Origin of the sequence: Nocardiopsis sediminis, assembly GCF_042650565.1 — a bacterium.
GTDB lineage: Bacteria > Actinomycetota > Actinomycetes > Streptosporangiales > Streptosporangiaceae > Nocardiopsis_B > Nocardiopsis_B sediminis.
Window position 1 is genome coordinate 349,147 of the sequence record NZ_JBHSBH010000010.1, and the last position, 54,982, is coordinate 404,128.

Sequence of the window (54,982 nt, forward strand, 5' to 3'; positions counted from 1 at the left end):
GGCGGGCGGGCCTGGCCGAGCAGCATGCGGATGTGGGGCAGGGTCATGCCGGCCGGGCCGGCCGCGGCCGGATGGGTGGGGTCCATGGCCGCGCGGACGATGGCGTAGTGGGCGATGAGGAAGGGGATGCGGGCGCGCCCGTAGGCGATCAGGCGCCGGCGGGGGTCGGCGCCGGGGCCCAGGGGCGGCGGGCCGGCCAGGACCTGTTCCTGGAAGCGGACTTCGTCGTGCTCGATGAGGGCCCGGAAGATCCCGGCGCGGGTGCCGAAGCGGCGGAAGACGGTTCCCTTTCCCAGGCAGGCGCGCTCGGCGAGGGCGTCCATGGTGACCTTGTCGGCGCCGTGCTCGGCGATCATCGCGCGGGCGGTCTCCAGCAGGTGCTCGCGGTTGCGTGCGGCGTCGGCGCGCTCGGTGCGCGGCTTTCCGAGGGGGACTATGGGCACGTTCACACCCGGTAATCTACCCGGCGTTCGCTAACCGGGGTAAAGTCCGCTTATGCTCGGTGTGGCCGCCGGGTCCCCACCCGCACGGCCCCGCATCGCCCACCGCACCCTGCGGACCTGCACACCCTGGAGAAAAGACCGCCATGCACCTGTTCCGACTGGACGCCAGCATCCTGCCGACCTCCTCCACCACCGGCGAGATCGCCGACCGCGCCGAGGCCGAGTGGCGCGCCGCCCACCCCGAGGGCACCGTGACCCGCCGCCACCTGGGAACCGACCCACTGCCCGGCGACGCCTGGGCGCTGGCCACCACGGCCGGCTTCACCCCCGAGGCCGACCGCACCCCGGCCCAGACCGAGGCGCTCGCGCTGGTCGCCGAGCTGGCCGCCGAACTCCAGGACGCCGACGCCGTGATCCTGGCCGTGCCGCTGTACAACTACGGGGTCTCCCAGCACTTCAAGACCTGGGCCGACCTGGTGATCGCGGGCGCGGGCGCCGGGGTCCCGGTGCTCAAGGGCACCCCGACGGTGGTGGCCACCGCCCTGGGCGGCGGCTACGGCCCCGGAACCCCGCGCGAGGGCTGGGACCACTCCACCCCCTACCTGGAGCGCATCGTCGGCGACGTCTGGGAGGCCGACCTCACCGTCGTCAAGTGCGAACTCACCCTCGCCGCCACCACGCCGGCCATGGAGGGCCTGCGGGGCCTGGCCGAGCAGGAGCACGCCCAGGCCCTGGCCGCCGCCGGCGAGGCCGGGAAGGTCCTGGCCGGGGTCTAAGCCCGGCGCCGCCCCGTCCCGCTCGCCCACATGGTTTCGGCCGGGCCCCGTTGGGGGCCCGGCCGAAACCACGCCATGCGGTCAGCGCAGGCGGGACTCGACGGCCTCGATGATGCGCGGGCGCAGCTCGGCGGCGCTGATGACGGCGTCGACGGAGCCGACCTCCACCGCGCGGCGGATGTCGTGCACGCGGTCGAACTCCGCGGCCACCTCGCCCAGCTTCTCCGCGCGCACCGAGGAGCGCAGCTCGTCGAGCTGGGCGGTCAGCGCGGCGCGGTCGGCGCCGGAGGCGGCGGCGATGCGGGCCTCCAGGTCGCGCACGCGCGCATCGGCGGCGGTGCGGGCCTTGACGTCGCCGGCGAAGACCACCGCGGCGGCCGGGGCGCCGCCCAGCACCGAGGCGTAGGAGCCCTCCAGCGCCAGGACGGTCATCTGGGGGTTGAGCGCCTTGGAGAACACGACGAAGGCGCCGCCGTGGTAGCGCGAGATCACGCAGAACACGATGGGGCCGCGGAAGTTCACGATCGCGCGGCCGATCTCGGCGCCGTACTCCAGCTGGAGTTTGCGCATGGATTCGGGTGAGCCGTCGAAGCCCGACAGGTTGGCCAGGACCACCAGGGGCCGGTTGCCGCTGGCGGCGTTGATGGCGCGTGCGGCCTTCTTCGAGGAGCGGGGGAACAGGGTGCCGGCGGTGTAGGTGTCGGGGCCGTCGGTGGGCGGGAAGCCGCGCCGGGACACGGTGCGCGATTCGATGCCCAGCAGGCAGACCGGGATGCCGCCGAGGTGGACGTCTTGGACGGCCGCGGTCTCGGCGTCGGCCATGCCGGCCCAGCGCTCCAGGACCGGGTGGTCCTGGTCGGAGAGGGCGCGCATGACGGTGCGGATGTCGAAGGGCTTCTTGCGGTCGGGGTTGGCCTGGGCGGAGAAGATCTCGCCGACGGTGGTGAACTCGCTGCCGGCCACGGTGTGGGGGAAGGCGGAGACGTCGCGGTCGGCGGGGTCGGCGGTGGCGGCGCGGCGCGGCGCGCTCTCGCCGGGGGCGATGTAGGTGTGGGCGTAGTGGGCCATGAGGACGTCACGGGCCGCGGTGAGGCTGGGCGCCCAGTACTGGGCCTGGCCGTTGGGGCCCATCACGCGGTCGTAGCCGCCGATGCCGAAGTTGTCCTCGGCCGAGACGCCGCCGGAGAAGTCGAGGGACTGCTTGCCGGTGAGCACCATGGCGGAGTCGGGCGTCATGACCAGGATGCCCTTGGTGTGCATGAGCATGGTGGCTTCGGCGTTCCAGTAGGGCTGGGCGCCGACGTTGATGCCGGCGACGACGATGTTGATCTCGCCGCCGTCCTGGGTGAATTCGACGATGCGCTTGAGGGCGGCGGCGACCCAGTCCATGTTCTCGGTGCCCGATTGCATGGAGATGCGGGCGCCGGAGGACAGGGCGTACCACTCCAGGGGCACCTGCATGGCCTCGGCCAGGTCGAGTGCGGCGATGACGCGGCGGCACTCGGGCTCGGAGAGGGCGCCGAGGGATTTGGTGGGGTCGCCCAGCAGGACGACGCGGGTGATGCCGTCGGGGTGCAGGGGGGTGGGGGTGGTGACGACCCCGGCGACGATGGCGGCGCTGTTGCGGCCCTTGGGGCGGTCAACGGGGACGAGCCGGTGGTGGTCGTCGAGGTCGTGTTCGGTGAAGCCGCCGAGCAGGCCGGTGAGCTCGTAGGGGTAGACGGTGTTGCGGGCGGCGGCGCGCAGGACCTTCTGCCGGTAGTCGTCGACGGGCTGGACGGGCTCGTCGGAGGGGGCGCCGACGGTGACCTCGGCGCCGCCGGTGGCGTCGAAGCCGATGCGCACGGCGATCTTGGTGAGGTCGCCGGTGGTGCGGTCGCGCTGGCGGGCGATGAAGAGGATCTCCTCCAGGCCGGCGCCCTGGGTGGTGGGCAGGACGCGGCGGGTGATGGTCTCCAGTTCCTCGCGGGTGATGTCGCTGGGCGGCCAGACGTAGATGACGATGCGGTTGGTGGTGGTGGGCTTGGTGGAGGGGCGCAGTGAGCGGGCGCGGCGGATGGCGTCGAGGCAGGCGGCGACGGTGTCCTCGGCGGTGGGCAGGGAGACGAGCCTGCCGTCGTTGTCGCGTAGTTCGGTGAGGTCGCGGACCTGGGCGAAGGCGGCGAGGCGGTCGTCGGCGGGGTTGTCCTTGGCCACGCACTGGAAGAGGTAGACCTCTTCGTCGAAGGACGGCAGCCGGGTGAGGTCGAACTCGCGCAGCCGTTCCAGCTGCATGCGCTGGGCGATGTAGGGGTGCAGGCCGCGGATGAGGCGGTGCTCGGCCATCTGGGTGGGGGAGGGGCGGAAGGTGAAGTGGTGGTGCATGACCGCGCCGCCGCGGCCGGCGACGGTGGTGGTGAGCCGGCGGATACGGGCGGGCAGCGGGTGGGTGGTGACGGCCTCGTGCAGGGCGGCGGCCATGGCGTCGGGGTCGGTGGGCTGGTTCTCCCAGGCCAGGTAGATGTCGGCGTCGATGGGGTCGCTGCCCTCGGCCGATGCGGCCAGGCCGCGCAGGGCGTGGGGCAGGGCGTCGAAGGCGACGGCGGTGGAGACGATGCAGGAGCCGGCGCGCTGGGCGGCGACGAAGGTGGTGCCGTCGATGTGGCGGGTGCGCAGGTCGGTGAGGCCCTTGTTGCCGTAGTAGCGGCGGGTGAGGACTTCGAGCATGACCGCGTTGTCGAGGTGGTGGCGGACCAGGCGCTGGCCCAGCAGCCGCACCAGCGGCTCGGTGCTGCGCACCATCTCGGCGATGCGCTGGGCGCGGTCGGGGGAGTCGGGGTGGGCGTCGAGGTGGCGCAGGTGCTTGCGGACGTCGGCGTAGACGCGGGCGCGGTTGCGGCGCAGCAGGGGGCGGCCGAACCAGGCGAAGACCACGCCGCGGGCGAGGTCGGCGATGGTGGGGAAGCGGACCTGGGTGGCGGCGATCAGCCGTTCCAGGGCCAGGCCGGCGGGTTCGCGCAGGTCGGTGTCGGGCGGCGGTTCCCGCAGCCAGGTGCGCAGCAGGGTGGTGACGATGGTGGCGTCGGTGGAGGCGCGCTGCTGGGCGAGGAAGATCCGGAAGACCGCGGCCTCGAGCCGGGGGGAGCGTTCCAGGTCGGTGACGCCGTAGTGGGCGTGGGCCGTGGCGAGTTTGGCCTGGAAGGCCTCGGGCAGCCCGGCGCGGTCGACGTCGAGGCTTTGCAGGTAGGTGTGGAAGTACTCGCGGGCGCTGTGGACGTGGGCGTCCTCGGGTGCGTCGTCGCCGGTGGGGCGGTTGCGGCTGAGATCGGCGAGGTCGGCGAAGACGCCGATGAGGTGGAGCTCGGCGGCCAGGGGCCGGTGGCCGGCGGCGGTGGCGGCCTGGCGTGCGGTGAGGTAGCCGTCCAGGAGGCGGTGGGGGTCGTAGGGGTCGGGGTCGAAGCCCAGCAGCAGGTTGGCGAGGTCCTCGTGGCCGCGGGCGGTGCGCTGGTGGGGCGCGAGGTCCCGGGGGGCGGGCGGCAGGTCGAGTTCGACCGCGGCGGCGGCGGTGTCGGGGGTGGCGGTGTCGTCGAGGGGTTCCAGGCGCAGCAGGGCCGCGCCGGTCTCGACCTGGCTGCCCACCGCCACCGCGCATTCGCTCAGCCGCGCGGCGAAGGGGGCCCGCAGCACGGTCTCCATCTTCATGCTCTCCAGCACCAGCACGGGGGCGCCGGCCTCGACCTCGGCGCCGACCTTCACCGGCGTGGCCACGACCAGCGCGGGGGTGGGGGAGCGGACGACGCCGCCCTCGTCGCGGCTGATGCGGTGGGTGACGCCGTCGACCTCGACGAGGTGGGTGGGGCCGTGCGCGCTGGTGAGCAGGCGGTAGCGGGTGCCGTTGACGACGATGCGCCCGGTGTGGGTGTCGAAGCGGTCGAGTTCGACGTCGGCGGTGGCGATGTCCTCGCCGGCTTCGACGCCGACGCGGAAGCGGTGGGCGCCGGTGCGGGCGACGCGCACGCGGTAGGCGGCGCCGCGGAGTTTGAGGGCCAGGGGCCGGCCGCTTTCGTGCTGGACCTGGGGGCGTCCGCCGAAGGCCGTGGAGAGCAGGCGCTGGCGTTCGACGCGTTCGTCCTCCTCATAGGCCTCGATGGCGGCGGCGGCCAGGGCGACGGCGGAGTGGCGGTGGGAGACGAGGCCGCCCTGGGCGCGGGTGCGGTCGATCCACCCGGTGTCGGCGCTGGCGTCGATGACCTCGGGGCGGTCGAGGAGGTCGAGGACGAAGCTCTTGTTGGTGGCGCCGCCTTCGATGATCACGGTGGTCTGGGCCATGGCGCGGCGCAGCCGGCCCAGGGCTTCGTCGCGGTCGCGGCCGTGGGCAATGATCTTGGCGATCATGGAGTCGAAGTCGGCGGGGATGGTGTCGCCTTCGCTGACGCCGGTGTCGACGCGGATGCCGGGGCCGGCGGGCAGGTCGAGGCGGGCGATGCGGCCGGGGGAGGGCGCGAAGTCGCGGTCGGGGTCTTCGGCGTTGAGGCGGGCTTCGACGGCGTGGCCGCGCTCGGCGGGCGGGCCGCCGGAGAGGCGGCCGCCGCCGGCCACGTGCAGCTGGGCTTTGACCAGGTCGTAGCCGGTGGTGGCCTCGGTGATGGGGTGCTCGACCTGGAGGCGGGTGTTGACCTCCAGGAACGCGAACAGTTTGTCGCCGGCGTGGTAGAGGAATTCGACGGTGGCGGCGCCGCGGTAGCCCACGGCCACGGCCAGGCGTTCGGCCGAGGCCTTGAGTTCGGCCGCCTGTGCGGGGGTGAGGACGGGGGAGGCCGATTCCTCGATGACCTTCTGGTTGCGGCGCTGCACGGAGCAGTCGCGCACGCCCAGGGCCCATGCGGTGCCCTGGCCGTCGGCGATCACCTGGACCTCGACGTGGCGGGCGCCGGTGACCAGGCGCTCCAGGAACACGGTGGGGCTGCCGAAGGAGCGGGCGGCCTCCTGGCGGGTGCGCTCGTAGGCGTCGGTGAGGTCGGCCTCGGCGGTGATGACGCGGATGCCGCGCCCGCCGCCGCCGGCGGTGGCCTTGAGCATGAGGGGGTAGCCGATGTCGCCGGCGGCGGCCAGGGCGTCGTCGAGGGTGTCGACGGGGCCGCGGCTCCAGGGGGCGACGGGCACGCCGACCTCTTCGGCGATGAGCTTGGCGCCGATCTTGTCGCCGAGTTTGCGCATGGCCTCGGCGCTGGGGCCGACGAAGGTGACGCCGATGCGCTCGCACAGTTCGGCGAAGGCGGGGTCTTCGGCGACGAAGCCCCATCCCACCCAGGCGGCGTCGGCGCCGGTGGCCACCAGGGCGCGCTCCAGTGCCGCCAGGTCGAGGTAGGGGCGGGCGGAGGCGGGGCCGAGGTCGTAGGAGAGGTCGGCTTCGCGCACGAAGGCGGCCGTGCGGTCGACGTCGGTGTGCAGGGCGACGGTCTCGATCCGTGTGCCGGTCTCCGCGGCGATGTCGCGTGCGGCGCGGATGAGCCGCATGGCGGCCTCCCCGCGGTTGACGATGGCGATGCGGCTGAACACCCGAGCGTGCCCTTCTCCTAGACCAACGGTGCGCCGGGACACGGCGGTCCCGGCAGTATTCACCCTTCCGTCTGCGGGGCGGCGGCGCCATGTCGCAGACCTCGCACGATGGGCGCCTGGAGTTGTGGGAATCGTCCAAAAAGGCGCCGGCCGGCCGGCGGGCCGGTCCGGATGCGGCCACCGGCGGGCAGGGGGTGTGGTGGCCGTCACACCCGCTGGAGCGGGGTGCATACTCTGGGAGGACGGGGCCGGGAGCGGGGGCGGGCCGGTCCGGAAAAAAATCTCGGGCCGGGTGTCGATGGGGCCCCACCCTGTTCGTCGTCATGGTGTACGGCGATCCCGCCGTGCCACATCCGACACGAACACGAGGGGAATCGGTCCATGAAGTACATGCTGCTGATCCACGCCGGGGCGATCGATGACAACGGCGGCGCGGCCGAGTGCACCGTCGAGGACTGGATGGCCTACGACAAGACGGTGCGCGATGCGGGGATCCTGGTCGCGGGGGAGTCGCTGACCGACCTGGTGACCGCGACGACCGTCCGGGTCGGCCCCACGGGGGAGCCGACCATCACCGACGGGCCCTTCGCCGAGTCCCGTGAGGTTCTCGGGGGGTTCTACGTCATCGACGTGCCCGACCTCGACACCGCGCTCGACTGGGCCGCCCGCTGCCCCGGAGCCCGCGGCAGCGGCGCGGTCGTGGTGCGTCCCGTCGCCGACTTCGGGGCCTGAGGGCCGTGGACGGGGGAGACCGCCACGACGCGCCGCCCGCGGCAGCGTCGGTGGAGGCGGTGTTCCGTGAGGAGCACGGCCGGCTGCTGGCCTCCCTCGTCCGCCGCTTCGGCGACCTTGACCTGGCCGAGGAGGTCGCCTCGGAGGCGATGGAGGCGGCGCTCGTGCACTGGCCGGTCCAGGGCGTGCCGGCCCGGCCCGCGGCCTGGCTGCTGACGACCGCACGGCGCAAGGCCGTCGACCGGCTGCGGCGCGATCAGGCCTACGCCGCCCGGCTGGCCGTCCTCCAGGTCGAGGCCGACCGCGCCGGCCCGGCCGCGCCCGCCGACCTCGACGGCGACCTCCCCGACGAGCGGCTGCGGCTGTTCTTCACCTGCGCCCACCCGGCCCTTGCGGCCGAGGACCGTGCGGCCCTGACGCTGCGCTGCCTGGCCGGGCTGACGACCCCGGAGGTCGCGCGGGCCTTCCTGGTGCCCGCGGCCACGATGGCCCAGCGGATCGTGCGGGCCAAGCGGAAGATCCGCCAGGCCCGCATCCCCTTCCGCGTGCCCGGCGCCGACGAGCTGCCCCGGCGCCTGCCCGGGGTGCTCCAGGTCGTCTACTCGATCTTCACAGAGGGCTATGCGGCCAGTTCGGGTCCGTTGCTGCAACGGCTCGACCTCGCCGAGGAGGCGATCCGGCTGATGCGGATCCTGCGCCGGCTGCTGCCCGCTGAGCGTGAGGTCACCGGACTGCTCGCGCTGATGCTGCTGGTCCACGCGCGCCGCGCGGCGCGGACCGGCCCCGGCGGAGAGATGGTGCTGCTGGCCGACCAGGCCCGCGACCGCTGGGACCACGCGATGATCGAGGAGGGGCGCGGCCTGGTGCTCGCCGCGCTGAGCGGCGGCCCGGCCGGCCCCTACGCCGTGCAGGCGGCGATCGCGGCGGTGCACGACGAGGCCGCCGATGTGGCCACCACCGACTGGCCGCAGGTGGTGGCCCTCTATGACGTACTGCTCGTCCTCGTGCCCTCGCCGGTCGTCGCGCTCAACCGTGCGGTGGCCGTGGCGATGCGCGACGGCCCGGCCGCGGGGCTGGCGCTGCTGGACGCCCTGGCCGATGACCCCCGGCTGCGCGGCCACCACCCCTACCCGGCCGCGCGCGCGGACCTGCTGCACCGGCTCGGCCGCCTGCCCGAGGCCGCGGCCGCCTACCGGCACGCACTCGCACTGGCCGGCACCGACCCGGAACGCGCCCACCTGCGCCGCAAGCTGACCGAGGTCGAGGCGCCCGGCCACGACGACGCGACCGGCGCCTGAGAGCACGACCCGCAGGCGGGTCCGTGCCGCCAGGCCGCCCAGCGGCGGCGGAGCGGGGGCGGGGGCCGAGTTCTGGCAGACTCGTGGCCGCGATCCGCCCGCCGGATCGGCCCCCTGCCGAGACTGGAGAGACCTGCTGTGAGTCCGCGACCGCCTGATATCGACGGCCTGTTCACCGACGGGCGCGCCTACGACCTGCGTCACATTCGTGAGGGCCTGGCCGCGACGATCCGGGTCGTGACCGGCGCCGATCTGCACCTGCCGAGCGGCCGGGTGGTGGCCTGCGAACCGGCGACGGCGTTTCCCAAGGGCGCGCAGCGCCACGCGTTCATCCAGCGCGCGGAGCCGGGATCCTATCCCGTGGAGTTGGCCGTGGCCGATTACCACCGGTCCGGCCCCCGCGGCAGCAGCCTTCCCTATGTCGCCGCGGCCCGGATCGTCGTCCGGGATGAACCGGTGGCCGCGTGGCGGCTCGCCCTGCTGGAGGGGCAGGACGACACCGCCCTGGCCGAGGACGAGTTCTACGGCTACCCCGTGGACGGCGGAATGGGCGCGCTCGGCTCACCCGAGGCGTTCGACTCCCCCGATGCCGTGGAGGACCTCATGTGGGAGGCGGATTCCCTTGAGGATTTCGATACCGCCGGGGTCTACACCAACGCGGTCACCGGCCACAACGTGGTGTTCTTCCACACCGGCGAAGGCGACGGCCATTACCCGACCTGGGTCGGCTACACGGCCGGCGGCGCGGTGGCCGGCTTCGCCTCCTGCTTCATGACGCTCAGCGCCGACCGATGAGCGCCCGCGCGATCGGCTCCGCGGACACGCGCGGCCGATCCCCCCGGTGCCCGCAGCGCTACGGCCGCCGCTTTGACCTGAACTCTCGTTGAGGTTCTACCGTTCGGGGTGCACGACCACACGAACAACGGGGGAACCACGATGATCCTGGTGACCGGCGCGACCGGCAACATCGGGCGGGCGCTGCTGACACAGTTGCGCGACGACGCAGGGACCACGCCACGCGGGCTGACCCGCGACGCGGCGCGGGCCGAGCTACCCGCGGGCGTCGCCGCGGTCGAGGGCGACCTCGCGCGCCCGCAGACGCTGGGCCCGGCGCTGGAGGGCGTGGACTCGTTGGTCCTGCTCCAGGGGATGGGCGCCGACACCGAAGTCCTGGAGGCCGCGCGCCGGGCAGGGGTGGGCCACGTGGTGCTGGTCTCCTCCATCACGGTGGAGACCCACCCGCACCTGCCCGCCGCCCGCCAGAACCGCGCCGTCGAGGACGCCCTGAAGTCGACGGGCATGGACTGGACCGTCCTGCGGCCCACCCAGTTCGCCTCCAACACCCTGTGGTGGGCCCAGGAGATCCGCGAGCACGCAGGCGTGGAGACGCCCTACCCCGAGGTGGGGCTGCCCGCCGTCCACCCCGCCGACATCGCGGCCGTGGCACACGCGGCGCTGACGCGGCCGGGCCACCGGGGCGCCACCTACGCCCTGACCGGGCCGGCGCGCGTGACGGTGCGCGAACAGGTGGCGGCGATCGCCCAGGCGGTGGGGCGCGGCCTGTCGGTCACCCCGATCACCCGGGAGGAGGCCCACCGGCGGATGGCCGCTTTCATGGGCGCACCCACCGCCGACGCGGTGCTGGACCTCATGGGCGGCGACGTCAACGAGGCGCTGCTGCGGGTACGCGACACCGTGGAGCGGGTCACCGGCGCCCCGGCCCGCACCTTCGCCCAGTGGGCCGGCGAGAACGCCGCCGCCTTCGCCTGAGCCGGCCGGCTGCCGGGACCGGGCGGATCCGGCGGGGGAGTGACGGTCCCCCGCCGGAGGCGGTCACGGCAGGCGTTCGATGGGCGTCTTAGGCAGGAATCTGGCCCAGAACGACTCGCCCGCGGTCGTCACGATGGGCCAGCCGTCGTAGCGGCTGAGCGCGACGTTGATGACGTGGGCGTCAGCAGGTGAAATCCCTTCGTCCTGCCACCGTGTGGCGGTGCGGGCGACGTCGATCGCGGAGTCGCGGTCGAGCTCGCTGAAGGTGAAGATCGGCCAGTCCAGCCGACGATGCACCTTCTCGGCCCGCACCGGCGACACCCCATTGAGCCCCGTGGCCAGCGCGAGAGCCGGCACGTGGATGGGGATGACGTGGCGCTTGGCGAAGGTGACGAGGGCGGACATGTAGACCGAGCCCTGCGCCCAGGCCGCGACGGCCGAGGCGGTGAGGATCCTGCCTCCGATCACTCGGCCACCTCGATGTCCAGACCGGTGATGCTGCGCGCCCAGGCCATGGCGAGCTCGTAGGTCTCAGGGTCGTCGCGGCGGGCATCGATGAGGTCCTGCTCGATCAGGGCGCCGGCGCGCTCCTGGCGGGCCTTCTTCTCGGCGATCGCATCATTGACCCACGCCGATACCGAGCGGGCCTCTCCCGATTCCACCGCGGATTCCGCGGCGGCCAGCAGGTCGGGGTCGAGTGTGACGGTCACGCGCTTCTTCACCTCGCTCATACTTTGATCATACTCCGGGGGCGGGCGCCCTCCAGGGCAGGAAAACTAGCGGCGCCGCAAGCGCGATGTGGGGACAATGGCCGCCATGAGCCCAGACGACCCCAAGGAGCTCGTTCGCCGGGGATATAACGCCGTGTCCCACCGGTATCGGGCCGATGACGACCGGCCCGATACCCACGTGGAGTGGGCGGCCACGCTGGCCGACCGTCTGCCCGCGGGGGGACGGGTGGTGGATCTGGGGTGCGGCAACGGGGTCCCGGTGGCACGCGACCTGTGCGCGCAGGGCTTCGCCGTCACCGGGGTCGATGCCAGCGAGGTCCAGGTGGCGCGGGCGCGGCCGCACCGCCGGTCGCGCCCCCACCCGACCCCGAGTCGGCCGGCGCGGTGCCGACACCCCCGGTGCGGCCGGGCGGCCACCGCGCAGGCCCGCGTCCCGCCGGTCACGGCGGCGACGGCGCGCGGGCCTCGATGAGGAAGCGGGTCGTGGTGGCGGTGAACGCGCCGTGGGCGCCGATGTGGTCGTGCAGGGTGCGCAGCTGGGAGCGGTAGCGGTCGACGGTGAAGCCGGGGACCATCCACACGACCTTGCGCAGGAAGAAGACGACGGCGCCGATGTCGCGGAACTCGGTGTGCAGGGATGCGGTTCGCAGGTCGGTGACCTCGAGCCCGGCGGCCTCGGCCGCGCGCCGGGCGTGGTCGGGGTGGCGGGCATCGCGGACGTGGGCGGGCTGGGGGCCCAGGAAGTGCTCGACGAGTTCGAAGACGCTGGCGGGGCCGACCTGCTGGGAGAAATAGGTGCCCGAGGGGCGCAGGACCCGGGCGACCTCGGCCCAGTCAACGGTGACGGGGTGGCGGCTGACCACGAGGTCGAAAGAGTCGTCGGCAAACGGCAGGGGGTCGCCGCCGTGGGCGACCACGGCGATGCCGCGCGGGTGCAGGGTCCGGGTGGCCTTGGCGAGGCTGGGCGGCCAGGATTCGGTGGCCACGGTGAGCGGGGCCGGGGAGTCGATGCCCGCCAGGACCTCGCCGCCGCCGGTCTCGAGATCGAGGGCGCAGGAGGCGCGCGCCATGCGCGCGCCAATGGCGCGCTGGTAGCCCCAGGAGGGGCGCTGCTCGGTGGCCCGGCCCTCCAGCCAGGAGAAGTCCCAGCCGTCGACGGGGACGGAGTCGGCCTCGGACACCAGGGAGTCGAACGTGTGTGCCATGTCCTGATCGTGCCACCGCGGGTCAGGGGCGGGCCAGGAGATTTTCCCGGCTGTGGATATCCGCCGCGCGCCGCCCGGCGCCGCCGGCGACAGCGGCCGCCCCAGGCCATCCCGCCCCTCAGGTCACCACCGCACGGGTCAGGTCCGCATCGCCGGTGATCTCCACCGGGGTGATCCCATGGGTCCAGGTGTAGTCCACGCCCAGCCCCCGGCGCGGGGCACGGCCCGAGGCCGAGGGGCCGATGAAGCCGATCGGGCCGCCCAGGATCTGCTCGCAGGCGGTCTTGGCCGAATCCAGCGCCCCCACGATCCAGGTGTGGTGGACACTCAGGTGCTCACCGGCGAAGTGGATGTTGCGCTCGGGCGCCCGCCCCGCGGCGAACATCTCACGGAACTGCCCCGGCAGGAACTTCGCGTCGCCGGCGGCCCACCGGTTGGCCCAGGCCACATCGTGGGCCTGGAGGAACAGGCTCTCCACATCGGCCTCGGGGTGCAGCGCCTGCAGATCGCGCAGCGCCAGCCGGATCCGCTCCTGCGGCGACTGCGGCAGCCACGTGTAGGCATCGGTCATCCACGCATAGTGCAGCAGCACCCCCGCGCCCGCCGATCCGATCCCGTTGGAGGGGTAGACCACCCACCGCGACGGCAGATCCGTGATGGACTGGCCGCCCTTGACGGGCGCATACCCCTTCTGGGCATCGCCCTTCTCCCAGAACCGCTCCCGGAACCGCAGCCCGATCTTGTACAGCGGCTGGTAGTTCATCGCCCGCACGGCCTGCTCCTTGGCCGGCGACCACCGCGGCGTACGCCACATGCGCAGCACCGCCGGCGGAACCGCCGCGATGACCTTGTCGAACACCATGCTGCGGTCGACGTCGTCGGCGTCGACGTAGTCCACGCACACCGTGCCGTCCTTGAGGTCGAACAGGGCGCGCACCCGCGCCCCCATCACGATGTTGGAGCGGCCCACCAGGTCGGCGCAGGCCTTGGGCAGCCGGTCCATGCCGTCCTTGACCGTCTTCCACTTCGGCTCGCCGAAGTCGATGCTCTCGATGACGATCTCGGGGAAGCTCGCCTGGAACTGGTTGGTCTGGGAGGTCATGACCTCCACGTAGTTCACCATCTGCGGGCTCCACCCGCACACCGTCGTCAGGTAGCCGTAGAACGAGAAGTTGTCGAACTGCACGATGGCCTCGAACCCCTTCTTGAAGTCCTTCTTCAGCAGGTCGGCGAAGGGGCGGATCACCTTCTCCAGCATGGCCGCCGCGGTCGTCGGCTCCCCCGGCAGGCCGAACCCCAGCTCACCGGGGTGGGCGTTGGCATAGGCCAGCGTCATCACCTTGCCGGTGTTGTCGCGGGTGTCGTTGACCAGGACGCGGTTGCCCGAGGGGTCGGAGATCACGTAGTCGATCAGCTCGATCTTGTCGGCGGCGGCGCTGTGCTTGTTGAGGTGCTTGATCAGGTCGAACACCGGCTTGTGCTCGGCCAGCTCGGGCAGGCGCATCGCGCCGGCCTCGTAGTACTGGTCGGCATCGTCGGTGAAGCGGTGGGTGAGGATCCGCCCGCCGACACGGGTGAACTCCGACTCCAGCACGGTGACCTGCGCCCCGCGCTTCTGGAGCAGCAGCGCCGCATACAGGCCCGCCATGCCCGCGCCGACGATGCCCACCCGCAGCCCCTCGGGCTCCCGCGGCGGGCGCATCTGCTGGGGGATCGGCGGGACCTGGGCGTGGGAGAGCGCCCACTGCTCGTAGGCGTCCCTGAGCGAGTACTCCTGTGCTGCGTCGCCGCCCTGCTGCGCCACCGCCACCACCCCCGTCGCCGTGCGGCCGCCCCGAGCGGGCCGGCCGCAAGGGGGCCTACCCGCCACCGCAGCCGCGATGGCGCGCCCAGGGGAGTGTTTGCGCAGGATAGACGCCCGACATGCACCCACCCCCGCCAGGTCAACAGGACCCCTACCGCCCGGCAACCGGCCCCGCCCCGCCAGGGCCCCTCACCCGCCGGCGCCGGTCAGGGCGCGCCCGCCGGCCGCTCGCTCCCCTCACCGGCCGACTCCAACGGCGCCCCCGCCTCCGCGTCCGCGTCCGGCAGCGACCGCGCCGCGACCACATCGGCCGCATCGCCCACGATCTTGGAGAAGTTGTCGGGCTGGTCCAGGCTGACCATGTGCCCGGCCCGCGGCACGTTGATCAGCCGCCCGTCGGCACAGGCGTGCAGGAACCGCTTCTCATGGATCCGGAAATGGTCGCGCGCACCGTTGACCAGCCACACCGGCCCCCGATACGCCGCCAGCGCACCCAGCACATCCATGTCGGCGATCTCGTCGATGACCGACCGCGCGGCCTCCATCGCCAACCCGCCGTCCAACGCCGCCCGGGCGCCCTCGCCCGGCAGGGTCAGCCGGTGGAACCGCTCATTGACCGCCTGCCCCTTGTCGGGCAACCGGTCCAGCAGCGCCGCCGGGATCCGGTACACCTGCGCCAGCGACTGCGCCGGCCGCGCCGTGCAACTGGCCGCCACCAGCCCCGCCACCCGATCCGGAGCCGCCGCAGCCGTCGCGATGGACACGAACCCGCCCATGCTCAACCCCACCACCAGCGCACGGCCCCCCACACCCTCCACGGCATCACCGACGGCCTCCACCGCCCCGCCCAGCGTGAACCGCTCACCCCGCCGCGTCCCGTGCCCGGGCAGATCAGGGGCGACCACCCGGCGCCCCTGCGCCCCCAACGCCTCCACCTGCGGACGCCACATGCTCCCCGACAGCCGTAACCCGTGGACCAGCACGATCGCCACATCCATGTGCACCCTCACGTCCTCGCCTCCACACGACCGCCCGGGCGCGGCCCCTGCCTACGACGCGTACACCACCGTCACCGGGGCATGATCGGACCACCGCTCACCATGGGCGGCCGCACGCTCCACCCGCGTACTGCGCGCCCGCGCCGCCAGCCCCGGCGTCGCCACGTGGTAGTCGATCCGCCAACCGGTGTCGTTGTCGAAGGCCCGCCCGCGGTAGGACCACCACGAATACGGGCCGTCGCCCTCACCCACCAGATTCCGCACCACATCGACATAGCCCGCCTCGTCGAACACCCGCGACAGCCAGGCCCGCTCCTCCGGCAGAAACCCCGAGTTCTTCTTATTGCCCCGCCAATTGCGCAGATCCACCTCACGGTGGGCGATGTTCCAGTCCCCGCACACCACCAGCTCGCGCCCCTGCGCCTCCACCTCCGCGCGCCGGCGCACCAGGAAGGCGAGGAACTCGGCCATGAACCGCTCCTTCTCCTCCTGGCGGTCGGTGCCGACCTCACCGGAGGGCAGGTACAGGCTGGCCACCGTCACCGCACCCAGATCGGCCTCGGCATAGCGCCCCGACGCGTCGAACTCCGCCGACCCGAACCCCACCCGCACCGCATCGGGCTCGGTGCGCGTGTACAGCGCCACACCCGCCCGCCCCTTGGCCTGCGCCGGCGCGATCAGCACATGCCATCCCGGCGGCGCCCCCACCTCCGCCGGCAGCTGGTCGGGCGCGGCCCGCGTCTCCTGGAGGCACACCACATCGGCATCGGTGGACTCCAGCCACCCCACGAACCCCTTGCGCGCCGCCGCACGCAACCCGTTCACGTTCACCGTGGAAATCGTCGTCAGCACGTGCGCCAGCGTAGCCAACCCCCGGCCTCACACCACTTCGCCCGCCCCCTGCGGGAGTGTCCGCTCATCGGCGATACGGCGCAGCACACCGTAGGTGCGGTTGGAGCGCGCCGCCTCGCGCTGCGCCGAAGCGGTGACGTCGATATAGGACTGCGACGAGGTGATGGAGGTGTGCCCCAGCAGCCGCATGATCTCGGTCACCGACGCCCCGTCCTCGGCCAGCCGGGTGGCGAAGGTGTGGCGCAGGGCGTGCACGAGCGTGCCGCGCGCCACCCGGTCGTGGACGCCGGCGTGCTTGTAGCACTGCCGCACCAGGTATTGCAGCCCGCCGCGGCGCAGCCCCCGGCCCCGGTTGTCCACCAGCAGCGCATCGGCGGCCTTGGCCGGACGGCCCAGCCGCACCGCCCGGGTGTGCAGGTAGGCCTCGATCAGCGCCTCCAGCGGCGGCTCGATGGGCAGCGACCGCGTCTTGCCGCCCTTGCCCACGACCCGCACCCGCCGCTCACCGGGGCGCCCGCCGATGGACTCCACCCGCAGCGCCAGCATCTCCGCCGAGCGCAGCCCGGTCAGCAGCGCCAGCGCCAGCACCGCGATGTCGCGCTCGGGCCAGGGGTCGCGCGCCCGCCGGCACCCCTGGGCCAGGGCCTCCAGCAGCCGCTCGGGGGTGTCCTCGCCCAGCAGCGGCTTGGGCTGGGCCGGCGCCAGGCGCGGACGGCGCACCGCCGGCATCGGGTTGCCCTCCACCACCCCCTCGGCGACCCAGAACCCGAAGAACCCGTTCCACGTCGACCAGGCCCGCACCACGCTGGACGCCGCCCGCTCGGCGGCGAAGTCGGCGAACGCGCGCCGCAGCACCTGCCCCGACAGGTCCTCCAGCAGCAGGCCGGCCCGGTCGGTGCCCTCGGCGGCGGCCACACAGTCCAGCACCCCCACCAGGTCGCGGCGGTAGGCGGCCAGAGTGTGCGGCGAGGGTTTGGCCGCCCCCCGGGCCACCAGGTACTCCTCGACCGCCGCCACCGCACCCCTCGCCGCGCTCATACCCGCATGCCTTCCCGCTCACGGCCCGCCCGCACACCCGCACCCGCGTCGCGGTCGCGGACCACGGCCACATGTTCGAACACCACCGGGCCCGCTGTTCGACCCGGCGCCACCGACACTAGCGGGCGGCCCACGCGCCCACACCCGCCGCGCGGGAGCGGGCCCGGCCGCCGGGCACCGGGGCAGGCAAGGGGCCCCGGTCAGCGGACAGCGCACCCCCTCACCGCGGCCCCAGCGGGACGACCCGGCGGAACTTGCCCCCGGAGGACTTCTGCGGCGGCTCGGCGGCACGCTCCACCCGCACACCGCCAGCCCCCTGCTCGGCGAGCAGCCCGCCCAGCGCATCGCGCACCTCCTCCCACACCCGCTCCGCGTCGGCGCCCTCGGCGGCCGCCAAGCGCACGCGCACCACGGCGGGCTCGGCCTGGACGACCTGGAACTGCTCGACGCCGGGGACGCGGTCCAGCCGGGCGCCCACCACCATGGGGGACAGGCCGACGTCGCCGCCGCTGCCGGTGGGGAAGGTGAGCACATCGGCGGCGCGGCCCTGCACCCGCAGCGCGGGCAGCCGGTTGCCGCACGGGCAGGGATCGGGGCGCACCAGGACGCTGTCGCCGAGGTCGTAGCGCAGGATCGGCTGGATGCGGTTGGCGAGGTTGCTGATCAGGACGGTGTGCGACGGCTCGCCCGGCGCGACCGGGCGGTATTCGGCGTCGACCGGCTCCACCGCGGCCCAGTCGCTGTTGACGTGGTACCAGCCGTGCTCGCACCCGGTGCTGAGGAACCCGCACTCGGTGCAGGCGTAGGCGGCGCGCACCGGGGCGCCGAACGCGGCGGCGAGCTTGTCCCGGGCCTCGTCCGTCATCGTCTCGCCGCCGGCGATGATGACCGCGGGGCGGATGCGCAGCCGCCCCGCCTGCTGTTCGCCGGCCAGCAGGGTGAGCATGCTCAAGAACCCCGAGAGCGTGGCGGGCCGGTACCGGTTGAGCTCGTCGACCAGGTCCGCCAGCGGCTGCTCGATCGAGAAGACCCGCATGATCCGCCCCGTCCACGGGTGATCGAGGCGGAAGCGGGCCGTGGAGGCCACCGTGAAGAAGTGGCCCCCGGGCGCGGTGACGACGGCGGTGCGCCCGGCGCGGGCGAGCACGCGCAGGCCGTCGGCGAGCCCGAGCCCTCCACTGGTGCGCGCCCCCAGGGCGGTGTGCACGGCCAGGTTGCGTTCGTCGGTGAGGAACAGGCCGCGCACGCCGCTGGTGCCGGAGGTGGTGGACACCAGGTAGCGGCCCTGGAACCGGTGCCCGACGAGGGCGGGGTCGGCCACGAACTCCTGGACCTTGGCGAGGGTGACCTCGCGGTCGGTGACCCAGTCGTCGAAGTGGGCCATCAGCGTCTTCTTGTCGGTGACGGGCAGCTGCGCCGGGTCCTCGACGCGCTCGGGCAGGCCCCGGTACAGGTCGCGGTAGAACGGCGAGTGGGCGCGGGCGTAGGCCACCAGGTCGGCCAGGCGCTCGCGCCGGCGCCGGGCGAGCGCCGTGGGGCCCTGCCGCAGGGCGCGCCGTGCGTCGCTGGCGAGCCGCAACGGGGTCTCCGTCGTCTCCGTCATGGTGGGTCGGTCCTCTCTCGGTGGTCGGGGCGCCGCCCTCCTGGGGCGGCGGGCACACCACCGGTGCCGGGCGGCCCGTGGTGGGGTGCGGGGCCGGCGCGGGGCGGCCTGGTCCGCGGGCGGAGGAGGCGGGCGCCGGTGGTGCGGGGTGGGGGTACGGGCGGGTGCGTCGGTGGCGGTCAGGGGCTGCGGTCGTCGTCGGGCGCCTGTACCGACAGCAGGCCGTGCAGGGCGACGTCGAGGCCCTGCCGGCTGGCCTGCCACAGCTCCTCCTGCGACCGGCCCAGCCGGGCGCTGGCCAGGCCCGCCTGCTGGAGGGCGCCCATGAGGGCCCCGGTCATGGCCGCGGCGGTGACCGGGTCCAGCCCGGGGAACTGCTTCAGCAGCTCGTCGGCCATGCGCTGCTGGAGGGTCACCAGTACGTACAGCGCCTTGGCCTGGAGGGCGGGCGTGGCCAGGACCAGCCGCAGGGGCGCCGACACCTCCTGAGGGGTCCTGGCGGGAACCCGGGGCCGGCGGTAGGCGGCGTAGTCGCGGACCATCCGGCCCAGCACCTCACCCGGGCCCTCGCCGGGCTCGCGTCGCGCGATCGCCGCGAGCAGCACGTCGAAGTTGCGCTCCACGTCGACGAACAGCACCTCGTCCTTGCCGCGGAAGTAGCCGGCGAACGTCTTGGGGTCGACATCGGCCGCGGCGGCGATCTGCGCCATCGTGGTCTGCTCGTAGCCCTGCTCCTCGAACAGCCGGATCGCCGCCGCGACGATCCGCTCCCGGGTCAGCCGCTTCTTCCGCTCACGCCGTGACTCCTGCATGACACGAACATACATCGAATGTAATTTTCCGGGAAGACGGAATTTTCCATTCAATGGGGCCGACATGCCCCGGGCCGATGGCACAATGCGGCCACCGCCCCTTGGCGAAGAGCAGGAACCGCCCACCGGCGCCGCCGCATCGTACCCACGACACGATCGAGGGGGAGACGATGAACATCTACGACCAACTGGCTGAGCAGGCACTGAGAAACCTCGTGACCGGAGGCGTATTCGTGATCCTCGGGCTGTTCGTCGTCCGCATGGCGGCATCGGCGACATCCGCAGAGCTGCGCCTGGCCCGACACGGCATCACAATCACGGGCAGGATCGTCGACATCCGCCGCACGTGGAAACGGCGCCGGCCACCGGGCGCCTCACAAAGCTCAAAACCGCGCTAGGTGGAGATGAAGGAACCCATCGTGGAGTTCCAGCCCCGCGAAGGCCGCACGATCCGGGAGGGCACCCCCTGAGCCCCGCCCGGCGGCTCACGGAATACGGCGCGCGACCGCCAGGGACACCGCGTGCACCAGCGCCTCCAGCGGCCCCCGGCGGCCCGTCAGCCTCCACAACGTGGCGCCCGCCAGCGCACCCCCCACCACGCTCAGCGCCAGATCGGTGGCCACGAACGACAGCACACCGCCCTCCAGCAGCCCGCTGTCGGCCGCCCAGATCACCAGCACATGGCCCACATACGTCGTCAGCGACAGCGCCCCCACCGCCACCACCGGATACAGCACCCACCGCAGCGCACGACCGGCCAGCAGACACACCCCCAGCACCGCGATCGCGATCCCCCCGGCCCCCAGCACCTCCAGCGGGGTCCCGCTGTGCGGCGCCGTGACCAGCAACCACACCGGATCGTTCACCGGAACCGTCCCCGGCAGCCCCCCGGCCAGCGCCGCGTCCAGGTCCGGCGCGCCCCCGTAGTCCTCCATCGGGGCACCGGCGAAGGCGCCGGCCAGCCGCTCCCGACCCCCCAGCGGCCCCAGGACGACCCAGGAGACGCCATGGGCCCCCGCCGCCAGGGCGGCACCCACCCCCACCAGGCACCACCGCACCCGCGCGGCGCGCAGATCCAGGCGCCCGATGGCCAATCCCGCCAGAACGAACGGCAGCCACGTGAAGGCCGGGTAGGCGCCGGTCAGCAGGAGATCCAGGAGGCCGTCGGCGCCCAGGGCCACCAGCGGGTCATAGGCGTCGACGGCCGCGGCCGCTGCGCGCAGCGGCCCCCCGGCGATGAGCCCGCGCAGCCAGAACGAGGCCAGGGGACCGGCGACGGCCAGAACCGCCGTCGTCCCCGCGACGATCTTCCAGCGCTCCTGGAGCAGGGGGACGGCCAGGACGAAGAACACCGCGTAGTAGGCCAGGATCACCGCGACCGGCGCGCCCAGCATCGTCAGGGCGGTGCCCAGCGGCAGCATGAGCAGCCCGCGCACGACCACCCGCCACAGGGCCACGCCCATGTCGGCGCCGGTCCTAGGGGTGGAGCCGCCCGAGATCAGGGCGATGGAGACCCCCGCGAGCAGGGCGAACAGGGCGGCGGCGCGCCCGGCGACCAGCGGGGTCAGGACGTTGGCGCCGTCGGCGCCCGACCAGCCCAGGCCGACGTGGATGACGAACATGCCCAGGACGGCCAGGCCGCGCGCGAGGTCGAGGCCGGTGAGGCGGTCGCCGGTGCGTGGCCCCCGTCGGGAGCCTCGGGCCGGAGACGGTGACGTGCGGGGGAGCGGCGGGGTGGGCGCCGCGCGAGGGGCGTCGCCCGCGGTGCCGGGGGAGGGGTCGATGCTGTGGGACACGGTCCGAGCATTCCCCTCCCGGAGCCGGTCCGCCGGGGGTTCGCTCGAGTTCGGGGCGGGGTGGCCGCTTGTGGCCGGTGGCGGGGGAGCGGGCGACGGGCGGCCAACGGAAGGGGGCGTTCGCGCGTCCACCGCGGCCGCCCGCCGGGCCGAGCGGGAGAAGGCGCCGAGCGGCGGGACCGGCCCCTGATGGGCGGCGTCCGTCCATGAACGCCTATATGTCGGGAATATACCCAAAACATGCATAATGCCTTTTATGCATCACTTCTGACTCAGGCGGTCGAGGGCCGATCGGGGGATCTAGGCTTGCCGCCATGCCGGAACCCCACAGCATCGTCCTGTTCGTCCTGGCCGCCCTCGTCCTCATTCTGGCGCCGGGACCCAACTTCATCTACATCCTGACCCGCAGCGTCAGCCAGGGGCCGCGGGCCGGGGTGATCTCCGCGCTGGGCGTGGAGCTGGGCACGCTGGTCCACGTCGGCGCCGCGGCCGTGGGCCTGTCGTCGCTGCTGGCCGCATCGGCGATCGCCTTCGACGTCGTGCGCTACATCGGCGCCGCATACCTCATCTACCTGGGCATACGCGCGATCGTGGGGCGCGGTGACATCGACGTGGAGCCGGGTGGGGCGCCGCCGCGCGCCGGCCTGCGGATCCTGCGCGACGGGGTGCTGGTCAACGTGTTCAACCCGAAGGTCGCGCTGTTCTTCCTGGCGTTCCTGCCGCAGTTCGTGGACCCCGCCCAGGGGTCGGCCGTCGGCCAGATCCTCGTCTATGGTGCGCTGATGGCCGCCATGGGCCTGTGCATGGACCTGGTGTTCGCCTTCGGCGGCGGCGGGGTCAGCCGCTGGCTGCGCCGCCATCCCGTCGTCGCCGCCCGCCAGCGCTACGCCGTGGGCGGCGTGTACCTGTCGATGGGCGCGGCGGCGGCGCTGAGCGGACGCCACTGAGGACGGCGGCTACAGGGAGTATTCGGCCGCCGTTCCGGGCGCATTTCACCCCTTCCGCCCTGCCTGATATAGCTCGCCGATAATGCACCTTATGTAAAGTAACGCTTCTTTTGGCCTTGTTCTGGGCGTGTCGCGGAGACACGGTGACCGATCGTGATCAGCGCCCCAGGGGCGGATGGCGGCCGGGGTGCGGGCTCCGCACCCCAGCCGCCGGGGCCTCTCCGCGCGGCCCTCCCCCTGACCGGCCGGTCAGGGGCCGAGGAAGTCGGTCAGCAGCGCCGCCAACCGGTCGGGCGCATCGTGCTGGACGAGGTGGCCCGCGCCCTCGATCCACTCCAGGCGCGCGTGCGGGATGGCCGCGGCCAGGCGCCGGGCGTGCTCGGCGGGCAGCCACCGGTCCTCGGTCCCCCAGGCCACCACAACGGGGATGTCCAGGTCGCCGTAGCGGTCCTCCACCTGGCGGGTGTGCTCCTGGTCGGCGTGGGCGATCTGGCGGTAGAACGCGCGCTGCCCCTGCTCCCCCAGCCAGGGCCGCACCAGGGCGTCGGTGTAGTCCGGCGCCGGCGCGGTGTGGGTGCCGGAGGCGATGTAGGCGCGGACGAGGGCTTCGTGCAGGTCGGCCGGCAGGGCGGGGAAGACCTCCGGGTTGTCGTGCACCAGCCGGAAGAAGCCGCTCCCCCACGGGCGCAGCGCGACGGCGTCGAGGAGGGCGAGGCGGCGGTAGGCGATTGCGTCGAGCAGGGTTGTGCGCAGGGCGATGGCGCCGCCGATGTCGTGGGCGACGACGCTGGGGCGGTCGAGGCCCCAGTGTCGCAGGAGTGCGGTGAAGGCGGCCTGCTGGGCGGGCAGGGAGACGTCGGGAAGGTCGGTTCCCCGGGAGGCGCCGAATCCGGGCAGGTCCCAGAGGTAGACGGTGTGGTGGGCGCTGAGGGCGGTGGCGGTGGCGTGCCAGACGCGGGAGGAGAAGGGGGTTCCGTGGAGGAGGACGACGGGGTCGCCGTGGCCGTGGGCGGTCCAGTGGACGGTGCCGGCGGGGGTGGGGGTCGTGTGGTCGAGGGTCCAGTCGGGCATGGGGATCTCCTGATGTTGTTACCGGCAACAAGCTGATACCGGTAACCGCGAACGTTACCAGAAGCATCCTCGAGGCGGTAACATTGCGGGCATGGCCTACACACGACCCCCGGCTCCCGGGGCACTGGAGCTCATCGAGGCGTTCGGCAACTCCGCGCGCCGGCTCCACGGCGAGGACGCGCTGTCCGATGTCGGCGGCGCGCGGGCGTGGCTGCGCGAGCGGGGATGGGGGCGCGCCGCGGACGAGCTGGACGAGAGCGGGCGCGCCGAACTGGTGGCGGTGCGCGAGGCGCTGCGGGAGCACATCGCCGGCGGCGCGGCCGCGGACGCGCGCGAGCTGCTGAACACCTGGTCGCGCCGCGTGCTGGCGGCGCCGCACTGGTCCCCCGAGGGCGATCCGGGCGTCGCGGTCGCGGCGTCGGGCGGGGTCGAGGAGGTCGTGGGCACGGTGCTGGCCGCGCTGGCCGGCGAGGAGCTGGCGGGCCGGCGCGGCCGGTTGAAGGTGTGCCACTCCCCCGACTGCCGGTGGCTGTTCTACGACCGCTCCCCCGCCAACAACAGCGTCTGGTGCAGCATGAGCACGTGCGGGGCGCGCCACAAGATGCGCTCCTACCGCACCCGCCGGGGCGGGTGACCGAGCCGGTCGTGGGGCGGTGTGCGCTCAGCCGTCCGCCTGCACGGTGAGGTCGTCGCCCAGGGCGGCGGCGATCTCGGCGGCGCGGGAGTGGTCGTCCAGGCGGCGGGTGAGGTAGGCGCAGGCGTGGCCGTGGGTGAGCGACCACCAGCCGACCGAGCCGCCGATGCCGCCTTTGGCGATCTTGGTGCGGTCGCGCAGGAACCCCAGGGTCCAGGTGAGGGTGGTGCCGAAGACCGTGTCGTGGCCGGTGGCCTGGGCGGAGATGTACTCCTCGTGGAGCCGGGGGCCCAGGAGCCGGGCCACGGGGCCCGCGGTGTCGGTGAGGTGGGAGAAGAACTCCGCGATGGTGGTGGCGGTGGCGTGCAGGTTGACGCCGCCGAAGACCGATTGCCGCCAGGCGCGGGAGTTGATCCGCTCGATGTCCAGGGCGCCGGCGGGGGTGTGCAGCCAGGGGGCCGCGGGCAGGAGGCGGGGCCAGTCGGGGTCGGCGTATTCGAGGTCGGCGACGCGGTGGAGGGCGTGGTCGGGGACGCCGAACCAGGCGTCGATACCCAGTGCGGGGCGGACGACGTCGTTGAAGGCCTCCCCCAGTGTGGTGTGGGCGCCGGCGCGCAGGATGCCGTCGATGAGGTGGCCGTAGGTGAGGGCGTGTTCGCCCAGTGATGCCCCGGGCGGGTGTTCGGGGGCGGCGTGTTCCAGGGCGGTGCGCAGCCCGGCGTCGTCGAGCAGGTCCAGGTGGGCGGCGGAGGCGGGGAAGCGGGGCTGGCCGGCCTGGTGGGTGAGGACGTGGCGGAGGGTGGTGTGGTCCTTGCCGTGGGCGCGGTAGCCGCTCCAGTAGGCGGCGATGGGGCGGTCGAGTTCCAGGGTGCCGTCGCGGACGGCGGTGAGTGCGGTGAGTGCGGCGAAGGCTTTGGACAGCGAGTAGGGCTGGACGAGTGTGGTGGCGGTCCAGGGGTGGTGGCGCCGGGTGTCGGCCCATCCTCCGTTGAGGCGGACGACTTCGGTGCCCGCGCGCCAGATGGAGAGGCCGGCTCCTGTTTCGCGGCCGTCGTCGACCAGGCGCTGGAAGGTCCGGCGGACGGCGGCGTAGCCGTCGGCGGCGAAGCCTTCGACGTTGCCGGTGTGGGTGGTGTCTTGGGGATCGGGGGTCGGGTCGTGCGGGGCGGGGTGTGCGGGCATGGCGAGGCCGCCTTTCATACGCCTGGGGGGTATGTGATCGCGAGAAACATACCCCCGGTGGGTATGGTCGTGCAACGGCGGATCAGCCGGGCGGGGCCGATCGCGGGGCGGCGGGGTCGGCCCGGGTGCGCGTGCGGTACTGCTCGGGGCTGATGCCGCGTTCGCGCTTGAACGCCGCGCTGAGGGCGAACGGGCTGCCGTAGCCGACCCGGCGGGCCACGGTGCTGAGGGTGGCGCCGGGCTCGCGCAGCAGGTCGGCGGCCAGGGTCAGCCGCCAGGCGGTGAGGTAGGCCATGGGTGGCCGGCCCACCGTGGTGGTGAAGCGGCGGGCCAGCGCCGCCCGGGAGACGCCGCAGGCGCCGGCGAGCCCGGCGACGGTCCAGGGGTGTTCGGGGTGGGTGTGCAGCAGGCGCAGGGCGCCGCCGACGACGGGGTCGCCGTGGGCGCGCAGCCAGGCGGGGGCGTGGTCGGCGGCGCGGGCGGACCAGGCGCGCAGGGCGGCGATGAGGACGAGGTCCAGGAGCCGGTCCAGGACGACCTCCTGGCCGGGTTCGTCCTTGACGGTCTCCTCGGCGAGCAGTGCCACCAGCGGGGTGTTCACGGCGTTTGCGGGCAGGTGGGCGAGGTCGGGAAGGGCGCTGAGCAGGTGGCGGGTGACCTCGCCGGGCATCTGGTAGGTGCCGATGAGCATGGTGGTGGAGCCGTGGGGGTGGTTGCCCCAGGTGCGGGTGCCCAGGTCCATCGACGCCGGTGCGCCGTCGGGGGCGGTGCAGTGCTGGCCGGGGTGGATGGTCACCTGGAGCGGGGTCGCCGGGTCGTCGGCGACGGTGTAGGGCGTGGGTCCGCGCATGAGGGCGATGTCGCCGGGGCGGACCTCGCAGGGTGCGCCGCCGCCGGTGGTGGTGATGCGGGCGCGGCCGGTCAGCATCGCCACCAGGGTCAGCGGGGCGCCGTCCTGGACGCGCACGTGGAAGGGGGGTGCGAGGACGGCGCGGAGCAGGAAGGCGCCGCGTGCGCGCGGACCCTCCAGCAGGTTCGCCAGGGCGTCCATGGCAGCTGAGTGTAGACGCCGGCGTATGCGGGTGAGGGCGTGGGCCATGGCGTGCGCTGGGGCGACCGGCGTTGACTGGAGTCTGAAGCGGAGGGCGTGAGCGCGCCGGCCGGCCGGGTTGGTGCCAGGGCCCGATGCGGGCGGCCGCGATGTGGGAGGGGTGAGCGGTGGACGTGGTGCGCGGGGGCGTCCTTGTGGCGGCGGTGCTGGCCGTGGGGGTGTTCGCGGGGCTGTTCTACGGCTTCGCCGTCGCGGTCATGCCGGGGCTGCGCGCGGCCGGTGACCGCACCTTCGTGGAGGCGATGCAGCGGATCAACGTCGCGATCCTCAACGGGTGGTTCTTCGCGGTGTTCTTCGGGGCTCCGGTGCTGATGCTCGTCGCCGCCGCGCTGCACCTGGAGCCGGGGCGGCGGCATGTGCTGGTGTGGATCGTGGCGGCGCTGGCGCTGTATGCGGTGGTGTTCGTGGTGACGGTGGTGGTGAACGTGCCGTTGAACAACGCGCTGGAGCGTGCGGGGCGGGTGGCAGAGATGGCCGACCCGGGCGCGGTGCGGGCCGCGTTCGAGGACCGGTGGGTGCGGTGGAACACGGTGCGGGCGGTGGCGTCGGCCGCGTCGCTGGGGTGCCTGGCCTGGGCGCTGGTCCTCTACGGGGGTGCGCTGAGCGCTGGGTGACCGGGGTGGGCCGGGGTCGGCGAGCGGGCGGGGTCGTCGCGAGCCGCGTTCGCCGAACTATTCGTTCCCGTAGTCGGCCGGGGTCACCCCGGTCAGTCAGCCGGTGGGGTGCACCCCGGAGGAGCCGCGGCGGTGGCAGCCGGTGAGGTGGGTGTCGACCAGGCCGATGGCCTCCATGAGGGCGTAGGCGGTGGTGGGGCCCACGAAGCGGAATCCGCGGGTGCGCAGGTCGGCGGCGAGGGCGCGGGAGGCCGGGGTGGCGGTGGGGACCTCCTCGGCGGTGCGGGGCGCGGGGGTGTCGCGGGGCAGGTGGGACCAGATGAGGGCGTCCAGGCCGCCGTGGTCGCGCAGGGCGATGGTGGCGCGGGCGTTGGTGCGGGCGGCCTCGATCTTGGCGCGGTTGCGCACGATGGCGGTGTCGGCCATGAGGCGTTCGACGTCGTCGTCGGTGAAGGCGGCGACGGCGTCGGGGGCGAAGTCGGCGAAGGCGGTGCGGAAGGCGGGGCGCTTGGCGAGGATGGTCAGCCAGCTCAGCCCGGCCTGGAACGCCTCCAGGCTGATGCGTTCGAACAGGGCCTGCTCGCCGTGGACGGGCTGGCCCCATTCGGTGTCGTGGTAGTGGAGGTTGAGGGGGTGGGTGACGGCCCACGGGCAGCGCCCCAGGCCGTCCTCCCCCACCACGGCGGTGCGGCCAGCCTCGGCGTCGGCGGCGGCAGGGGGGGTGGCGGGTGTCATCTCGGGTCCTCCGGTGGGTTCGGGGCGGTGGAGCGGTCAGGCCGCGCGGGCGATGGTAGTACCTGGTGGCCGGTGCGCAGCCGCAGGGTGGGCGGTGCGGTGGGGCACCGTGTGCATGCTCCCCGGTCCCGACAACTCGGTGGCCTCCATCGCCCCGTCTGATCGGAGTGTCGCGGTCGACCCTGTACGAGCACGTGCCGGAGCTGTCGGGCGGCCGGGCCGCGGTGGCCGGACGACCACCGCGACTTCAGCAATCCTTGTCCAGCGAGGTCCGAAAACTTGTCGTGGCCAGAATAGACATGGTCACATGTTGCTGCTAAATTTTCTGTCGTAGCCAACGAGGTTCACGGCTAGGCCCACCGGATACGCCGGTGGAGAGTAGGACGGCTCGACCGGCGCAGGCTGTACGCGCCGGGGGCCGGTAGGACCGGTTTCCCGCCTGTTCGGGGGATGGCCGGCGCAGGACGGCCCGGCCGGTGTGCAGGCCTTTGAAGGCACCGCCGGGTCGGTAGGACAGCGGTACGGAAGTGAGGCAGTACAGCAGGACCGGCCTCCTGCTCGCACAGGGGAGGCCGCAGCATGAAGAAGGACGCGGTAGGGCTCGACCGGCGCAGGGTTGTACGGCGCCGGGGGCCGGTAGGACCGTAGTCAAAGCAGTGCACGAAGTGAGAACGAGAGGAGTAGGTGCCATCAGGATCGCCCGGGCGAGGGAAGCTCCGCTCGGGTACCGCAGGGCCTGTTTCGGAAGAAGGTGGTCCACGGTCACACAACCGCGATCCCCGCGATCCCGTCTCGGCTCGACTTCGGGAAGCGGAAGACCGGCAGCGGCCGGTAGGTGGTATTGAACTCTCGGGCCCCAGTGCCATATGGCACTGGGGCCCTCGACGTGCGTTCAGGAGAAGGAAGACACGCACTTGCCCCGTCCCGACACCGGTGACCGGTTCGACGATGACGACTACCCCGCCTACACCGTGGGCGCCGCAGCGGAGATGATCGGCGCCACGCCGGCCTTCCTGCGCGCCCTGGGCCAGGCCAAGCTGATCGAGCCTTTGCGTTCGGAGGGCGGACACCGCCGCTACTCGCGCTACCAGCTCAGGATCGCCGCCCGTGCCCGTGAGCTCGTAGACCAGGGCACGCCGGTCGAGTCCGCGTGCCGCATCATCATCTTGGAGGACCAACTGGAGGAGGCGCTGCGCATCAACGAGAAGCTGCGCGGTTCGGGACCGCCCGGCTGAAGGCGTGATGCGCGCCTGCACCGTGGGTGCTCACGGCCTACCCCGCCCGACACGGGCGGGGCCGTCCCGTTACCACGGGAACGGCCGGTAGGCTCCCGGAATGCCCGGGTCAGCGGCGCGGGCGGCGCCGTCCGCGCGGTGCCTGGCCGCGGCGCCGCTCCGGGGGCGCCGCGGACCGCACCGTGACCGGAACGCCCGAGGACTCTCGGGCCCCGGTCACCGCGGACAGCTCGGACGCGTCGGTGCTCCCGCCCAGGATGCGCGGCTCGATCCGTGCCCGGCCCATCAGCCGAGTCAGGTCGCGGCGCTGGTCGGGCAGCGCGAGTGTCACCACGTTGCCGGACTCCCCGGCCCGTGCGGTGCGCCCGCCCCGGTGCAGGTAGTCCTTGTGGTCGGTGGGCGGGTCGATGTTGACCACCAGGTCCAACCCGTCCACGTGGATGCCGCGCGCCGCGACGTTGGTCGCGATCAGCGCGGTGACGTCGCCCCGCTTGAACTGGTCGAGGGTGCGCGTCCGCTGCGGCTGGCTGCGCCCGCCGTGCAGCGGCGCGGCCAGGACCCCGTTGGCCAGCAGGTGCTCGGCCATCCGGTCCACCGCGCGCTTGGTGTCCAGGAACATGATCACCCGACCCTCGCGGGCCGCGATCCTGGTCGCGACGTCCCTCTTCTCCGTGGGCGACACGTGCACGACGTGGTGCTCCATGGTGGAGACGGCTCCCTCGGACAGGTCGACCGAGTGGACCACCGGGTCGTGCAGGAAGCGACGGACCAGGGTGTCGACGTTGCGGTCCAGGGTGGCGGAGAACAGCATGCGCCGCCCGTCGGCCGGGACCTGCTGGAGGATGGCGGTGACCTGCGGCATGAAGCCCATGTCGGTCATCTGGTCGGCCTCGTCCAGGACCGCGGATTCCACCCGGTCCAGCACGCAGTCGCCGCGCTCCATCAGGTCGCGCAGCCGCCCCGGGGTGGCCACGACCAGGTGGACGCCCTGGCGCAGGGCGCGGGCCTGGCGGGCGATCGGCATGCCGCCCACGACGGTCGCCGTGCGCACCCCCACCGAACGCGCGTAGGGGTCCAGGGAGTCGGCGACCTGCTGGGCCAGCTCCCGGGTCGGGGCCAGGACGATCGCCAGGGGGCGCCGGGGCTCGGCGGTACGCCCGTCCAGGCCGGCGAGCAGGGCCAGGCCGAAGGCCAGGGTCTTGCCGGACCCGGTCCGGCTGCGGCCCAGGACGTCGCGTCCGGCCAGGGAGTTGGGCAGGGTCGCCGCCTGGATCTCGGACGGCTCGGTCAGGCCCTGCCGGGCCAGGGTCCGCTTGAGGGCCGCGGGCATGTCCAGGGCCTCGAAGGACTCCGCAGGCGGGAGCGCCGGGGTGACGGTGGCGGGGAGCGCGAACTCCCCGGAGGAGCCGCCGCTGCGGGGGCGGGCGGCCGCGCGGGGGCGCTGCCGGCCGTGTCCCCGGGAGGGGCGGTTGCGGGTGCTCGTACCGGGGCGGTACGGATGACTCATGTGGGGCCTTTCGCCGACGGCGTTCGCCGGGCGGGAGACCTTGCGGCCTCGCAGGGTAAACCGGGTACGCCGGATGAATGAAACCTGTACGCTCGCCTAGAGAATTTCTGGGGTGTGGGGAACAGTTTGGACAATGACGTCCGAAGAACGGTCAGGGAAAAACAAAACGACGGAATCCGGCACCCGTAGGGCGGACCCCGTCGCGGGAGGAGCTCGCACTCCCCTGGATCAGGCTAGAGCACGGTGATGTTCTCCGCCTGGGGGCCCTTGGCCCCGGCGACGGCGTCGAACTGCACGGCCTGGCCCTCGGCCAGCTCACGGTAGCCCGTGGCCTGGATGTTCGAGTAGTGGGCGAAGACGTCGGGGCCGCCACCGTCCTGCTGGATGAAGCCGAAGCCCTTTTCGCCGTTGAACCACTTGACAGTACCGGTGGCCATGGTGGCACCTCTCGCTCAGAATGAAGAAAACCGCGGATGACGATTTCCCCGTCACCGCGGTGATCTCCCGAGGAGATGGAAACTCCACAGGTCCACTACTGCAACTTCCCAGAGCCTAGCACACGGAAATTCCGTTTCCCCGTTGATTTGATGTGTCGAACGGCACCGGAAATCGTGGTATCGAAAATGAGAAATGTCGCACTGGTGGCCGCCTGCGGCAACCTTCTTCTCCGCTTGCTCACGACGTCGACGGCCTGTGGGGGGCCTGGGCGGGTGTGCTCACCGCGCCCCCGCGAGGCGGGCGCGGCCCTGCGCGCGCGAAAACGCGTTGCTCCCCCGGGTGGAAACCGACACGCTGAGGGCCATGATCGATACCGGACTCACAGGCAAGGTCGTCCTCGTCACCGGCGCGGGGGCGGGGATCGGTGCGGCGATCGCGCGCGCCTTCGCCGCCGAAGGTGCGCGCGTGGCCCTGCACCACCTCGCCGACGCCCCCGAACCGCCCGCCGGCACCGCATGGGAGCACCGCACCCCCACGGTGCAGGCCGTGGCCGACCTGGCGGCCGAACTGGGCGGCGGGGCCATCACCGTCGCAGCCGACCTGGCCGGCCCCGGTGCGCCGCAGCGGCTGCTGGCCGAGGTCGAGGAGCGCCTGGGACCGGTCGACGTGCTGGTCAACAACGCCGCCCACTGCGAGCATCCCGACACCATCGACGCCCTCACCGGCGAGGGACTCGACCGCACCTACCGCGTCAACGCCATCGCCCCCGCCCTGCTGACCGCGGAGCTCGCGCGGCGGCGCCCGCCGCGGGCGGCGCCCTGCGTCGTCAACATCTCCACCGACGCCGCCCGCGCGTTCACCGGGCAGATCGGCTACGGCACGTCCAAGGCGGCGCTGGAGGCGTTCACCCGCGCCGCCGCCCTCGATCTGGGGGCGGCCGGGATCCGGGTCAACGCGGTGGCGCCGGGGCCGGTGCAGACGGGGTGGATGGACGCGGCCATGGAGGACTACGCGCGCTCCATCGTGCCCTTGGGGCGGGTGGGCGCCCCCGGCGACATCGCCGACGCGGTGGTGTTCCTGGCCTCGCACCAGGCGCGCTGGATCACCGGTCAGGTCCTCCAGGTCGCCGGGGGCCATGCCCTGTGACCCGGCCCGGCGGTCTCCCGGGGCCCGTGTCCGCCGATTTTGTCATTTCTGCAAACGGATTTGCCGGGACGGGTGGTGAGGGCGGACCATCGGGCGCAGGAGGTAGGACACCATGAGTGAACACGGACACGACGCCGCCCGCCCCGCCCCGCAGAGGTACGGCGAGCGGTTCTGGGACGGCTTCTACGAGGCCGACGACCGCGTCTGGAGCGGGAACGCCAACGCCGCCCTGGTCCGCGAGACCGCCGGCCTGGAGCCCGGACGGGCCCTGGACCTGGGGTGCGGTGAGGGCGGCGACGCGATCTGGCTCGCCCGCAGCGGCTGGCGGGTCACCGCCGCCGACATCTCCGGCGTCGCGCTGGAGCGCGGGGCCCGCCACGCCGCCGAGGCGGGGGTGGGCGATCGCATCGACTGGCAGCGGCACGATCTCGCCGAGTCCGTCCCGGAGGGGAGCTTCGACCTGGTCTCGGCGCACTTCCTGCACGCCCACGGTGACGGCGGCTTCCCGCGCGAGCGGGTCCTGCGCGCCGGTGCGCAGGCCGTGGCCCCGGGCGGGGTGCTGCTGGTCGTGGGGCACGCGGCGCCGCCCTCGTGGGCGCCCGGCCACCGCCCCGACGTGCCCTTCCCCCCAGCCGAGGAGGTGCTGGCCGGCCTGGAACTGGCCGAGGGGCGATGGGAGGTGCTGGTCTGCGGCGCCTACGAGCGCAGCCAGAACGGCCCCGACGGGCGCCCGGGCACCCACACCGATTCCGTCGTCAAGGTCCGCCGCCGCCCCGACGAGGCCTGACGGGATCGGCCCTGGCCCCCGGCGGGGGGNCTCAGCGGGCCGCGGCCGCGGTTTCGGCCTCCAGGTCGGCGGGGAGCAGCTGCTCGGTGAGCAGGCGGCGCACCCGCCGGTGGCGGTCGGGGGCCTGTAGCCACGACCGCAGGATCCGCCAGCCGTGGAAGTAGCCGAAGATGTAGAGGCTCATCCCGGGGGCGGCGACGCCGGCCAGCGCCGGCGCGGTCTCGTCCTCCCCGAGCAGCGCCCACCGCGACAGGTAGGCGCTGACCTCGGCGTCGGGGCGGCCTTCGGCCGCCAGGAGCGCCGCGTTCGCCCATGCCCCCCACAGCGCGTTGCGGGCACGGTGGATCTCGGCGAGGTCGCTGCCGTCGGGCTCGATCCCGTACTCGGCGAAGACGTTGTCGGCCAGCCACTCCTGCGCCTGGTCGCCGGGGAACACGATGTCCTGGGCGTGCAGGCCGAGCCCTTCGCTGAGCACGAACGACGGCGCGAGCATGAACCGGACCTGCTGGTCGGTGCGGCCCTGGCCCTCGACGAGGTGGCGCTCCTTGAGCAGGGACTCGGCGATGTGGCCCGGGTGGCCCTCGTGGGCCACCACGTTGAGCAGGTCGGCCAGGTTGAACGGCAGGCCGGCGTTGATGAAGATGGTCGACCGCAGCCCGCCGTGGTGGTGTCCGGCCGCCAGGTAGTGGGCGTCGGCCACCAGTTCGCAGCCGACCTGTTCGCCGGCGGGCAGGGGGACGATGGCGGCGTCGGTGCGGGCGCGCGTCTCGGCGGCCGCCCGCTCCACCAGGCCGGGCAGCCGGTCCGTCCGCCCCGGCGGCAGGGTGTGGTGCGCCTGCCAGGCGTGCAGCCGGCGGGCCAGCGGCCCGGCGGTCGCGGGCAGCGCCGCCGCCAGCCGGTCGTGGGCCTCCTCGAACACCGATTCGGGCAGCCAGCCGGTGTCGATGCCCAGGCACTGGCGGGCGTACTCGGGCAGGGGTGTGTCGTGGCCGTCGAGGCGGCGGGCGACGGCGCGCAGCGCGCGGACCTGCGCGGCCAGGTAGGCGGCGCGCGGCGGGCCGAACGGCAGGCGGTCCAGCAGCCGGTCGGCGTCGTCGGCCAGCCGGCCCGCGGGCGGCGGCTCCTCCTCATCGACCCGTCGGCGCCAGGCGCCGGGGCCCCGGTAGATCAGAACGGTCCCCCCGGTCGAGCGGGTGAGTCGGCGGTCGATGCGCAGGGCCAGCAGCGCGTAGTCGCGTACCCATTCCTGTTCCCGGCCGGGTGCTGTGGCGGTCATCGGCGGTGTCCTCCGTGCGGTCGTGGGCGGGATGTGCGGCCACACACTAGGTGTACGGTTTTCCGTACATTGCACGGAAGGAGGCGGTATGGCCCGGCGCCCGCATGACCCCGTCTGGCTCAGCGAGGAGGAGCAGCGGCCGCGCAGGCCGCGGCTGTCGCGGGAGCGGATCGTGGCGGCGGCGGTGGGGCTGCTGGACGCCGAGGGGGTGGAGGGTGTGTCCATGCGGCGCCTGGCCGCGCGGCTCGACGCCGGCACCATGTCGCTGTACGAGTACGTCGCGAGCAAGGAGGATCTGCTCGATCTCGCCCTGGACGCCGCACTGGCCGAACTCGACCCGGTGGAGGCCGGGGAGCCGTGGCGTGCGGCGCTGACCCGCCACCTGTCCCAGAGCCGGCACGTGATGCGGCGCCACCCCTGGATCACCGCCCTGGTGGGGACCCGGCCGCTGCTGGGGCCCAACGCGCTGGCCCGCTCCGAGAGCGTCCACGCCGCTGTGGCCGGCGCGGGGTTCACCGGTGCCGGGCTCGCCGCCGCGGTCGGCGCCCTCTCCAGCTACGTGCACGGCTTCGTGACCACCGAGAACATGTGGCGGGCGCGGATGCGCGACGCGGCAGGCGAAGGCGACCTGCGCCGCCGCACCCGCGCCCATCTCGCCGACCGGGCCGAGCTGTATCCGGTCCTGGCGCGGCACGCCCGGCCCGAGGACGCCGACTTCGATGCGGGGTTCACCGCGGGCCTGGAGATCGTCCTGGACGGGATCGAGGCCCGGCTGGGGCGGCCATAGCGGGCGATCGTCCCCGCTCTGCGGGGCGGGGACGATCGCGCCATGGGGTCACGCGGCGGGCTTGCGGGCCAACAGGTAGGCCTGGGGGATCTTGGCGCCGAGTTCGTCGTCGCCGGGCTCGCGCACCAGGCGGGCGGTCAGGGTGATCCCGGCCGCCTCCAGCAGGCCGGCGATGTGGTCGGGCCGCTGCCGGTGGAAGTCGAGGGCGACCGGGTGGCCCATCGGGTTCTCCAGGTGCAGGGGCTCGTCGCCGACCTGGAAGGCGAGCAGCAGGCGGCCGCCGGGGGCCAGCACGCGGTGGAATTCGGCGAACACCGCCGGCAGCCGGTCCTGGGGGACGTGGATGATCGAGTACCAGGCGACGATGCCGCCCAGGGAGGCGTCGGCCAGGTCCAGGCCGGTCATCGAGCCCTCCTCGAAGCGCAGCCCCGGGTAGGCCTGCCGCGCCAGGGCGACCATCTGCGGCGACAGGTCCAGGCCGAAGGCGTCCACGCCCAGGGAGTCCAGGTGCGCGGTCACGCGGCCGGGGCCGCACCCCACATCGGCGATGGGGCCGGTGGCGCCGGCGAGCTCGGCGAAGGCGGCGAGCATCGCGCGGTCCAGGGGTTTGGCGTCGAGCTCGCCGCGGATCCATTCGGCGTAGTCGGCGGCGATGGTGTCGTAGAAGGTGCGGGCGGCGCCCAGGAAGTCGTGGTCGGTCATGTCTGCCGACGGTAGTGCCCGCCCGGCGCGGGCTCTGGGCGGGGTGGGCCTGTGGCGGCCGGGCCGCCGTCGCTGGAGACGGCCGGCGACATGCACGCAAATACAGCTCCTGACCTGCGGAAACTGCTAGATTCGCGAGTGTCGTGCAGGCCCCCCATTGGTGTCCGATGGATGGGGACGTCGTGGTGAGCCCGGTCGAAGTACTCAGCGACCTGACCGCTCAGCAGTACGAGGACGCGTTTCGCGAGCTGTCGGGCGTCCGGGGTCTGCGGCTGGTCGATGTCTGCGGCTACGAGGCCGGCGGCCAAGCGCGCTACGCCGGCATCTGGGATTTCGTTCACGGGCCCCACCCTGAGTCCTACCAGTGGACCGCCTATGCGATCCCGGTCGCCGACTACCAGAGCGTGTTCCAGGCCCGCATGGCCGAGGGGTACCGGCCGATGCGCATCACGCCCTACAGCGTCGCGGGGCAGACGCTGATCGCGGCGATCTGGGAGACGACACCCGGCCCGCCGTGGGCGAGCCGGCACGACTTCAACGTGCTCAACCTCCCCACTCACCTGCGCGAGGTCCGCCGGCAGGGGTACCGCGTCGCCGACATCTGTTTCTATTCGAGCCTGGAACCCAACCCCGACTACCCCGGGCCGCCCCCCGCACCCCTGGTCCGGATCGCCCGCTTCTCCTCCATCTGGGTGCAGTCCGACGGCCGCGACTGGGACGTCTTCGGCCCCCTCACCGCTGATGAGTACCAGGCCGAGTTCGACCGCCAGAACGGGCTGGGGCGCTTGCCGGTCCGTGCCACCGGCTTCAACGTCGGCGACAGCGGCGACCAGCAGCACTTCGTCGGGCTGTGGGAACCGGCACGCGGCCTGCCCTACGAGGCGCACCACGGAATCGACGACGCCGGCTACCAGGCGGACTCGGTCCGGCTGGGCGGCGACGGGTGGCGGCAGCTGTGCGTCGGCGCCTACTCGGCGGGCTACGGCGACGCCGCCACGCCGCGATTCAACCCGATCTGGGAGCTGCGCTTGCCCGATCCGGTCATCGCCGGGCTCGCCGCCAAGTTCATGAACGACTACGAGGTCCCCGGGCTGTCGATGGCGGTGGCCAAGGACGGGCAGCTGGTCCACGCCGCCGGCTACGGACTGGCCGACAAGGACGCCGGAACCCCGGTGACGACATCGAGCCTGTTCCGCATCGCCAGCCTGACCAAGCCGATCACCTCATCGGCCCTGATGAACCTGGCCAACCAGGGGCGCGTGGCCCTCCAGGACCTGGTCTTCGGCCCCAACGGCCACCTCAGCGACCTGGGCACCCCCGCTGATGCCCGGGCCGCGAACATCATCGTCCGCCACCTGCTGGAGCACGCCTGCGGCGGCTGGGCCAACGACTCCCACGACCCGATGTACACCAACCCCACGCTCGACCAGCGGCAGCTGATCTCCTGGGTGCTGGCCAACCGGCCGCTGGACAACGTGCCCGGCACCGCCTACGCCTACTCCAACTTCGGCTACTGCGTGCTCGGCCGGATCATCGAGCACGTCACCGGCCGCACCTACGCCGACCACGTCTCCCAGGACCTCCTGGCCCCCTGCGGGGTCACCGACATGTCCATCGCCGGCAACACCCTGGCCGACCGGCGCCCCGATGAGGTCGTGTACTACGGCCTGGACGGCGACGACCCCTACAGCATGCAGGTGCACCGCATGGACTCCCACGGCGGCTGGGTGGCCACCGCCACCGATGTGCTGCGGTTCCTCGTCCGGGTGGACGGCTTCCCCTCCCCGCCCGACGTCGTGCCCGAGGACTGGATCACCGCCATGACCACGCCCTCGGGGCTGCCCGGGTCGGAGGGCTATGCGATGGGATGGTGGGTGGACGCCCGCGGAACCCGGTGGCACACCGGCTACCTGCCGGGGACGACGTCGGTGCTCGTGCGCACCCACGACGGGTACTGCTGGGTCGCGGTGGTCAACACCGGCCGCGAAGACAAGGCCAACCCCGACCGCGACACCGAGCACGGCCTCAGCGAGCTGATGTGGGACGTCCACGACCAGGTCGACGTGTGGCCGGCGGGCCAGCCGCTGTAAGGGTGCACCGCCGCGCCCTACCTGCCGCGCAGGTGGTCGCGCAGCGTGCGCGCCACCCGGCCCATCAGCGCCTCGGCCTCGGGCTGGGCGCGGGCGGCCACGCGCGACTCGGTCAGCGCGGCCACGGCGAAGGCCTGGCCGTCGTCGTGCTCGACGACCCCCACCTCGTGGCGGAGGTTGAGCAGGGTCCCGGTCTTGGCGGACCACAGGGTGGCGTCGGAGCTGAAGTCGGGCGTGAGCCGCTGCCGCATGAGGTTGTCGGCCATGAGCGCGCGCACGCGTGCGGCGACCCCGGGGTCGATGGGTGAGGGCGTCCATAGCGCCTGGAGGAGGTCGACGAACGCGCGCGCCGAGCCTGAGCTGGCGCGGGTGACGTCGAGCTGGGGGATTCCGTGGCCGCGTCCGGCGGTGCCCGCCCCGATGGCCAGGGCGTGGGCGAGGTGGACGTCGGTGGCGCGCAGGCGGTCGGCGGGGGTGTCGCTGAGTTCGCGGATCGCGTGGCGGATGGTGAGGCCGCCGATGCCCAGCGCGCGCACGGTCTCGGCGACCCGGGCGGGCGGGGTGAGGGCGAACAGGGCGTCGGAGGCGACGTTGTCGCTGAGGCAGAGGCTGAGGTAGACGAGGTCCTCGACGGCGACGCGGGCGGGGTGGCGGAACTTGGTGATGCCGGTGACCCCGGGGGTGGTGTCGCGTCCGGGCTCGATGAGGAGCCCTTGGGCGCCGTCGAGGTCGCCGGTGCGGATGCGGTCGAAGGTGGCGATGGCCAGCGGGATCTTGACCAGTGAGGCGGTGGGGTAGGCGAGGTCGGGTTCGATGCCCACCTCGGTGCCGGTGTGCAGGTCGCGCACGAGGAAGGAGCCGCGCAGCCCGGCGTCGTCGAGGTCGCGGCGCAGGTCGCGCAGGAGGGCCTCTTCGCCCATCATCCGGCGGCCCCCAGGCAGTGGGCGATGGCGTCGTGCAGGGCGGCGCGGATGCGGTGGGCCTGGTCGCCGTCGGTGGCGGTGATGTCGAAGGTGCGCACCAGGCGCAGTTCGCCGATGGGGCGCCAGTGCAGGTCGAGTTCGCGGGCCTGGGCGGGTGAGGCCAGCAGCAGGTCGGTGGAGCCGTAGACCTCGGCGGCGGCGGAGGTGAGTGCGGGGGCGACGGCGACCTGGGCGGGTTGCAGGCCCACGGCGTCGCGGGTGCGCATGATGCGGTCGCGGATGTGGGGGACGTCGTCCTCGGGCTGGATCCAGATGCGGCGCCGGCGTGCGGTGCGGCCACCGCGGCCGGCGCGCAGGGTCTCGATGTAGAGGGTGTCGGCGCGGGGTTGGGCGGTGCAGGCCAGCCCCAGGGGCACCGACCAGTGCCCTTCGTCGGGGGGTACTTCGGTGATGGCGGCGCCGACCTGCTGGGAGCGCAGGAGTTCGGCGCGCTCGGCCGGGGGTGCGGTGTGCAGGTCGAGGTAGATGGCGTGGGTGCGGGCGTCGGCGTCGAGGAGGGCGAGGTCGCGCGTGGTGCAGGTGTCGGGGACGGCCAGGCGCAGGGGGGTGCGCTTGGCGCGTTCGGCGTCGTGCTCCATGGCTTCGGCCAGGCGGACCAGGCGCTTGGCGGAGGGCAGCATGTCGCGGCCGAAGGGGGTGAGGGTGGCGCGGCGCGTGGAGCGGTCGAACAGGCGCGCGCCCAGGTGCTGTTCGAGGGCGGCGATGCGGCGGCTGGCGACGGGCTGGGGGATGCGGGCGGCCGCGGCGCCGAGGGTGAAGCTGCCGCGTTCGCTCACGCTCACGAACGCCCGGCAGGCGCCGACGATGTCCATGCCCGAAGAGTATGCCGTTTTCGCATCGGACCGGTCATTTTTGTCTTCGACGGCATCGGAGCCGGGGGTCAGACTGCTGCGCAGGGCACCACCCGGGCGGCGCCCTGCGGCCGCGTCGTGCGCCGCGGGGGTCGTCCGGGCAGGTGGGCGCGGGGTGTCCGGCCGTTGGCGGGGTGGCCCCGCGCCTACCGCACACCACACCCACACGACAGGGGAGATCGACCATGCACGTCCCGTTCACGCGGCGCGCCGGGATCGCGGCCGTGGCCGCGCTCACGCTCGCGCCGCTGGCCGCCTGTTCGGCGGCCCAGACCGCGACGCCGGCGTCGCAGGAGACAACGGCGTCGCCGGACGCGGAGTTCGAGCGCCTGGAGGAGGAGTTCGACGCCCGCCTGGGCGTCTACGCCGTGGACACCGGCAGTGAGGAGGACGTCGCCTACAACGCCGATGAGCGCTTCGCCTACGCCTCCACGTTCAAGGCGCTGGCCGCCGGTGCCGTGCTGGAGCAGAACTCGCTGGAGGAGATGGAGGAGGTCGTCACCTACACCGAGGAGGACCTGGTCGACTACTCCCCCATCACCGAGGAGCACGTCGACACCGGGATGACGCTGATGGAGCTGTGCGACGCCGCCGTGCGCTACAGCGACAACACCGCGGCCAACCTGCTGTTCGAGGAGCTGGGCGGGCCGGCGGGGCTGGGTGCGGCGCTGGCGGGGATCGGCGATGAGGTGACCCACGTCGACCGGATCGAGCCGGAGCTCAACGAGGCCACCCCCGGCGACATCCGCGACACCAGCTCGCCGCGGGCCATGGCCACGAGCCTGGGCGCCTACACCCTGGGCGATGTGCTGCCCGAGGACAAGAGCGCGATCCTCGTCGACCTGCTCAAGCGCAACACCACCGGCGACGCCCTGATCCGCGCGGGGGTGCCCGAGGGCTGGGTGGTCGGCGACAAGACCGGGGCCGGGCACTACGGGGGGCGCAACGACATCGCGGTCATCTGGCCCCCTGAGGGCGATCCGATCCTGATGGCCGTCATGACCAGCCGCAACGAGCAGGACGCCGAGTACCAGGACGCGCTGGTCGCCGAAGCGGCGGCGGTCGCGGTCGCGGAACTGGGCTAGGAGCCGGCCCCGGAGGCCGTGGCCGCGGGGATGGCACCGGCGGGCGCGTCACGCGTGCGCGCACGAGGCCGGGGGGCCGCTTGCTGGGGCGCCCCGGCCGCGTCAGGTGTCGGGGGGACGCTCGTCTCCCGGGCACAGGGCATCGATGATCCGGTCGGCGTATGCGGTGTCGATTGGTTCGGCGGTGACGAGCAGCCGCAGGAACAGCGGCGAGATGAGCCGCTCGATGAAGAAGGCGGTATCGGTGCCGGCGGGGAGCTCGCCGCGCTCGACGCCGCGCTCGACGATGGCCCCCGCGCGGGTGAAGCGCTCGGCCCAGTACGCCCGCGCGGCCACGCCGATCTCGGGGACCCGGCCGGCGTCGGAGATGAACGCGCGCAGCAGGGCCTGGCCCTGGGGTGAGGACATGTGCGCGATGACCGCGTGTGTGAGCAGGCGCAGGTCCTCGCGCAGGGATCCGGTGTCGGGTACCGGTATCGCCCTGCCGGACTGCGCGAGCAGCGCCTCGGCGACGAGTTCCTCTTTGCCGGCCCAGCGACGGTACAGCGTGGCCTTGTGCGCCTGGGCGCGGGCGGCGACCCGTTCGAAGCTCAGCTTCGCATAGCCCGACTCCAGGAGCTCGTCGACCACTGCGGTGAGGATCGCCTCGTTGATCCGTGCGCTGCGGCCGCCGGGGCGCAGGCGACGCTGCGGGTCGCCCCGTCGTAGGGGTGCTGCCATGACCACCTCCTTGTGGCGACACTACGTTGCCATAACAGCTCCGTCCATGGGAAGCTTCTTGTGGCGACATCAAGTCGCCACAAGAATGGAGGTCTCATGCCGGTGATCACCGATCCACCGTCGTCCGCTCCAGCGGTGCACCCGCACCGCGACCTCGCCGGCCGGGTCCTGGTGGGCATCGCGGCGTTGGGCGCAGCGGCCGCGGCCGCCGACTCGCTGTGGTCGCTGAGCGGCGTCGAAGACGCGATCAAGATCGTCAGCGCATGGCGGGCCTACGGGCTGGCCGTCTTCGGCGTGCTGTTCGCGCTGCTGGCGATGGCGCCGCGCGCCTACCGCGGTGTGTGGGAGGTGGTGATCTTCCACAAGCTCGCGATGGCCCTGACGGCCGTGGTGTACCAGGAGCAGGGCGGCGTGGCCGAGGCGGGCACCGTCGTCATCGTCGACGGGATTCTCACGGTCGTCCTGGTGGCCGGCTACCTCCTGTGCCGCGGCTGGAGCCGGCGGCCGCAGTCGCAGCCGTCGCCGGCCGGCTGAGCATCGCGCCGCCGCGCGACGGCCCCATGGGCGGCGTCCCCGGCCCTGCACCAGGACGGATAGGGTCGGGTGCATGGAGCTGGTGAAGGTGCACCCCGAGCTGCGCCGCCTGGTTCGGCACGTCCCCCTCATGCCGCTGCGCCGGCCGTGGTTTCGCCGGTTGGCGCGGGCCGCGCAGCGCCGCCTCAGCCCGGCGACGGTGGCCGAGGGCGCCCGGTTCCACGACGCCGTGGCCGACGGCGTGGCCGTGCGCGTCTACCGGCCCGAGGCCGGGGGGTCGGGGGCCGGGATGCTGTGGATCCACGGCGGCGGGCTGGTCATCGGCCACCCCTCCCAGGACGACCGGTTCTGCTCCAGCACGGCGCGCGATCTGGGCATGGTCGTGGTCTCGGTCGACTACCGGCTGGCCCCCGAAGAACCGTTCCCGGCGGCGCTGGAGGACTGCGCCACCGTGTGGGAGTGGTTCCAGCGCTGCGCGGCCGATTTCGGCGTGGACCCCGCGCGCATCGTCGTGGGCGGCCAGAGCGCTGGCGGGGGCCTGGCCGCCTGCCTCACCCACCGCCTCCACGACGGCGGCGGCGTCCAGCCCCGCGCGCAGCTGCTGATGTGCCCGATGCTCGACGACCGCACGGCGGCCAAGACCGAGCTCGACGAGGTCGGGCACTGGGTCTGGAACAACGGCCTCAACCGCATCGGGTGGCGGTCCTACCTGGGGGGCGAACCGGGGGTCACCGCCCCGCCGTATGCGGTGGCCGCGCGGCGCGAGGACCTGCGCGGCCTGCCCCCCGCCTGGATCGGGGTGGGCGACATCGACCTGTTCTCCGCGGAGGACGCCGACTACGCCCGCCGCCTGCGCGCGGCCGGCGTGCCCTGCGAGCTCGACGTCGTCCCCGGGGCGCCCCACGGGTTCACCAGCTGGGGGTACCGCACCTCGGTGGCCGAGCACTTCGTCCAGCGCAGCCACGCATGGCTCGCGCGCGCCGCCGCGGTCGAGAACGCCTAGGACACCCCGCCACCGCCACCCGCAGCGCGGCCGCGGTCGGGTGTGCCCGCGCGGCGCCACCTGCCGGCCCGGCCGGCCGTGGAGCCGTTGTCGCGGCCCCGCGGCGTTCGCCCGCCCCGGTGCGGGTCGCAAACACCGTGGGGCGTGCCTGATCCGGCCAGGGCACCACGGGTCCTCCAGGGAACCGCGCCACCCCGCTCGGCGTCCCACATGCGTGAACGGCCGTCCCCTCTGGGCCGTTCGACCGCTCCCGCGCCCCCGCGACCCCGTTGGAGGATCCACCCGGATCACAGAGCCGAAGGCGTCACATGATCCACCCCCTCGTCCCCCCGTCCCCCCGGCCCGACCGCGGCGCGGGCTACACCCAATACGCCGCCGTCCTCCTGCTCGTCGCCGCGATCGCGAGCGCCCTGGTGACCAGCGGTATCCCGCAGAGCGTCGGCGACCACATCGACACGGCGCTGTGCTCGGTCTCCGCCGCCGGCAGCGGTGAGGACTGCGCGACGTCCTCCGGCGAGGGGCCATCACCCCTGGCCGAGGGCGCGAGCGGGTCGTCCGGGGCCCAGGGCCTGCGGCCCGATCCCGGGCCGCCGGAAGCGCCCTGCGACCCGCTGTGCGAGCCCTACAGCCGCCCGGGCCTGGACTACGGCATCGAGCCGTTCCCCGCACCTCCGGCCGCCCACCCCGACGACGCGGCCGCCGCCGATTCACGCGCGCAGTACGACACCGTCGACCCCCACGACTACGACTCGTGCTGGCTGATCCTGTTCGTCGGCTGCACCAACGAGATCGTCGACGCTTACGGCATGCTGCCCGCGGCCGTCCTCTACTTCCGTGACTACATGGACGCCCCCGACGCCGCCAACCTGCTGGAGCACTTCTACGAAGGCTCCGGCGAGGACTATGCGATCCGCGCCGAGAAGCTCATCGGCGACATCCCCGAATTCCGCGATCGGGTGGAGTCCGACCGGGAGGACCTGGGTCGCGCCGCCGTGCTGGAGGCCCAGCAGCGGGGCATCACCGAGCCGATGGTGTTCCCGCTGAGCACCGAGTGGAACGCCTTCGGCCGCGATCCCAGCAACCCCGACCAGGGCACCTACCGCAACAACAACTGGTGGTACGCGCTGGCGAGCTTCCGCTACTCGATGACCGGCGAGGTGACCGTGACCCCGCCTGATGAGCCGGGCGGCACCTGGACCTACCGGGTGGACACCCAGGTCAACATCAAGAAGTACTACGACTGGGACCCCAACGACCACACGGCGTTCAAGCCGCCGTTCTACAACGCCTCGCAGTGGACGCACCGCGAAATGCACCGCACCGGCCTGGCCCGGGAGTTCTGGGTGGTCGGGCAGAGCGATCCGGAGATCCGCTATGGAACGGTGTGAGGCGCAGGGTCGCCGCCGGCGGGCCACGGGGCTCCGGCGGCCCCGCAGAATGGGAGGGGACATGACCACACGCACCGCGGTGCTCGCCGCGACGCTGGCGCTGGGGGCGGTGCTGGCGGGCGGCTGCGCCGCCCAGGACGGCATCGAGGAGCCCGCCCCCTCCCCGCCGCCCAGTCCCACGGCGACCTCCGACACCGGCCGCATCACCGAGTTCACCGGCCTGGAGGTCCCGGAGGGGGCGAGTGGGCTGGAGGTGGACGTGCAGACCAGCGACGGCGGCCTGACCACGCTGACCGCGCAGTTCGGCACCGACCGCGCCGGAGCCGAGGCGTTCTGCACCGCCGAGAACCTGGGCGTCTACCCCGACCCCGAGGGCCCCGATGACGCCGATGCCGAGGCGTTCGGGCTCGACCCCGCCGGCATCGACACCGTCGACGGCAGCACCGCCTGCCGCGGGGCCGAGCCCACGGCCGGGCGCGTGCAGCGCGAGGTCCTCGTCCTCTACCCCGCCGAGGACGAGGCCCGCGTGCACCTGCTGGCCTACGACTCCCCCTGAGCACCCGCGGGCAGGCGCCGGTGCCGTCGTGAACGGGCGGCGCCGGCGCCTCAGCCGCGCAGGAACGCCAGAAGCGCGTCGGCCTGGCCGAGGACTGCGTGCCCGACCCCGGGCAGCAGGTCCACCCGCGCGTGCGGGATGCACCGGTGTGCGCGCCGGGCGGTGTCGCGGGAGTCGAACATGGCGTCGCGCTCACCGGCGATGACCAGCACGGGCATGCCCAGGCGCGCCAGCGCGTCGTCGCCGAACACGGGCAGCCGTTCCGTGCGCGGCTTGAACTGGGAGAAGGTCAGCACCACGGTGTCCAGGGCGGGCCCGGCCCCGGGCGTGTCCAGGCCGGTGACGAACCGTGCGGAGCGGCGCAGCCCCCAGCGGCCGAAGGGGCGCAGCAGCAGGGCCGGCAGGATCCAGCCCGTCTTCTGCCGGCCGATGCCGCCGGGGCACAGCAGGGCCAGGCGGGTCACCCGCTGGGGCCGGCGCACGGCGTAGTCCAGTGCCAGCCAGCCGCCGAGGGAGGCGCCGACGATCGCGGTCTGCGCGAGCCCCAGCCCCTCCAGGACGTCGTCCAGCCACAGTGCGTGGGCGCCGGAGTCCAGGGCCGGGCGGGAGGGTGCGCTGTCGCCCGGTTCGCCGATGACGTCGACGGCGTAGGTGCGGAAGTGGTGCGCCCAGGTGGCGACGTCGTCGCGCCACATCGCCGTGTTGGCCCCCGAGCCGTGCAGGAGCAGCAGCGGCGGCGCCTCGGGCGGGCCGGAGACGACGACGAACGTCTCCCCTTCGCGGGTGGGCACGCGCACGTGCTCGGCGGGCATCGGCCAGGTCGCCAGCGCGCGATGGTAGCGCCGCCGGATCTGCTCGGCACCGGCCTCGGACTTGTAGATGGCGGTCATGTCACGGACATCCTCCTTCGGTGATCGAATGCGAAGATACCCTAACAGTCCCCATCTTTGGGAAGGAAAGGGAATTTTGAGGAACATCCGAAGGTGGGGGTGGCGGCGTGGGGCGGGCGCCGGACCCGCCGCCGCGGGCCGGTGCGGGCGGCCATAGGGTGGCCCGCGTGACCCGACACATCGCGTTCGAGCACCTGCACAACTTCCGGGACCTGGGCGGCTACCGGACCCTCGACGGCCGCACGGTGCGCTGGGGCCGGCTGTTCCGCTCCGACTCCCTGGCCAAGCTCCAGGGCGCCGACTGGGACCGCTTCCTCGCCCTGGGCATCGGCACCGTGATCGACCTGCGCCACCCCTGGGAGGTCGAGCGCAGCGGGCGCGTCCCCCACCACCCGGGGCTGGAGTACCACAACCTGAGCATCGAGTACCGGCCCTACGACCAGGCCGGGCTGGACCCCGACGTCGACCCCGCCCGGTTCCTGGCCGAGCGCTACGCCGAGGCCGCCCACGAGCGCGGCGCCGAGATCGGCCGCGTCCTGGAGGTCATCGCCGATGCCGCCGGCCCCGTGGCGTTCCACTGCCACTCCGGCAAGGACCGCACCGGGGTCATCGCCATGCTGGTGCTGACCCTGGCGGGGGTGGGGGCCGACGACGTCGCCGCCGACTACGCGCTGACCGGGCGGGCCACCGAGCGCCTGGTCGCCGAATGGCGCGCGAGCTACCCCCACCTGACCCTCACGTGGCCCGCCTACGGCACCGCCCCGGCCGAGACCATGCAGCGGTTCACCGCCGAGCTGACCGCACGCTACGGGTCGGTGCACGCCTACGCCGCCGGCCACCTCGGCGCCGGCGGCGACCTGGCCGACCGGCTGCGGGAACGGCTCCTGCACCCCTGAGCCGATCACCGGCCTCCGCCGGGTTCACCCTTCTCGATCATCGTCGTCACGGAGAGTTCCGGCGCTGAAGCAGGGTCCCGGCGATCGCGGTGGCGGCGTCGTTGATCAACCGGGCTGAGTCGCTGCGCGGTGGAGGTGGGCGGCGTCGAACAGCGCCCAGCCGTCGAGTTCTTCGATGGCGGTGCTTGCGGGGTTGCATCCGCGTCGGACGGCTTCGTCGAGCAAGGCCCTGACGGTGCCGGGCTCGTGGAGGTTCAGGCTTCTCCCGTCTCCGGTTCCGACCGACCCGGACGCCCCTGGATAGCCATAGGGGACGAACCGGTCGGAGCCGTGCCGGAACCGGAGACGCAGGCCGCCGCGGCCTGCGTGGATCCCGCTATCGGGGTCTGGCCACGACCGGTCTCCAGCATCGGCTCACCGGTGCCGCGAACAACCTCGCCCGCATCGATGCCGGTTCAGCCGATGACGGCGGTGGCCTCGACCTCCACCAGCAGGCCGGGCTCGGCCAGGGCGGCGACGCCGATGCCGGTGAGCGGCGCCGCGGGGGCGGTGATGCCCAGCTTCGCGGCGGCCCGGCCGACGCCGTCGACGAACAGCGGCATCTTGTCGGGGGTCCAGTCGACGAGGTACACGGTCAGCTTCACCACGTCGTCGAAGGTGGCGCCGGCTTCGGCCAGGGCGGCGGCGACGTTGAGGTAGCACTGCTCGACCTGGGCGGTGAAGTCGCCCTCGCCGACCTTGCGCCCCTCGGCGTCGAGGGCGACCTGGCCGGCCATGAAGACCAGCTTCGATCCGGTGGCGACCGACACCTGCCGGTAGAGGTCGACCTCCGGCAGGGCTGCGGGGTTCGCCAGGGTGATGGCCATGCTGATTCCTCCGTCATCGATGGACACGGGATCGTGGGAACACTGAAACTATAGCAATGCAATGCTATGTATTCTGGGCCCATGGCGAGGACGAAGGACCCCGCGGTGCGCACCATGCTCATCGAGCGCGCCGCGCACATGCTCCGCATCCGCGAGCCCATCACCCTGCGCTCGCTGGTGGCCGGGACCGGCATGTCGACGATGGCCGTCTACACCCACTTCGGCGGCATGGACGGCATGTGGAAGGCGCTGCGCCAGGAGGGCTTCACCCGCCTGGCCGGCCGGTTCGCGGCGCTGACGGCGACCACGGACCCGGTGCGCGACCTGGCCGCCCTGGTCGCCGCCTACCTCGGCAACGCCCTGGACCACCCCGACCTCTACCGGGTGATGTTCGACGCGACCTTCGAGCTCGAAGACCTCAAAGCCGCCGACGCCACCCTGGAGCACCTGGTCCAGGCCGCCCGGCGGGCCCGCGACACCGGGCGCTTCCACCCCGGCACCGACCCGCTGGAGCTGGCGATCCAGAGCTGGGCCATCGGCCACGGCCTGGTCTCGCTGGTCGCCACCGGCCCCCTGCCGCCCCAGACGCTCGACCACGGCGCCCCGATGCTGACCGCGCTCTACATCAGCGTGGGCGACGAGGCCGCCCGATGCCGCACCTCGGTCGAACAGGGCTGGAAGCAGCCCCTGCCACCCGCCACCGGGCCCGGCGCCGGACACGGGGCCACGGGCTGAGGACGGCGCGCCGCGGAGCCGATGACACGGCACCGGCCCCCAATTCGCTTGTCGGGCCCGCGGCCCCGCACTAGCGTGCCGATGTGGACCACTTCTCACTCGCCTGGAGCGCGCTGCGCGCCGCGGTCGCCGACCTCGCCGACACCGACTTTCAGCGGCCCTCCGGCTGCACGGGCTGGCTCGTGCGGGACCTGGTGTGCCACCTGGTCATCGACGCCCAGGACGTCCTGATCACCCTCGCCACCCCCGCCCCCGCCGGCGCCGGGCCCACCGTCGACGCGGCCACCTACTGGAAGGCCGGGGACCAGCCCCCCACCGGCGAGGACCCCCTCGACGCGCTGACCGTCCGGCTGGCCGCCGCCTACCAGGACCCGGGCCTGCTCACCTTCCACCTCGACGACGTCGGCTCCGCCGCCGGGCGCGCCGCCGTACTGGCCGACCCCGGCGCCCTGGTCATCACCCAGGACGAGGTTCTCACCGTGGGCGACTACCTCACCGCCTACGTCCTGGAGTGGACGCTGCACCACCTCGACCTGATCGCGTACCTGACCGGCGCGGCCGGCCCGCCCGCCGAGACCCTGGCGCGCTCGCGCGCTCTCCTGGAGACGATCGCCGGCGCCGCGTTCCCGGCCTCCTTCACCGACACCGACGCCCTGCTGGTCGGCACCGGCCGCCGTGCACCGACCACCGCCGAACAGGCCGGTCTGGGTGCGCTGGCCGCGCGGCTGCCGCTGATCCTGGGCTGAGGCGCGGCTGCCGCGCACCGGGGCGTCTCACGGCCCGAGGTTTTCGTTCTAATGCAAAATATCCTATGTTCTAGGTCATAGGATGCCGGTCCCCGTGCGCGTGGGGGTCCGAGGCTCGACCGCGTCCTCCCGCCGACCTTCCGACGCACACCAGGGAGCCGTCCATGTTCACCGGCCTCAACGCCTTCCCCCTGACTCCGCTCGACGAGGACCGCATCGACGAGCACGCGTTCGCCGGGTTGGTGGAGCGGCTCGCCACGGCGGGCGTCGACGCGATCACCGCACTGGGCTCGACCGGGTCCTACGCCTATCTCACCCGGGATGAGCGCGCCCGGGTGGCGCGCCTGGCCGTCGAGGGCGCCGGCGGTGTACCGGTCGTGGTCGGCGTGGGCGCGCTGCGCACCGCACACGTCCTCGAACTCGTCGAGGATGCGCAGAGCGCCGGCGCGTCGGGGGTGCTGCTCGCGCCGGTCTCCTACCAGGCGCTCACACCCGACGACGTGCACGGGCTGTTCGAGGACGTGACGCGGGAGCTGTCGGTGCCGCTTGCGGTCTACGACAACCCCGGCACGACGCACTTCGCCTTCACCGACGACCTCTACCAGGCGATCGCCGCGCTGCCCCACGTCGCCTCGATCAAGATCCCCGGTGTGCCCGGGGAACCCGACGCCGCAGCCCGCCGCGTCGCGCACCTGCGCACCATCCTGCCCGCGCATGTCACGATCGGTGTTTCGGGAGACGCGTTCGCCGCGACCGGATTGAACGCCGGATGCGACGCCTGGTACTCGGTGATCGGCGGCACCCTGCCGGCCCCGGCCCTGGCGCTGACCCGCGCCGCCCGGTCCGGGGACGCGGCCCGTGCCCGGGAGGTCTCCGCGCGCCTGCAACCGCTGTGGGAGCTGTTCGGCGCCCACGGCAGCCTGCGGGTGACCGCGGCGATCGCCGAGCACCTGGGCCTGGTCGCGCCGCACAGCCTGCCGCTGCCGATCCGCGGCCTCGGCGAAGGTGACCGCGCCGATGTCGCGCGCGCCTGCGAGCTGCTGGACCTGGGGGCGGGCAATGGGCAATGGTGAAAGCCCGTGGCCTGGCCGCCGGTGGCGACCAGCTGGGCGAGCTTCCCGCCGCGGGCGCCGCCCCGGAGCAGGCCGCCGGTGCCCGGTCAGCCGGCGAGCACCTGACAAGCCCCGCAACCTTCCGCGCGTCCTCCAGCTCGTGGCCGGCCCGGTGGTGGAGCAGGTACGGAGTGCCGATCCGGGCGAAGCGCTCGGCTGCGGCGGGCTCCTGCGGACGGGCGGCCCGGTGTCCGCCGTCCAAATCTCGTTTACGGGCGGAAGCTGTGGACGTTAAGGTCGCGAACGTGTTGAGCCCACCGGTGAGTAGGGACGTGGTCGTCGTCGGCGCCGGCATTGTCGGCGCATCGGTGGCCTATCACGCCGCCCGGGCGGGTGCCGAAGTGACGTTGGTCGACGCCGGGCGGCCAGGCGCCGGCGTGACGGCGGACTCGTTCGCCTGGGTCGGCGCGTCTGGCGTGCGGATGGGTCCGGCCGCCGGGCTGCGGGCCACCGCGGCGGCGGAGTACCACCGGCTCAGGGCCGAATTGCCGGGGCTCCCGGTGACCTGGTCCGGCTCGCTGAGCTGGAACGGGCAGGACAGTGCGCCGGACGCCGGGCCCGGGCAGACGATTGTGGACGCGGCCACCGTGGCGGCGCTCGAGCCGGCCCTCCGGCGGCCTCCGGAGTGGGCTGTCTGGGCTCCGGGGGACGGCGCTGTCGACTCGGTGGGCGTGACCGAGCGGCTGGTCGCGGGCGCTCGCACCCATGGAGCGCGGGTACATCTGGACACGCCGGTTACCGCGGTCAGCCGGGACGCGGCGGGCCGGATCTCCGGGGTGGAGACGACAGCAGGACCCCTCGCCGGTGCGACGGTGGTGCTGGCGGCCGGAGTTGCCACGGCCGCGCTGGGCGGGCAGCTCGGCGTGCGCGTCCCGGTCGAACCATCGCCGTGCCCGCTGTTCCGGTTCCGTGCCCCGGCCGGTCTGGTCCGCACCGTGGTCAACACCGAGGACTTCGATCTTCGGCAGGTCGCCGCGGACCAGCTGATCGCCGCAGCGGACTCGCCCGAACGGACCCTTGCCGCCGTCCGGTCCACCTTCCATGGCGCCGGGAGCGTCGAGCTGCTCAGTACCCGGCTCGGAGTGCGCCCGATGCCGGCCGACGGTGAGCCGATCGTCGGCCCGGTCGCCGAGGTCCCCGGCCTCTACTTGGCGGTGATGCACTCGGCGGTCACGCTCGCGGCGGCCGTGGGCCGCCTGGTCGCGCGGGAGGTGGTCGACGGAAGCGTTGAGTCGGCTCTGTCGGGTTGCCGCCCGGATCGCTTCTAACCATCCGGATGTGGTGGGCGACTCTCGAGAACAGCGACTTTCTGGCTCAGCCCGGCCTTCACAAGCGCTGACGGCTTCTACGAAGCAGCGCATGCCTTCTCCGGGGCGGTCCGGAAGATGCCGCTCGGGTGAATGCGGAAGGCCCGGCGCGACATCGATGCGCCCGGCCGCTCACTACCTACCCGGAGGCGGAGCGGTCGGGACGGTCATTCACGTGCTGGCCAGGGTCACGTCGGGGGGTAGGTGCGAGGACATCTCGGCCGACCCGCCGGAGCCGCCGGAGAATCCGAACGGCGGCCCCGTCTCAACGCCGGCGCCGGCGTCGTCGGCATCTGCCTCGGGGAGGTCGACCTCGAACGCGAACGCGAGCATGCGCACGCCGTCCGGGACGTTGCCGGGGGCCAGGCCGCGAACCTCCTCCGGGGTCAGCCTGTCCAGGATGAGGATGTCTTCGGGACCGGTCGTGGTGGTGACGCGGAGCGTGCGTAGGCGCGGCATGGGGGGCTCCAGGGGGTAGTGCGCCCGGCAGGTGGGCGTCACCTGGTGGTGGGTGGTGCGAGGCGACCAACGTCATGGTCGCGCAGGTTCCACCGTTTCCGAAACCATATTTTCCAGCGGTCGCACGATGGTGGCGCCCACCGAGAGATCGGCACGCGCCGAACACGCGCGGCGAGCGCCCTGCCACCCGGCCGTCGGCTTCGGGGGTTGAGACCGGCCGGAGTCAGTGCTCGAGGGATCCGCCGTCTCCGCGATTCCCGGATGATCGGCCGCTGTGCGAATTTCAGCCCCCGGACCGCCTGGTCCTCTCATCGTCAGATGAGCGCGGTGCCGCGGAAGTAGGCGTTGGTCGCCCCGCCGACCCAGACGGTGCCCTCGGGGGCGGCGATGATCGTGACCTCGACCGCCCGGCCCAAGCGGGCGGCGCCGACGATGCTCCGCCCGGGCCGTGAGGTACTCACCGCCGAGTACAAGATCAACCTGATCACCCGCGACGGTTCACCCCCGCCGGCCCGGGTAGAAGCCGCCCCGCACGGACAGCCCGCGGCCCCAGCGCCGCCGCAGTGCGGTCGGGCCCGGCCGAGCGGAAGGGGGATCGTCCATGTCCGGTGGTCACATCCCCACCGGTCGCGACGGTGACGGCACCACGGGCGCGACGGCGGCGAAGCGGTCCCCGCGTGCGCCTCAGCGGCAGGCGAGCGCCGGGGACCACACCCGCACGCCGAGGTTCCCCCTCGGCCGGCTGAATCCGGGACGCCCCCGCTCATCATGGGATTGACGACGCACGCCCCCGCCTTCCCCATCCCGCCGTGGGCGAGCGCGCGCGTCCTCGGCGCCGGCCTGAGCGTCGCCGGACTCGGCCTCGGCGCCGTCCTGCGCCTGTCGGTGGGCCCGCCCGCCGGCGACATCGCGTGGCTGTGCACCACCGTGGTGGGTGCGGGGCCTGCGCTGTGGTGGGTCCTCCAGGGGCTGTGGCACAGACAGTACGGTTCCGACGCCATCGCGCTCCTGGCGCTCGTCGGCACCATCGTGGTCCACGAATACCTCGCCGGCGCGATCATCTCGGTGATGCTGCTCGGCGGGCGGCTGCTGGAGGAGCGCGCGTCGCGCCGGGCACGGGCCGACCTCGGTGCGCTGCTCGCCCGCTCCCCCAAGGTCGCCCACCGCCGCTCGGACGGATCGCTGGAGACCGTCGCCGCCGAGGACGTGGCCATCGGCGACCGGCTGGTCGTGCGCACCGGCGAGATCGTCCCGGTCGACGGCCGCGTGGACGAAGGGACCGCCAGCCTGGACGAGTCGGCGGTCACGGGCGAACCGCTGCCGGTCGCCGCGCACGTGGGCGATGACGTGCGCAGCGGCGTGGTCAACCTCGGCGCGCCGTTCTCGCTCAGGGCCACCGCCACAGCAGGCGACAGCACCTACGCGGGCATCATCCGGCTGGTGCGCGAGGCCGAGTCCCAAAGCGCCCCGTTCGTCCGCCTGGCCGACCGCTACGCCACGGTGTTCCTGCCCGTCACCGTGGTGGTCGCCGCAGCCGCCTGGGCGCTCTCGCACGACCTGGTCCGCGCGGTCGCGGTGCTGGTCGTGGCGACCCCCTGCCCCCTGATCCTCGCCGCGCCCATCGCCTTCACCGCCGGGATGTCGCGCTGCGCGCGCCGGGGCGTGATCGTGCGCAACGGCGACGCCCTGGAGCGCCTGGCGCGCGCACGGGTCCTGCTCTTCGACAAGACGGGGACCGTGACGGCGGGCCGTCCGCGGCTCTTTCGCTCCGTCTCCGCCGACGACGCCCTCGCGGAGGCCGAGGTGCTGGGCTACGCCGCCTCACTGGACCAGATGTCGGACCACGTGCTGGCCGCGTCGGTCGTCGCCGCGGCACGCGATCGCGGGCTGGCGCTGGAGATGCCGGCCGATGTCCGCGAGGAAGGCGGCCGGGGGGTCGAGGGCACGGTCGCCGGGCGCCTGGTCCGGATCGGCAAGGCACAGTGGGTGGCCCGTCGTCCCCCTTCCACGTGGGTGGAGGCGGTCCAGTCCGAAGCCCGGCGCTCGCAGGCGCTCACGGTCTTCGTGGGCGTGGATGAACGGCTCGTGGGCGTGCTGCTGCTCCGCGACCCGCTGCGGGACGACGCTCCGCGCACGTTCCGCCTCCTGCGGCGCAGCGGTATGGAGCGCATGGTGATGATCACCGGAGACCGGCGCAGCACCGCACTGGTCATGGCGGCGTATGTGGGCGTGGGGGCGGAGGACGTCATGGCCGACCGCTCGCCCCAGGACAAGCTCGCTGTCGTGGCCGCGGAGAGCGAATCGTCGCCGACGATGATGGTCGGCGACGGCATCAACGACGCCCCCGCGCTGGCGCGCGCGGGTGTGGGCGTCGCCCTGGGCGCCCGGGGGGCATCGGCGGCGTCGGAGTCGGCGGATGTCGTCATCGCCGTCGACCGCCTCGACAGAGTCGCCGAAGCGCGCAGCATCGCCCAGCGCACCCGCAGGCTGGCCGCCCAAAGCGCCCTGGCCGGGATCGGCCTGTCGGTGCTCGCCATGGCGGTGGCCGCCGCGGGCCAACTGGCGCCCACCGCGGGAGCACTCCTCCAGGAGGTCATCGACCTCACCGTCATCGTCAACGCGCTTCGCGCGCTGTTCGCCCCCGGTCACCGGGCCCGGCTCCAGGGGGACACCGCCGAACTGGCACGGGGCCTTGACGAGGACCACCGCCGGCTGTGGCCGCGCATCGACGAACTCCCCCATGCGGCCGATCGCATACGCAACGCCCCCCGGGCCGCTCTCGTCGCCGCGCTCGACGATCTGGAGGCGTTCTGCGATGAGCTCGTCCGCCACGAGACCGCCGATGAGCGCCGGCTCTACCCGGCCGTCGACCGTGCTCTGCGCTGCACGAGCGCCACGGAGATCATGAGCCGGGCCCACGCGGAGATCCTGGCGACGGTGCGCCGCACCCAGGAGGCCGTCGGCGAACTGAGGGCCGACGCCTCTGCCGGCGCCCGCGATTCGGCCTCCTACCTGCTCGTTGAACTCCATGCGCTGCTCAGGCTGCATTTCGTGCAAGAGGAGGAGAGCTTCCACGTTCTCGCCGGCGATGGGCCCGCCTCATCGGGCCGCGCAGGACGGTGAGGCGAGGGCGGGCCCTGTCCGGCCCGGGCGCCGACGCGCGGGGTGAAGGTCGCCCGCGAATCCCGGGCAT

General features: G+C 73.4%; 54 protein-coding genes (2 of these 54 running past the window's edge). 27 read left to right on the top strand and 27 right to left on the bottom strand.

All coding sequences use genetic code 11. From position 1 onward, the window contains the following. Positions 1–449 carry the 5' portion of a TetR/AcrR family transcriptional regulator gene (locus ACFOVU_RS16545; RefSeq protein WP_378534587.1) on the bottom strand. The gene continues 157 nt to the left of window position 1, outside the view, so the window shows 449 of its 606 coding nt (coding positions 1–449); the start codon lies at positions 447–449; its stop codon lies beyond the left edge, outside the window. A 137-nt stretch (positions 450–586) separates the two neighbouring features. On the opposite strand from ACFOVU_RS16545, the gene ACFOVU_RS16550 reads away from it, so the two are divergent. Continuing rightward, positions 587–1,219 carry an FMN-dependent NADH-azoreductase gene (locus ACFOVU_RS16550; protein WP_378534589.1) on the top strand — a complete coding sequence of 211 codons (633 nt, stop codon included), beginning with the start codon at positions 587–589 and terminating at the stop codon, positions 1,217–1,219. A gap of 81 nt (positions 1,220–1,300) precedes the next feature. Here ACFOVU_RS16550 and ACFOVU_RS16555 read toward each other — a convergent pair whose 3' ends face one another. Continuing rightward, positions 1,301–6,757 carry an ATP-binding protein gene (locus tag ACFOVU_RS16555; protein WP_378534591.1) on the bottom strand — a complete coding sequence of 1,819 codons (5,457 nt, stop codon included), beginning with the start codon at positions 6,755–6,757 and terminating at the stop codon, positions 1,301–1,303. 381 nt (positions 6,758–7,138) lie between these two features. Between ACFOVU_RS16555 and ACFOVU_RS16560 the strand changes: the two genes are divergently transcribed. From ACFOVU_RS16560 to ACFOVU_RS16575, 4 genes are all read left to right on the top strand, one after another. After that, on the top strand, positions 7,139–7,489 hold the full coding sequence (locus tag ACFOVU_RS16560) for a YciI family protein (protein WP_378534593.1): 351 nt from the start codon (positions 7,139–7,141) through the stop codon (positions 7,487–7,489). Between the two features lie 5 nt (positions 7,490–7,494). Further along, on the top strand, positions 7,495–8,787 hold the full coding sequence (locus ACFOVU_RS16565; protein WP_378534595.1) for an RNA polymerase sigma factor: 1,293 nt from the start codon (positions 7,495–7,497) through the stop codon (positions 8,785–8,787). Positions 8,788–8,925: 138 nt separating this feature from the next. After that, positions 8,926–9,582: a DUF4241 domain-containing protein gene (locus ACFOVU_RS16570; RefSeq protein ID WP_378534597.1), complete on the top strand. Its 657-nt coding sequence runs from the start codon at positions 8,926–8,928 to the stop codon at positions 9,580–9,582. A 108-nt stretch (positions 9,583–9,690) separates the two neighbouring features. Next, complete coding sequence (locus ACFOVU_RS16575; protein WP_378534598.1) at positions 9,691–10,557, top strand: NAD(P)H-binding protein; 867 nt, start codon at positions 9,691–9,693, stop codon at positions 10,555–10,557. A 63-nt stretch (positions 10,558–10,620) separates the two neighbouring features. Here the strand turns inward: ACFOVU_RS16575 and ACFOVU_RS16580 are convergent, their stop codons facing one another. Together ACFOVU_RS16580 and ACFOVU_RS16585 are read right to left on the bottom strand one after the other, a co-directional pair. Beyond that, positions 10,621–11,025 carry a hypothetical protein gene (locus tag ACFOVU_RS16580; protein ID WP_378534599.1) on the bottom strand — a complete coding sequence of 135 codons (405 nt, stop codon included), beginning with the start codon at positions 11,023–11,025 and terminating at the stop codon, positions 10,621–10,623. Further along, the gene (locus tag ACFOVU_RS16585; RefSeq protein ID WP_378534600.1) at positions 11,022–11,288 is read right to left on the bottom strand and encodes a hypothetical protein; all 267 of its coding nucleotides are present in this window, start codon (positions 11,286–11,288) and stop codon (positions 11,022–11,024) included. The genes ACFOVU_RS16580 and ACFOVU_RS16585 overlap by 4 nt, the downstream gene beginning before the upstream one ends. An 85-nt stretch (positions 11,289–11,373) precedes the next feature. Between ACFOVU_RS16585 and ACFOVU_RS16590 the strand changes: the two genes are divergently transcribed. Further along, positions 11,374–11,760: a class I SAM-dependent methyltransferase gene (locus ACFOVU_RS16590; protein ID WP_378534601.1), complete on the top strand. Its 387-nt coding sequence runs from the start codon at positions 11,374–11,376 to the stop codon at positions 11,758–11,760. On the opposite strand, the gene ACFOVU_RS16595 is transcribed toward ACFOVU_RS16590, so the two are convergent. The 7 genes from ACFOVU_RS16595 to ACFOVU_RS16625 all read right to left on the bottom strand — a co-directional run bounded on the left by ACFOVU_RS16595 (position 11,729) and on the right by ACFOVU_RS16625 (position 19,600). After that, positions 11,729–12,493, bottom strand: coding sequence for a class I SAM-dependent methyltransferase (locus ACFOVU_RS16595; protein ID WP_378534602.1), 765 nt, complete (start codon positions 12,491–12,493; stop codon positions 11,729–11,731). The two genes, ACFOVU_RS16590 and ACFOVU_RS16595, sit on opposite strands and share 32 nt — an antisense overlap. Positions 12,494–12,611: 118 nt before the next feature. After that, entirely contained in the window at positions 12,612–14,297 is a 1,686-nt protein-coding gene (locus tag ACFOVU_RS16600) for a flavin monoamine oxidase family protein (RefSeq protein ID WP_378534603.1), read from the bottom strand. A gap of 206 nt (positions 14,298–14,503) precedes the next feature. Then, complete coding sequence (locus tag ACFOVU_RS16605) at positions 14,504–15,295, bottom strand: alpha/beta fold hydrolase (protein ID WP_378534913.1); 792 nt, start codon at positions 15,293–15,295, stop codon at positions 14,504–14,506. Positions 15,296–15,346: 51 nt separating this feature from the next. Next, positions 15,347–16,147 (bottom strand): exodeoxyribonuclease III, encoded by an 801-nt coding sequence (locus ACFOVU_RS16610; protein WP_378534604.1) that lies wholly within the window; start codon positions 16,145–16,147, stop codon positions 15,347–15,349. Between the two features lie 27 nt (positions 16,148–16,174). After that, a complete protein-coding gene (locus tag ACFOVU_RS16615) occupies positions 16,175–17,185 on the bottom strand; it encodes a tyrosine-type recombinase/integrase (protein ID WP_378534605.1) in 1,011 nt (336 codons plus the stop codon). Positions 17,186–17,405: 220 nt separating this feature from the next. Continuing rightward, positions 17,406–18,788, bottom strand: coding sequence for a hypothetical protein (locus tag ACFOVU_RS16620; RefSeq protein WP_378534606.1), 1,383 nt, complete (start codon positions 18,786–18,788; stop codon positions 17,406–17,408). Positions 18,789–18,967: 179 nt separating this feature from the next. Continuing rightward, complete coding sequence (locus tag ACFOVU_RS16625) at positions 18,968–19,600, bottom strand: TetR/AcrR family transcriptional regulator (RefSeq protein WP_378534607.1); 633 nt, start codon at positions 19,598–19,600, stop codon at positions 18,968–18,970. A 170-nt stretch (positions 19,601–19,770) separates the two neighbouring features. Between ACFOVU_RS16625 and ACFOVU_RS16630 the strand changes: the two genes are divergently transcribed. After that, positions 19,771–19,998 (top strand): hypothetical protein, encoded by a 228-nt coding sequence (locus ACFOVU_RS16630; protein ID WP_378534608.1) that lies wholly within the window; start codon positions 19,771–19,773, stop codon positions 19,996–19,998. An 87-nt stretch (positions 19,999–20,085) separates the two neighbouring features. Here ACFOVU_RS16630 and ACFOVU_RS16635 read toward each other — a convergent pair whose 3' ends face one another. After that, the gene (locus ACFOVU_RS16635) at positions 20,086–21,396 is read right to left on the bottom strand and encodes a DUF418 domain-containing protein (RefSeq protein ID WP_378534609.1); all 1,311 of its coding nucleotides are present in this window, start codon (positions 21,394–21,396) and stop codon (positions 20,086–20,088) included. A 314-nt stretch (positions 21,397–21,710) separates the two neighbouring features. Between ACFOVU_RS16635 and ACFOVU_RS16640 the strand changes: the two genes are divergently transcribed. Continuing rightward, the gene (locus tag ACFOVU_RS16640; protein WP_378534610.1) at positions 21,711–22,343 is read left to right on the top strand and encodes a LysE family translocator; all 633 of its coding nucleotides are present in this window, start codon (positions 21,711–21,713) and stop codon (positions 22,341–22,343) included. Positions 22,344–22,592: 249 nt separating this feature from the next. Here the strand turns inward: ACFOVU_RS16640 and ACFOVU_RS16645 are convergent, their stop codons facing one another. Next, positions 22,593–23,414 carry an alpha/beta fold hydrolase gene (locus tag ACFOVU_RS16645; RefSeq protein ID WP_378534611.1) on the bottom strand — a complete coding sequence of 274 codons (822 nt, stop codon included), beginning with the start codon at positions 23,412–23,414 and terminating at the stop codon, positions 22,593–22,595. Between the two features lie 91 nt (positions 23,415–23,505). Between ACFOVU_RS16645 and ACFOVU_RS16650 the strand changes: the two genes are divergently transcribed. After that, entirely contained in the window at positions 23,506–24,048 is a 543-nt protein-coding gene (locus ACFOVU_RS16650; RefSeq protein ID WP_378534612.1) for a CGNR zinc finger domain-containing protein, read from the top strand. Between the two features lie 27 nt (positions 24,049–24,075). On the opposite strand, the gene ACFOVU_RS16655 is transcribed toward ACFOVU_RS16650, so the two are convergent. Beyond that, complete coding sequence (locus ACFOVU_RS16655; protein ID WP_378534613.1) at positions 24,076–25,230, bottom strand: serine hydrolase domain-containing protein; 1,155 nt, start codon at positions 25,228–25,230, stop codon at positions 24,076–24,078. Positions 25,231–25,312: 82 nt separating this feature from the next. Next, the gene (locus ACFOVU_RS16660) at positions 25,313–26,281 is read right to left on the bottom strand and encodes an AraC family transcriptional regulator (RefSeq protein WP_378534614.1); all 969 of its coding nucleotides are present in this window, start codon (positions 26,279–26,281) and stop codon (positions 25,313–25,315) included. Between the two features lie 167 nt (positions 26,282–26,448). Here ACFOVU_RS16660 and ACFOVU_RS16665 point away from each other — a divergent pair, with 167 nt between their 5' ends. Next, positions 26,449–26,955, top strand: coding sequence for an anthrone oxygenase family protein (locus ACFOVU_RS16665; RefSeq protein ID WP_378534615.1), 507 nt, complete (start codon positions 26,449–26,451; stop codon positions 26,953–26,955). A 96-nt stretch (positions 26,956–27,051) separates the two neighbouring features. On the opposite strand, the gene ACFOVU_RS16670 is transcribed toward ACFOVU_RS16665, so the two are convergent. Next, positions 27,052–27,690, bottom strand: coding sequence for a DNA-3-methyladenine glycosylase I (locus ACFOVU_RS16670; protein ID WP_378534616.1), 639 nt, complete (start codon positions 27,688–27,690; stop codon positions 27,052–27,054). A 914-nt stretch (positions 27,691–28,604) separates the two neighbouring features. Between ACFOVU_RS16670 and ACFOVU_RS16675 the strand changes: the two genes are divergently transcribed. Next, complete coding sequence (locus ACFOVU_RS16675) at positions 28,605–28,925, top strand: MerR family transcriptional regulator (RefSeq protein WP_378534617.1); 321 nt, start codon at positions 28,605–28,607, stop codon at positions 28,923–28,925. 109 nt (positions 28,926–29,034) lie between these two features. Here ACFOVU_RS16675 and ACFOVU_RS16680 read toward each other — a convergent pair whose 3' ends face one another. Both ACFOVU_RS16680 and ACFOVU_RS16685 read right to left on the bottom strand, forming a co-directional pair. Further along, positions 29,035–30,432 (bottom strand): DEAD/DEAH box helicase, encoded by a 1,398-nt coding sequence (locus tag ACFOVU_RS16680; RefSeq protein ID WP_378534618.1) that lies wholly within the window; start codon positions 30,430–30,432, stop codon positions 29,035–29,037. A 233-nt stretch (positions 30,433–30,665) separates the two neighbouring features. Next, a complete protein-coding gene (locus tag ACFOVU_RS16685; RefSeq protein ID WP_378534619.1) occupies positions 30,666–30,869 on the bottom strand; it encodes a cold-shock protein in 204 nt (67 codons plus the stop codon). Between the two features lie 364 nt (positions 30,870–31,233). On the opposite strand from ACFOVU_RS16685, the gene ACFOVU_RS16690 reads away from it, so the two are divergent. Both ACFOVU_RS16690 and ACFOVU_RS16695 read left to right on the top strand, forming a co-directional pair. Next, positions 31,234–32,016, top strand: a complete 783-nt coding sequence (locus tag ACFOVU_RS16690; protein WP_378534620.1) for an SDR family NAD(P)-dependent oxidoreductase — start codon at positions 31,234–31,236, stop codon at positions 32,014–32,016. Positions 32,017–32,128: 112 nt separating this feature from the next. Continuing rightward, a complete protein-coding gene (locus tag ACFOVU_RS16695; RefSeq protein WP_378534621.1) occupies positions 32,129–32,803 on the top strand; it encodes an SAM-dependent methyltransferase in 675 nt (224 codons plus the stop codon). A 31-nt stretch (positions 32,804–32,834) separates the two neighbouring features. Here the strand turns inward: ACFOVU_RS16695 and ACFOVU_RS16700 are convergent, their stop codons facing one another. Beyond that, positions 32,835–34,079, bottom strand: coding sequence for a hypothetical protein (locus ACFOVU_RS16700; RefSeq protein ID WP_378534622.1), 1,245 nt, complete (start codon positions 34,077–34,079; stop codon positions 32,835–32,837). 88 nt (positions 34,080–34,167) lie between these two features. Here ACFOVU_RS16700 and ACFOVU_RS16705 point away from each other — a divergent pair, with 88 nt between their 5' ends. Then, positions 34,168–34,866 (top strand): TetR/AcrR family transcriptional regulator, encoded by a 699-nt coding sequence (locus tag ACFOVU_RS16705; RefSeq protein ID WP_378534624.1) that lies wholly within the window; start codon positions 34,168–34,170, stop codon positions 34,864–34,866. Between the two features lie 48 nt (positions 34,867–34,914). On the opposite strand, the gene ACFOVU_RS16710 is transcribed toward ACFOVU_RS16705, so the two are convergent. Beyond that, on the bottom strand, positions 34,915–35,568 hold the full coding sequence (locus ACFOVU_RS16710; protein WP_378534626.1) for a class I SAM-dependent methyltransferase: 654 nt from the start codon (positions 35,566–35,568) through the stop codon (positions 34,915–34,917). Between the two features lie 167 nt (positions 35,569–35,735). Here ACFOVU_RS16710 and ACFOVU_RS16715 point away from each other — a divergent pair, with 167 nt between their 5' ends. Next, on the top strand, positions 35,736–37,658 hold the full coding sequence (locus ACFOVU_RS16715) for a serine hydrolase (RefSeq protein WP_378534628.1): 1,923 nt from the start codon (positions 35,736–35,738) through the stop codon (positions 37,656–37,658). A gap of 17 nt (positions 37,659–37,675) precedes the next feature. Here the strand turns inward: ACFOVU_RS16715 and ACFOVU_RS16720 are convergent, their stop codons facing one another. Both ACFOVU_RS16720 and ACFOVU_RS16725 read right to left on the bottom strand, forming a co-directional pair. Next, positions 37,676–38,578, bottom strand: coding sequence for a serine hydrolase (locus ACFOVU_RS16720; protein ID WP_378534915.1), 903 nt, complete (start codon positions 38,576–38,578; stop codon positions 37,676–37,678). Next, positions 38,578–39,453, bottom strand: coding sequence for a LysR family transcriptional regulator (locus tag ACFOVU_RS16725; protein ID WP_378534630.1), 876 nt, complete (start codon positions 39,451–39,453; stop codon positions 38,578–38,580). The genes ACFOVU_RS16720 and ACFOVU_RS16725 overlap by 1 nt, the downstream gene beginning before the upstream one ends. A 224-nt stretch (positions 39,454–39,677) precedes the next feature. Between ACFOVU_RS16725 and bla the strand changes: the two genes are divergently transcribed. Next, positions 39,678–40,577, top strand: coding sequence for a class A beta-lactamase (bla, locus tag ACFOVU_RS16730; protein WP_378534631.1), 900 nt, complete (start codon positions 39,678–39,680; stop codon positions 40,575–40,577). Between the two features lie 102 nt (positions 40,578–40,679). Here bla and ACFOVU_RS16735 read toward each other — a convergent pair whose 3' ends face one another. Then, positions 40,680–41,297, bottom strand: coding sequence for a TetR/AcrR family transcriptional regulator (locus ACFOVU_RS16735; protein ID WP_378534633.1), 618 nt, complete (start codon positions 41,295–41,297; stop codon positions 40,680–40,682). Between the two features lie 96 nt (positions 41,298–41,393). Here ACFOVU_RS16735 and ACFOVU_RS16740 point away from each other — a divergent pair, with 96 nt between their 5' ends. The 4 genes from ACFOVU_RS16740 (at position 41,394) to ACFOVU_RS16755 (ending at position 44,778) form a co-directional block, all read left to right on the top strand. Continuing rightward, a complete protein-coding gene (locus tag ACFOVU_RS16740; RefSeq protein ID WP_378534635.1) occupies positions 41,394–41,831 on the top strand; it encodes a hypothetical protein in 438 nt (145 codons plus the stop codon). 73 nt (positions 41,832–41,904) lie between these two features. Further along, positions 41,905–42,834, top strand: coding sequence for an alpha/beta hydrolase (locus ACFOVU_RS16745; protein WP_378534637.1), 930 nt, complete (start codon positions 41,905–41,907; stop codon positions 42,832–42,834). Positions 42,835–43,142: 308 nt separating this feature from the next. Beyond that, positions 43,143–44,222 (top strand): hypothetical protein, encoded by a 1,080-nt coding sequence (locus ACFOVU_RS16750; RefSeq protein ID WP_378534639.1) that lies wholly within the window; start codon positions 43,143–43,145, stop codon positions 44,220–44,222. A 61-nt stretch (positions 44,223–44,283) separates the two neighbouring features. Further along, entirely contained in the window at positions 44,284–44,778 is a 495-nt protein-coding gene (locus tag ACFOVU_RS16755; RefSeq protein WP_378534641.1) for a hypothetical protein, read from the top strand. 50 nt (positions 44,779–44,828) lie between these two features. Here the strand turns inward: ACFOVU_RS16755 and ACFOVU_RS16760 are convergent, their stop codons facing one another. Continuing rightward, on the bottom strand, positions 44,829–45,668 hold the full coding sequence (locus tag ACFOVU_RS16760; protein ID WP_378534643.1) for an alpha/beta fold hydrolase: 840 nt from the start codon (positions 45,666–45,668) through the stop codon (positions 44,829–44,831). 167 nt (positions 45,669–45,835) lie between these two features. Here ACFOVU_RS16760 and ACFOVU_RS16765 point away from each other — a divergent pair, with 167 nt between their 5' ends. Continuing rightward, positions 45,836–46,564 carry a tyrosine-protein phosphatase gene (locus ACFOVU_RS16765; protein ID WP_378534645.1) on the top strand — a complete coding sequence of 243 codons (729 nt, stop codon included), beginning with the start codon at positions 45,836–45,838 and terminating at the stop codon, positions 46,562–46,564. A gap of 455 nt (positions 46,565–47,019) precedes the next feature. Here the strand turns inward: ACFOVU_RS16765 and ACFOVU_RS16770 are convergent, their stop codons facing one another. Then, positions 47,020–47,430: a RidA family protein gene (locus ACFOVU_RS16770; RefSeq protein WP_378534647.1), complete on the bottom strand. Its 411-nt coding sequence runs from the start codon at positions 47,428–47,430 to the stop codon at positions 47,020–47,022. An 81-nt stretch (positions 47,431–47,511) separates the two neighbouring features. Between ACFOVU_RS16770 and ACFOVU_RS16775 the strand changes: the two genes are divergently transcribed. The 4 genes from ACFOVU_RS16775 (at position 47,512) to ACFOVU_RS16790 (ending at position 51,291) form a co-directional block, all read left to right on the top strand. Further along, complete coding sequence (locus ACFOVU_RS16775) at positions 47,512–48,165, top strand: TetR/AcrR family transcriptional regulator (protein ID WP_378534649.1); 654 nt, start codon at positions 47,512–47,514, stop codon at positions 48,163–48,165. A gap of 83 nt (positions 48,166–48,248) precedes the next feature. Then, positions 48,249–48,911 (top strand): maleylpyruvate isomerase N-terminal domain-containing protein, encoded by a 663-nt coding sequence (locus ACFOVU_RS16780; protein ID WP_378534651.1) that lies wholly within the window; start codon positions 48,249–48,251, stop codon positions 48,909–48,911. 164 nt (positions 48,912–49,075) lie between these two features. After that, positions 49,076–49,984, top strand: a complete 909-nt coding sequence (locus tag ACFOVU_RS16785) for a dihydrodipicolinate synthase family protein (RefSeq protein WP_378534653.1) — start codon at positions 49,076–49,078, stop codon at positions 49,982–49,984. A gap of 311 nt (positions 49,985–50,295) precedes the next feature. Then, positions 50,296–51,291, top strand: a complete 996-nt coding sequence (locus tag ACFOVU_RS16790) for an NAD(P)/FAD-dependent oxidoreductase (RefSeq protein WP_378534655.1) — start codon at positions 50,296–50,298, stop codon at positions 51,289–51,291. A 210-nt stretch (positions 51,292–51,501) separates the two neighbouring features. Here the strand turns inward: ACFOVU_RS16790 and ACFOVU_RS16795 are convergent, their stop codons facing one another. After that, positions 51,502–51,789, bottom strand: a complete 288-nt coding sequence (locus ACFOVU_RS16795) for a hypothetical protein (RefSeq protein ID WP_378534657.1) — start codon at positions 51,787–51,789, stop codon at positions 51,502–51,504. Between the two features lie 314 nt (positions 51,790–52,103). Then, positions 52,104–52,250, bottom strand: a complete 147-nt coding sequence (locus tag ACFOVU_RS16800) for a hypothetical protein (protein ID WP_378534658.1) — start codon at positions 52,248–52,250, stop codon at positions 52,104–52,106. 313 nt (positions 52,251–52,563) lie between these two features. Here ACFOVU_RS16800 and ACFOVU_RS16805 point away from each other — a divergent pair, with 313 nt between their 5' ends. Both ACFOVU_RS16805 and mgtA read left to right on the top strand, forming a co-directional pair. Next, positions 52,564–54,912, top strand: a complete 2,349-nt coding sequence (locus ACFOVU_RS16805; RefSeq protein ID WP_378534659.1) for a heavy metal translocating P-type ATPase — start codon at positions 52,564–52,566, stop codon at positions 54,910–54,912. After that, positions 54,909–54,982 carry the 5' end (the start) of a magnesium-translocating P-type ATPase gene (gene mgtA / locus ACFOVU_RS16810; RefSeq protein ID WP_378534660.1) on the top strand. Its footprint extends 2,635 nt past the window's final position, so the window shows 74 of its 2,709 coding nt (coding positions 1–74); its start codon is at positions 54,909–54,911; its stop codon lies beyond the right edge, outside the window. The genes ACFOVU_RS16805 and mgtA overlap by 4 nt, the downstream gene beginning before the upstream one ends.

What these genes read in the sequence shown, in the direction of transcription:
- ACFOVU_RS16700 (WP_378534622.1), bottom strand. Translation starts at nt 34,079, where the DNA reads ATGACCGCCACAGCACCCGGCCGGGAACAGGAATGGGTACGCGACTAC.
- ACFOVU_RS16735 (WP_378534633.1), bottom strand. Translation starts at nt 41,297, where the DNA reads ATGGCAGCACCCCTACGACGGGGCGACCCGCAGCGTCGCCTGCGCCCC.
- ACFOVU_RS16620 (WP_378534606.1), bottom strand. Translation starts at nt 18,788, where the DNA reads ATGACGGAGACGACGGAGACCCCGTTGCGGCTCGCCAGCGACGCACGG.
- ACFOVU_RS16670 (WP_378534616.1), bottom strand. Translation starts at nt 27,690, where the DNA reads ATGACACCCGCCACCCCCCCTGCCGCCGCCGACGCCGAGGCTGGCCGC.
- ACFOVU_RS16695 (WP_378534621.1), top strand. Translation starts at nt 32,129, where the DNA reads ATGAGTGAACACGGACACGACGCCGCCCGCCCCGCCCCGCAGAGGTAC.
- ACFOVU_RS16680 (WP_378534618.1), bottom strand. Translation starts at nt 30,432, where the DNA reads ATGAGTCATCCGTACCGCCCCGGTACGAGCACCCGCAACCGCCCCTCC.
- ACFOVU_RS16740 (WP_378534635.1), top strand. Translation starts at nt 41,394, where the DNA reads ATGCCGGTGATCACCGATCCACCGTCGTCCGCTCCAGCGGTGCACCCG.
- ACFOVU_RS16615 (WP_378534605.1), bottom strand. Translation starts at nt 17,185, where the DNA reads ATGAGCGCGGCGAGGGGTGCGGTGGCGGCGGTCGAGGAGTACCTGGTG.
- ACFOVU_RS16770 (WP_378534647.1), bottom strand. Translation starts at nt 47,430, where the DNA reads ATGGCCATCACCCTGGCGAACCCCGCAGCCCTGCCGGAGGTCGACCTC.
- bla (WP_378534631.1), top strand. Translation starts at nt 39,678, where the DNA reads ATGCACGTCCCGTTCACGCGGCGCGCCGGGATCGCGGCCGTGGCCGCG.
- ACFOVU_RS16625 (WP_378534607.1), bottom strand. Translation starts at nt 19,600, where the DNA reads ATGCAGGAGTCACGGCGTGAGCGGAAGAAGCGGCTGACCCGGGAGCGG.
- ACFOVU_RS16690 (WP_378534620.1), top strand. Translation starts at nt 31,234, where the DNA reads ATGATCGATACCGGACTCACAGGCAAGGTCGTCCTCGTCACCGGCGCG.
- ACFOVU_RS16750 (WP_378534639.1), top strand. Translation starts at nt 43,143, where the DNA reads ATGATCCACCCCCTCGTCCCCCCGTCCCCCCGGCCCGACCGCGGCGCG.
- ACFOVU_RS16725 (WP_378534630.1), bottom strand. Translation starts at nt 39,453, where the DNA reads ATGGACATCGTCGGCGCCTGCCGGGCGTTCGTGAGCGTGAGCGAACGC.
- ACFOVU_RS16595 (WP_378534602.1), bottom strand. Translation starts at nt 12,493, where the DNA reads ATGGCACACACGTTCGACTCCCTGGTGTCCGAGGCCGACTCCGTCCCC.
- ACFOVU_RS16745 (WP_378534637.1), top strand. Translation starts at nt 41,905, where the DNA reads ATGGAGCTGGTGAAGGTGCACCCCGAGCTGCGCCGCCTGGTTCGGCAC.
- ACFOVU_RS16795 (WP_378534657.1), bottom strand. Translation starts at nt 51,789, where the DNA reads ATGCCGCGCCTACGCACGCTCCGCGTCACCACCACGACCGGTCCCGAA.
- ACFOVU_RS16660 (WP_378534614.1), bottom strand. Translation starts at nt 26,281, where the DNA reads ATGGACGCCCTGGCGAACCTGCTGGAGGGTCCGCGCGCACGCGGCGCC.
- ACFOVU_RS16685 (WP_378534619.1), bottom strand. Translation starts at nt 30,869, where the DNA reads ATGGCCACCGGTACTGTCAAGTGGTTCAACGGCGAAAAGGGCTTCGGC.
- ACFOVU_RS16650 (WP_378534612.1), top strand. Translation starts at nt 23,506, where the DNA reads ATGGCCTACACACGACCCCCGGCTCCCGGGGCACTGGAGCTCATCGAG.
- ACFOVU_RS16715 (WP_378534628.1), top strand. Translation starts at nt 35,736, where the DNA reads ATGGATGGGGACGTCGTGGTGAGCCCGGTCGAAGTACTCAGCGACCTG.
- ACFOVU_RS16705 (WP_378534624.1), top strand. Translation starts at nt 34,168, where the DNA reads ATGGCCCGGCGCCCGCATGACCCCGTCTGGCTCAGCGAGGAGGAGCAG.
- ACFOVU_RS16720 (WP_378534915.1), bottom strand. Translation starts at nt 38,578, where the DNA reads ATGGGCGAAGAGGCCCTCCTGCGCGACCTGCGCCGCGACCTCGACGAC.
- ACFOVU_RS16755 (WP_378534641.1), top strand. Translation starts at nt 44,284, where the DNA reads ATGACCACACGCACCGCGGTGCTCGCCGCGACGCTGGCGCTGGGGGCG.
- ACFOVU_RS16630 (WP_378534608.1), top strand. Translation starts at nt 19,771, where the DNA reads ATGAACATCTACGACCAACTGGCTGAGCAGGCACTGAGAAACCTCGTG.
- ACFOVU_RS16645 (WP_378534611.1), bottom strand. Translation starts at nt 23,414, where the DNA reads ATGCCCGACTGGACCCTCGACCACACGACCCCCACCCCCGCCGGCACC.
- ACFOVU_RS16585 (WP_378534600.1), bottom strand. Translation starts at nt 11,288, where the DNA reads ATGAGCGAGGTGAAGAAGCGCGTGACCGTCACACTCGACCCCGACCTG.
- ACFOVU_RS16605 (WP_378534913.1), bottom strand. Translation starts at nt 15,295, where the DNA reads ATGGATGTGGCGATCGTGCTGGTCCACGGGTTACGGCTGTCGGGGAGC.
- ACFOVU_RS16655 (WP_378534613.1), bottom strand. Translation starts at nt 25,230, where the DNA reads ATGCCCGCACACCCCGCCCCGCACGACCCGACCCCCGATCCCCAAGAC.
- ACFOVU_RS16560 (WP_378534593.1), top strand. Translation starts at nt 7,139, where the DNA reads ATGAAGTACATGCTGCTGATCCACGCCGGGGCGATCGATGACAACGGC.
- ACFOVU_RS16640 (WP_378534610.1), top strand. Translation starts at nt 21,711, where the DNA reads ATGCCGGAACCCCACAGCATCGTCCTGTTCGTCCTGGCCGCCCTCGTC.
- ACFOVU_RS16590 (WP_378534601.1), top strand. Translation starts at nt 11,374, where the DNA reads ATGAGCCCAGACGACCCCAAGGAGCTCGTTCGCCGGGGATATAACGCC.
- ACFOVU_RS16550 (WP_378534589.1), top strand. Translation starts at nt 587, where the DNA reads ATGCACCTGTTCCGACTGGACGCCAGCATCCTGCCGACCTCCTCCACC.
- ACFOVU_RS16785 (WP_378534653.1), top strand. Translation starts at nt 49,076, where the DNA reads ATGTTCACCGGCCTCAACGCCTTCCCCCTGACTCCGCTCGACGAGGAC.
- ACFOVU_RS16760 (WP_378534643.1), bottom strand. Translation starts at nt 45,668, where the DNA reads ATGACCGCCATCTACAAGTCCGAGGCCGGTGCCGAGCAGATCCGGCGG.
- ACFOVU_RS16775 (WP_378534649.1), top strand. Translation starts at nt 47,512, where the DNA reads ATGGCGAGGACGAAGGACCCCGCGGTGCGCACCATGCTCATCGAGCGC.
- ACFOVU_RS16710 (WP_378534626.1), bottom strand. Translation starts at nt 35,568, where the DNA reads ATGACCGACCACGACTTCCTGGGCGCCGCCCGCACCTTCTACGACACC.